This is a genomic window from Spirosoma spitsbergense DSM 19989 (genome assembly GCF_000374085.1).
GTDB classification, from domain to species: Bacteria; Bacteroidota; Bacteroidia; order Cytophagales; family Spirosomataceae; genus Spirosoma; species Spirosoma spitsbergense.
In genome coordinates this window covers 1-57,671 of the sequence record NZ_KB893422.1, presented here as the reverse complement: position 1 = coordinate 57,671, position 57,671 = coordinate 1, and the positions used below count along the sequence as shown (strand labels likewise).

The following is a 57,671-nucleotide window of genomic DNA, read 5'->3' as shown; positions in this document are numbered from 1 at the left end:
AAACCGGCTACTCCGGCCAGTTCACTCACCCTTTGCCAATCGCAGTCAGTTACTCCCTTAACGGCTACAACCACCGTTGTCGGCGCATCACTGGTCTGGTACGGTACTAGCGCAACGGGTGGTACCGGTACATCGACACCCGTGCAGCCCGCAACGGACAAGGTTGGAACGCTTAAATACTACGTAGCGCAAAAACTGGGCGAATGTGAAAGCGAACGGACCGAAATTACGGTAGACGTAAAGCCAGCACCTGCCATGCCTGACGTGCAGTCGGTAGCCGTTTGTCAGAATACCGCAGCCCCTATTATAAAAGTGACCGGCGATAACCTCCTCTGGTACGCTGCCTCCACCGGTGGCACTGGCTCGCCTACAACGCCCGTGGTCAGTACGTCCCAAACAAGTCAGATAACCTACTACGTGTCACAATCGGTGAATGGATGCGAAAGTCCCAGGGCTATGTTTACCGTTACGGTAAATGCTTTGCCGGGTGCCCCCACAGTGGCCAGTGTCAAACCAATCTATTGCCAGAACGCAACGGCCAGCCCCCTGATGGCAATGGGACAGGACTTGAAGTGGTACAGGGAGGTGAGCGGGGGAGCCTCGTTGGGTAGTACGCTCACGCCCGACACCAAAAACGTCGGGGCTACTACCTACTACGTCAGCCAAAGTAGCAATGGATGCGAAGGCCCCCGCAATGGCCTAACCGTTACGGTGGTAGCACTCCCATCCGCTCCTACCGTTACCAGCTCGTTTAGCTACTGCCAGAAGGCTTCGTCCACTACGCTGACCGCTTCGGGAACGAGCCTGAAGTGGTACGACCCATCGGGCAAAAGTAGCGATATGGCTCCTATACCCTCAACTGAGGTTCCTGGAACGGTTAGTTATTTTGTGACTCAGTCAATTAATGGATGCGAAAGCCCGCAGGCTGAAATAAAAGTAACCACCAAAGTAACCCCCGATGTCCCTGGTGTGCAATCGGTAGCCGTTTGCCAGAATGCAACGGCCCCCGCCCTCACGGCAACGGGTCAGAACCTGCTCTGGTACAGTACCGAAACAAGCGGCACTGGCACGACGGCTCCGCCCATAGTCAGTACCGGTCAGTCGGGGCAGCCTGCCTTCTACGTGAGTCAGAGTCTGGATGGGTGCGAAAGCCCCCGCGCCCGATTGACGGTTACGGTCAATGCGACGCCCGGTGTTCCGGTAGTGGCCAATGTTGGGCCGACGTATTGTCAGAATACAGTAGCCAGCCCATTGATGGCGACTGGACAGGACCTGAAATGGTACCGGGAATCGAGTGGAGGTACTTCTCTGGGCAGCACTGTCACACCCGACACCAGAACCGCCAGTGCGACCACGTACTACGTTAGCCAGAGCAATAATGGCTGCGAAGGGCCACGCAGTAGCGTAACCGTTACGGTGGCAGCGCCCCCATCGGCTCCCGGCGTGACCGGTGCGTTTAGTTATTGCCAGAGAACCCCGGCACCGGTGCTGACCGCTTCAGGAACGGGCCTGAAGTGGTACGACCCATCGGGCAAAAGCAGCGATGTCGCCCCAACCCCTTCGACCGACACGCCGGGTACGGTTAGTTATTTCGTGACCCAATCGACGAGTGGGTGCGAGAGCAGCCGGGCCGAAATCAAAATAACGACCAAAACTACACCCGATGCGCCCGGTACATCGGCTCTGGCGGTGTGCCAGAACACAGCCGCGACCACGCTGGTAGCAAACGGCCAGAACCTGCTTTGGTACACGGCTCAAACGGGTGGAACGGGCAACGCAGCCGCACCGGTAATAAGCACCGGACAGGCTAGTCAAACGACGTATTACGTCAGTCAAAGTCTCGATGGTTGTGAGGGACCCCGCGCACCCCTTTCTGTAACGGTAAAGTCCCTGCCAGCAGCCCCGACCGTTTCGCCAAAAGTAATTTGTCAGTTTGCTCCCCCTGAACTATTGTCGGCCACGGGTGAAAACCTGAGTTGGTACAATGTAGATGGCAACCGGTTCGGTTCGGCTCCGGTCATTGGTACCGATAAGGGTGCTTCATTCTCGGTGCTGGTTTCGCAAACGGTCAACGGCTGCGAAGGGCCGAAAGCCACGCAGAGCGTAACCGTGGCGGAAACCCCGATGCCCACAATTGCCAAAGCAGTAATCGAAATTTGTCAGGATGCAGCTTCCCAGCCACTGTCGGCGACCGGAACGAGCCTGAAATGGACGGACCCCACCGGCAAGGTGACCACCGTAGCGCCCACACCGGCTACCCTGAACGTGACTAAAAATCCGGATGGTGATCTCTTTTATGTGACGCAGACCGTCAACGGTTGCGAAAGCCCCAAAGCCGTGATTCGGGTGTTTGTACAAAGTCCGCCCACGCTCTCTATTCTGGGAACTACCACCACGAATCTGGGGCTGGATGTGCCGCTGAAACTGACGTTTACCGGGGTAGGGCCTTACACGTACAAACTGACCAATGGCCTTACCGGAACAACGACAAAAGACACCACCCTGCTCATCGTGGCCGACCGGACGACCACCTACCAGGTTGTGGACGTAGCCAATAAGTGCGGATCAGGCTTGCCCGGCAATGGTTCTTCAGTCACCATTACTGTGTTGGTGCCCACCATTCAGACTCAGGCATTAACGTCCGCAACCCTCTGCGCCGGGTCAAGTTTGACCACGAATTTTACCACATCGGGCACGTTCAACCAGGGCAGCGTTTTCAAGTTGCAACTGGCGAAAGTGGAAGCCGACACGACGAAAATCGCTTTCGCCGACCTACCGGGTGGTCAGGCGGGTAACGGTCAGGTAAGCGGTACGATTCCGGTTAATACACCAGCCGGTACGTATTGGGTGCGGGTACTGGCCACCAATCCAAAAATTCCGATTAAAGGAACCAACAGCCCCACGCTGCTGACCGTTCGCCCACTGCCGGTAGCTACCCTTGTTGGCAGTCAAACCATCTTTGAAGGCCAGCCAGCCAGCCTGACGGTTGTTTTTTCGGGCGATGGCCCCTGGACGTTCTCCTACCGCGATAGTTCGGCTACCGGTTTGGGAGCGGCCCAGTCGGTAACGACGGCCGTTAGTCCGTATGCGCTGGATGTGAGGCCCACCAAAACCACTGCGTACCTGCTGTCTCAGGTGAGCAACGGCTGTGGAACCGGTACGCTGGCAGCCCGCTCGGTAGTGGTGACGGTCAATCAACTGCTGGGCATCGAAGACCAGTCACTGGCCGAAGCGGTAGATGTCTATCCTACTCCGGCTACCTCCGCGCTGACAGTACGGATCAGGGGATTGTCGTCCAGCCAGACAGCTATACTGGAACTAACCGATTTGGCCGGGCATATCACATACCGGCAGGAAACCCGGCAGTCTACTACCTCGCTATTACTCGACCAACACCCAGCGGGAACCTATATTTTGCGGATACGAGTGGGTGACAAAACGGCATCCAGACGCGTAATGAAGTTGTAAGTAACGCTGATTATTTTCCTGTTCTCCGACGCTCAAGTTGCCGATAAGCATCGCTAAAATCAGCCCCCTTCGCAACGGCATCTGTCAGGACCGGAACCCCCGCTTTACCTACTACCGACAGCCAGTGAGCCACTTCACTGGCTGCTGCTTGATAAGCCAGCATGGTGTGCATGTAATCTCCACCGAAAAAGTCGCGGGTAGTTTCCAGATCGGTTAGTCTCATCATTTGGTGGGTGGGAGAGGGGGGGGGATGTGATTCGGCGGGTGTATGTTTTCCAGCCCGGCGGGGGGTATTCCACAAGGCTGGTTTGCTGAATCGATAATCGACCATCAAAGCCAGTCCCTCGTTGAACCACTGGGGAATCTGTCTTTTTACGCGCCACCAGCCCAGCCGCGCAAACAGCTCATCGTGGCATAGCTCATGGGCAATCACATCGGCGTTATTGCCATCGGGCCCTAGTATCAGATACGAGTCGCCCCAGGGAAGCCCCAGGCTGCAACCGGCCCCCTCGCCCCCGTCGCAGTACTGTTCATAATCGGTTTGATTCGGGCAATAGATAAGCGTAGCCTGCCCGTGTCGGCTGCCCCAGAACCAGGCAATACGGTTTCGGGCGGTCACCACGTGTTGCCTGAGTTGATTCTCCTGCCGGGTGGTGGCTGCCTGATGGATATAGACGTCCTGTGTTCCTGCCAGTGGTCGGTAACTTGCCGACCGGCTAATCCACAGACACCGTACGAGGGGAGGGGTAAGGAGTAGAAAACCAATTGGCAGTAAAATCAGCAATAATAAACCAGTACGAAGCAGTACGTTTCCACGCATGAAAAGTCAACAAATCAGATTGTTTGTTTATTGATGCAACGGCTTTATGCGTAAACGTACGGTGTTTTTTGGCACGTAAAACGCCCGACACGCTATTTGTTCGAAATAAACCGGTATAGGTAAGGGGCTTTGTGTGCGCCACCGCTGTACTGCTTTTCGAGTCGTTCCACAATGCCCAAACCAAGTATTTTCCGCTGAAAACCGGAGCGGTGCAGCGTCTGTCCCAGAATGGTTTCGTACAGGCACTGTAAATCGGCCATTGTAAACGTCTCCGAAAGCAGGTTGAAGCCAATCAGTTTACGGTCCAGATCGGCTTGCAGCGTAGCCAGTGCTTTTCGGACAATATCCGTGTGATCCTGCATTAGCGGAGGTAACGCAGCCAGATCATACCAGCCACAGCTATCTGAAAGTTCATCAGGAATGGGAATGGCTTTCGTAAAATCGACCAGTGCGTAATAGCCTACCGAAACAAACCGTCCCAGCAGCCAGTGGTCATCATCGGGCTGGAGTCCTTTCGCCTGCATGATGGCGCGCAGCGGAGTCGGGTCGTGCCGGGTGAGATCGCCGAAAACGTGAAACTGCTCCAGGTAGATGTCCTGTAGCCCCGTTCGCTCGGCCAGTACGCGCCGGGCGGCATCGTTCAGGTTCTCGGTATTTTTGATGAAGCCACCGGGGAGTGCCAGCAAACCCGTGTTCCGGTATTCGAGCAATAAAATTTTCAACTGATTATCATGAAACCCGAAAATAACGGTGTCTACTGCCAGGCCAGGTAAAAATTCGGCGCCACTGGGTTCGGTTTCTTCGGGTTTTAGGGATTTGCTCATACGGGTGAAGCGTCAGTGCAAGTAACAAACTTTTGGTTGCTTCAGGCTAAATCTTTATTATTGTATCAAATTGTTACAATAATAAAGATTTATACGCATTTGGTGGGTATTTTCGTATTAAACAACCCTTATTTACATGAAAAAAATGACCCTGAAAACGCTGCTGTTCGTTTCATTACTAACGGCCCCATTAGGTTATCTGGCCAACGCTCAGTCGAAGGATGGCTTATCGAAAACGACCCCGCAGGCGAAGGTAGCGAACGGGATGCTGGAGGGAGTTACCGAAGCCAGCGGTATTCGTGCCTTCAAAGGGATTCCTTTTGCACAGCCCCCCGTCGGCGATTTGCGCTGGAAAGAGCCACAGCCCGCCAAAAACTGGACGGGTGTGCGTAAAGCCGATCATTTTGGTCCCCGGGCTATGCAACTGCCCGTTTTTGGCGATATGGCCTTCCGCTCGGATGGGGTTAGCGAAGATTGTCTGTACCTGAATGTCTGGACACCCGCTAAGTCGGCCAGTGAAAAGCTGCCGGTGATGGTGTACTTCTACGGCGGAGGCTTCATTGCGGGCGACGGTTCTGAACCCCGATACGATGGAGAAAGCATAGCCCGGAAAGGACTTATTGCCATTACGTTGAACTACCGGCTGGGTGTGTTTGGCTTTATGGCTCACCCCGAACTAACGAAGGAATCGCCCCATCACTCATCCAGCAACTACGGCTATCTGGACCAGAGTGCCGCCCTGCGCTGGGTACAGCAGAACATTGCGGCCTTCGGTGGAGACCCCAAACGGGTTACCATTGCCGGAGAATCGGCTGGTTCGGCTTCGGTGAGCGCGCAGATGATGTCACCCCTGTCAAAAGATCTGATTGCGGGTGCCATTGGTGAGAGTGGTTCTGTACTGGGTACGTTGCCGCCCGCTCCCCTGGCTAAAGCGGAAGAGATGGGCACTACGTTTGCGACTAGTGTAGGAGCTAAATCGTTGGCCGACCTGCGGGCCATGCCCGCCCAGCAGTTGCTCGAACTGGCCGGCAAACCCGGTGCACCCCGCTTCGGCTCGGCCATTGATGGATACTTCTTCCCCAAAGAACCATACGCAATTTTTGCCGCCGGCGAACAGGCACACGTACCCCTGCTGGCAGGCTGGAACTCGGAAGAAATGACCGGCCGGGTTATTCTGGGCAAAGAGGAGCCAACCACCGAAAACTACACGGCTGCCGTGAAGAAACTGTACGGGGATAAAGCCTATGACATACTGAAAGTTTATCCGGGTACTACGCCGGACGAGGTGATGCAATCCGCAACGGCACTGGCTAGCGACCGCTTTATTGGGTTCAGTACCTGGCGGTGGGCCGAAATGCAGGCCAAAACGGGTGGTAAGCCTGTGTACCGATACTTCTACTCGCGGCCACGTCCGGCCATGACGCCCGAAATGGGCAATGCTACGGCTGGTTTGGCGGGGGGCGTTGTTCGGGGGGGAGACCCGGCTGCTCCTAAAGCCCCGGCTGCTAAAGGAGCCGTTCACTCGGCCGAAATCGAGTACGCGCTGGGCAACCTGTCTACGAATAAAGTATATGCCTGGTCGCCGGAGGATTATAAGGTATCGGAACTGATGCAGAACTACTTCGCCAACTTTATTAAGACCGGTAACCCAAATGGACCGGGCTTGCCAAAATGGTCGCCAATAACAGATAAAAGCGAGGCTAATGTGATGGTAATCGACGTGAACACCCGGGCCGAAACCGATAAAAATCGGGCGCGTTACCTGCTGCTGGAAGAAATGACGGCGAAGCCCTGATCGTATGCCAAAAAGGCAATTATTTTCGATACCCGCATCTGCTCCGATGCGGGTATCGATATTTTAGGGGAGGTTACTGCCTACTGATCATCTCCGCCACTTCCCGGCCGGTTTGCATGGCGGCATTAAGGGATGGGTAAGCCGTTTGGTCGCCACATTGGTAGAGAGTATCCGTTAAGCGGAGGGATTTGTGAATAGCTGACTGGCCCGCCTGCGCCGGATTATAGCTGGGCAACGCCTGCGGAAGGTGATACGTTCGCAGATGCTGCCATTGCTGAACATCCTTACCAAACCAGCCGGTTAGTTCCTGCCGTATCTGCTCCGTCAGTGTCGCTTCGTTGAAGAGTTCCACTCCCTGTGTGCTGACCGAAACGAGCGTTTGGTCCGCCGGGGCATAACCGGGGGCTACGTCGCTCATGATGGCCACGTTATGCACGGCTGAACTCCGGTGCATGTTGAGCAACAATAGGTTTTTCTGGGCTGGCGTAATTGAGAGCTGCTCCGGTCTTGCCGCAAAGTAGGTGCAGGTGGTATGATTGAATGCCTGTGGCGAAGGCACCGGACTACCCATTAACTGGCTGGCCTGTGTTGCATCGACCGCCACAACAACGGCATCGGCAGTGAGGGATTCGCCATCCTTTAGGTAGACTGTATTCCCCGAAATATTGGTGACGGGGGTGTTCAGTCGAATCTGGTCGGGAGCTAATCGGCTGGCCAGTTGGTCGGCAATGGCACCGATACCCCGCGCCGGTACGGCGGCATCGCCCGAAAAGAACATCCGGAAACAGAATTCAAAGAAATTGCTCGCCGTTATCAGGGCATCTTCCAGAAAGACACCGCCGAAGAACGGTCGGAAAAACCGATCGATTATCTGGCTGGAAAAGCCAAACTCCTCCAGGAACTCCCTCGTTGTTACGGACGGCTGATTAAACAACTCATCAATCGGCAGGTCCTGGGTTCGGCGCATGAGTTCGGCCAGGCGCAGCTTATCGCCCAGGGTACCAACCGGCGAAAAGAGCGTTTGAAATACCGCCAGAGGTTCCTGTAGCGGATTGATGAAGGTAATCCAGTCGGTTCGGTCGCGAATCAGCGCACCCGACCGAAAGGACGTCAATTGCAGGTCGGAGTAATTTAGCAGCCGCTGCGCTTCGGGATACGCCGTCAGCAGAATCTGGAAGCCCCGGTCTAGCTGGAAACCATCAACCCGGTCGGTACGAACCCGGCCGCCCACCCCGTCGCTTGCTTCGAGCAGGAGCGCATTGATACCCGCCTGTTTGAGGTAAACAGCACAGGTTAAACCGGCTATACCAGCACCAACAATAATAACGGGCGAATTTTCAGCAGACATAGCAGCGACGAGTTGAGCGCATGAATAAAAGTCAAAGGTATATAGCCGGGCAAATGCACGCTAACCTCCACAGAAAATTCGTAGTATTTTTTTTATAAAAATATAATATTTATAAGTTTCATAAAATGTAATGCCTTGAAAGTCAATGATTTTTTATTAATAATTTTTGTTTTTTTAAGAAACTATTAATTTTGTGGCAGTACCTTATGTTATAGCTGTAAGAATCGGCTGGTACCATCTATCTATCCGGCGTTGGTACAAATCATTGAAAACGGAACAGTCCTTGTTTTTCTTCGTTATAGAAAATAACCACTGATCCATCCTTAACCAGTCAATACACATGAACTATCAGATTCAGGAAGAAGCGGGTTTCCGATTTGTGGACGAAGGAGAGGGCGATGTCCTCCTGTTGCTACATGGTCTTTTTGGCGCACTCAGCAACTGGGATAGTGTCATTACGACTTTCTCGGATCGCTACCGGGTAGTGATACCGTTGTTGCCTATTTATGAGATGCCTATTCGGCAGGCCAGTCTGGAAGGTCTGGTAACGTACATTGAAAAATTTGTGGTGCAGAAAGGCCTGCGTGACATGACGCTGCTGGGTAACTCACTGGGCGGGCATTTAGCGATACTGTACACGTTCAAAAATCCAGAACAGGTTCAGGGGTTGGTGCTAACGGGTAGTTCCGGCCTGTTCGAGAACGGAATGGGGGGTTCTTTTCCCAAGCGGGGGAGTTATAATTACATTGCTGAACGCGTTGCCTACACGTTCTATGACCCCAAAGTGGCCTCTAAAGAATTGATTGACGAGGTTTTTGAGATTACCAGCAGTATTCCCAAGTGCATGAGCATCGTGGCCATTGCCAAATCGGCTCAGCGCAATAATGTGGCAAAGGATTTGCACAAGATTCAGGTGCCAACATTGCTCGTTTGGGGATTGAACGATACCATTACTCCTGCCGAGGTAGGGCACGAGTTCAACCGGTTAATTGCTAACTCGGAGCTGCATTTTATTGACAAATGTTGTCATGCGCCCATGATGGAATGCCCCGATCGATTCAATACATTACTCGATACATGGCTGGCCCAACAGGTAGTTGGCGAACTGGTAGCGTAAGAGAAAGAGAAGAGAATTTGGAAATTAAAGGATAATTTCCGTAGTTTTCTGCTAAACAGAACCGATCGCTGTTTTTATACACTATACATTGTTACTTATGCTGGCTGCCGAACTAATAGATCCCATGCTCCCCGCCCTGAAGCCAACCGATTCGGTTGGGCAGGCACTGGATTGGATGCAGGAGCACCACGTCGGGCAACTCATTCTAACGGATCAGGATGAGTACCGGGGTATAGTAAGTGAAGAACTGCTTTTAGATGTCGTTGATAGTGAGCGTTTACTACGGGATGTGATGCGCCTGTTTGAACAAACTTACGTGCTGGAAGACCAGCACCTGCTGGAGGTACTGGGACTGGTTACCAAGCATCAGATGGAAGTAATTGCCGTGCTTAATGAAGGGCAGGGCTTTATCGGTACCATTTCTGTCAGTGAACTACTCAAGCATTTTGTTCAGGAACTGGGCGTGCAGGAAGCAGGGGCTATTTTGATTCTGGCCCTCAATGAACGCGATTATTCCCTGACAGAAATCAGCCGGCTGATTGAATCCAATAATGTCAAGATTATCAGCAGCTACTATTCCAGTGCAGCCTATGGCATGCCCGACCGCTCCCGGCTAACGCTCAAACTTAACCGGCGGGATATTGCCCCCGTTATTTCGACGCTCGAACGGTTTGGGTATCAGATTGAAGCGGCATTTGCCAATACACCAGTTGAAAGTATCGACCAGGAGCGGCTCGATTCACTGCTTCGCTACTTAAATACCTAAAAAAGTAGTCAGTTGGTCCCAGTTGGTCAGTCAGTCGGTGAATGGCTGACTCAGGCAACACGTAACTACTCACCAACTCACCAACTAATTGACTTACTAACTCACCGACTGACTAATGAAAATCGCCATCCATGGGCGCAACTTTCCCGAATCTGCCCGTCCCTATATCCAGTCTATGTTTGAAGAACTGGCCCGGCGGCAAACCGAAATAATCATTTCGCAGGGATACCGCGATTTTTTAGATAATGCGGGTGTAAGCCATTACAGCCAGGCCACCTACACCTTCGACGAAGGGGTTACCGATGCCGACTTTATTTTTAGTTTGGGGGGGGATGGTACGCTGCTCGATGCCGTTACGCACGTAGGTGCCCGTCAAATTCCGATTATCGGTATCAACATTGGCCGTCTGGGTTTTCTGGCCACGGTGGCACCCGCATCGGTAAGGCTCATGATTGATGCCCTGTTTAGTGAACAGTACAGCATTGATGAGCGCACACTGGTGAGCGTTAGCTCCAGTCAGGATATTTTTGGGAAGTTACCCTTCGGTCTGAATGACTTCACCATTACCCGCACGCAGACATCGTCCATGATTACGGTTCATGCGTATCTGGACGGGGAGTTTCTGAATTCTTATTGGGCCGATGGGCTTATTGTATCCACGCCTTCCGGCTCTACGGGCTATTCGCTCAGTTGTGGCGGGCCTGTACTGTTGCCCCATACCGGAAGTTTAATTATTACGCCCATCAGCCCACACAACCTCAATGTAAGGCCCATGATTGTGATGGATACCTGCGAGTTTGTTTTTGAGGTAGAAAGCCGGAGCGGGAATTTCCTGGCTGCCCTGGATTCGCGCTCCTTTACTGTCGACACCTCCGTTCGGATCAACGTTCGGAAAGAAGCGTTCAAGGCAAGACTGGTAAAATTGAAGGATGATAACTTCCTGAATACGCTCCGTAGTAAACTTAACTGGGGCTGGGACATTCGTAATTAACGAATCAGTTCATTCGTTTGTATACTTTCTGATATAGTTGCTTCAAACTACCCACTTTCCTCATTTGTGGCATAATTTTTATGGCAAACTGCCAATAAAAGGATCGCTCTGGCCGTTTCGGAATTGGTTGGCTTTATAGGGCCACCGGGGGTTGATTCACGTATATGAAAAGTATGATTCATTATAGGCATTTGATAGCAGGCATTGCGGTAGTGTGCCTATTGGCCGGTTTACCGACAAAAAGCCTGGCACAGCGACGACCAAATACCCATTTTTTACCTTATTCAAGCGTTACGTTTGGCGTAGGTACATCCACCTACTTTGGCGAGTTAAATGCCTATAGCACACCCATAAAATCCCTGTTTACGCTACCCCGCTGGAATGTTGGACTTGGCTACACCCGCCAGTTTACGCCCAATTTTGCCGCCCGGGCTATGTTCACCTGGGCACGCATAGCTGGAGATGACTACACGTTTGGCAAAAGTAATCCAGAGAAATACGCCCTACAGTATATCCGGAATCTGCACTTCCGGAATGACCTGAAAGAGTTTGCGGTAACGGGTATCTATAATTTTATTGCCGATGGACGTAACTCAAATGACCGGGCCAAATTCACGCCCTACGTTTTTGGTGGCCTGGCGCTGGTAGCACACAGCCCGGAGGCTCGAACACCCACGGAAAGGAATGTGGCCAGTGCCGCTTACCAGCCCGCACGCGAGTGGGTAAAACTTCAGCCGCTACATACAGAGGGGCAGGGCCAGCCTGGGTATGAGAAGCCTTATTCACTGGTTACGCTGGCTATTCCGGTGGGTATTGGTGCCCGCTATATGCTCAATGAAAATTTTAACCTGGGCGTTGAAATTGGCTATCGGATGACGTTTTCCAATTATCTGGATGATGTGAGTGGAACGTACGCCAATCCGGATGCTTTGCAGGGCCTGTCGACCATTATGGCTGACCGGCGTAACGAACTGGATGCCGCACGGGTCAATAAGGACCGTGATGCAACCCTTCAGCAACTGCGCCAGACTAATCCCGAGCTGTTTACGTCTGTAGGACGGGGTGGGGGAGTTGGTAAATTTCCGAGAGATGGTTATATACTTACTAATTTCTCGATTCAGTACATTATCCCAACCAAAATAAAGTGCCCACCTATTAAGTAACTTCAGGCAGCAAACCTGGTGTTTGCTGCCACCGGCTATATGCACAGATACCAAAGAATCAGAGCCTGGCTACTTATGGCCGGGCTTTTTATCAGTTTAAGTACACAAGCACAAAAAATTGAACTTGGAGCCAGTCTGGGCGGTATGCTGTATAAAGGCGACGTGGCTCCGGCACTGAATCCCCGTTTTTTCAGCCCGGGCGCGGGTGCTTTTTTTCGCTACAACGTCAGCCGGTCTTTCTCAATACGGGCAGCTGGTGATATTGGTACTTTCCGGGCCGAAGACCGGTTTAGTAAAGACCCCCTACAGCAGGCACGCAATTACTCTTTCCGCACAAACATCAGCGAGGTGTCTGTCGATCTGGAATACAATTTTTTGAATTATGTATCCTCGCCGAGGGTCAAAAACTGGACGCCCTATGTGTTTGGTGGCGTTGGCCTGTGCCGCTTCAAAAACGATGTCATAAAAGCAGGCGGGGTTGTTACATATCCATTGGGAATCGGGGTTAAATACGAAATAAAACGTCCCTGGAGCATCGGGCTGGAGTTTGGCACCCGCTTTACGAGGCATGATTACCTGGATGGATTAGCCGATTTAACCTTTGGCTCCGCGCTAACCAAAACAACGCAGAGTAATCCGGCACTGTTTGACAGCTATACCTATACGGCGTTGACCGTTAGTTATACATTCTACAAAATTTTCTGCCCCTGACGTTACCGTTGAGTAATGGGTACAGGCGGGGCATTATACCAGCGCAAACAAATCCTGGATGCCCAGCATCCGTTTACTAATAAAACCTTCCCCAAACTCAACACCAATCATGTGGCCATGCTCGCGGGTGCGCGACTCCAGAAATCTCATGAACGGCTCGCCCGAAATGTAGCTTTGTGGCTCGTCGCTCGCTGGATTGAAAAACTGACTCTTATACGCTTTGATCGCTTCCAGTTTTTGGGACCAGTAAGGCGTTATATCCATAACGAAATCAGGTTTCAGGGAGCGATCCTGAATGAAATGGTATATGTATGCTGGCCGGTGCGCTTCCTGAGGCTCACCATCCTTGCCAACTGTTTTAATTTGGCGTAAGCCAGCGTAAAAACAGGCTTCAGCGACCAGTTCGGCCGCCCGACCATGATCGGGATGACGGTCGTCTGGTGTGTTGGTCAGCACAATGGTGGGTCGAAATTGCCGGATAATGGGGATAAGGGCCATCTGATGTTCTTCATCGTTCCGAAAAAAACCGTCCCGAAATCCCATGTTTTCGCGGGCCACCAGTTTCATAATTCTGGACCCTTCCGCCGACTCCTGCAAGCGGATTTCGGGGGTTCCCCGTGTACCCAGTTCACCCCGGGTGAGGTCGACACCCGCTACCATTTTTCCCTGGTTGACTAAAGAGAGTACGGTACCCGCACAAGTCATTTCAATATCATCGGGGTGGGCTCCAATAGCCAGTACGTCAACGTTCATGTGGTTTTGTTTAACTGTAAGCAGCTAGATAATTCACCAGCCCGTTAATTTGTTCCAGCCCTCTATAAAAATAGCTGGTTCAGGTTTATTGGCAGAAACATCTTACTTTGGCAACCCAACCGTAAACTAGTTAGAAGTACTGACCGTATGTCTTACAAAGCCCTTGCCCTTCAGGTAACCTGCCAGACCGTAAATTCCTGCCAAAACCGCGATGAAGCCGAAGCAGTAATGCTCAAGACTATCGAACGCATCGAGCAACAGATAATGGCGTCGGTCGGTGTTCTCGGCCGCGATACGCTGCTCATTGTGGCACCGGAATATTTCCTCACCGGTCCGCCCGTAACCGAAACGGTGGACCAGTGGCGGGAGAAAGCGGCTCTGGATATTGATGGTCGGATTTACGAAGCGCTGGGAGCAATGGTTCAGCGGCAGCAACTTTACTTTTCGGGCAATGCCTACGAACAGGACCCTTTCTTTCCGGAACTCTATTTCCAGACGAGCTTTATTATGGGCCCAAACGGCGACGTAATCCTGCGCTATCGCCGACTCAATACCATGTATGTACCCACACCGCACGATGTATGGGAGCTGTACCTGGATGCTTATGGGTACGATTCTCTGTTTCCGGTCGTGAAAACCAATATCGGGAATCTGGCCTGCATTGCCTCCGAAGATATTCTCTATCCTGAAGTAGCCCGTTGCCTGGCCATGCGGGGTGCCGAAGTGCTGCTGCATGCAACATCCGAAGTGGGCAGTCCCTTATTAACGCACCGAAAAGTAGCCAAGCTGGCCCGTGCTGCCGAAAATATGGCCTATGTGGTATCAGCTAACTCGGCGGGTATATCGGGAAGTTCGGTTCCGCTCAATACGGCGGATGGCAGTTCAAAAATCATCGATCCGAAAGGTATTGTCCTGGCCGAAGCCGGTTATGGCGAAAGTATTGTTGCCAATGCGGATATTGACCTGGCTGCCCTGCGCGAGTTCAGGCAGCGGCCCGCCCTGGGTAACTTAATGGCCCGGCAGCGGTATGAACTCTACACGGAAAGTTACGCGAACCATAGTGTATACCCACCGAATACGTTACTGGGGCAACCGGCTGATCGACAGCAGTTTGCTCGAACTCAGCAAGAGGTTATCAGGAAACTTTACAGTTAAAAGCCCAAGAGGCTGTCTGAGTTTTGCGCCCAAAGCAAGTAACTCAAACAGCTTCTGATAAAATAAAGTAGACAAGCACTGGACTGGTAGCCAGATACGATTCTGCTTCTTGTGAATGCTTACGCAGCAACTTACGCAGCAATCTTTTTTTGTCGGCGTCTGGGCAATCGAAACAGGTTACTACCGGCTTCTTCGGGGGTTTGGTCACCCAGCAGAACGCCCCAGGGCCTTAGGCTGTCTACCCGATCAAAAATAACTTTCAGGATAGCAATAGCCGGTATCGACAGGAACATACCCGATACACCTGCCAGCGTACCACCGATGAGCACACCCAGAATAGAAACCAGCGCATTGACCCGAACCTTGGAGGCTACAATGAGCGGTACAAATACGTTGTTGTCAATAAACTGCACCACTAAAAAGACACCAACCACGCCCAGTGCTACGGATAACTCGGGGTTATTGCTAAACGTGATCAGTACCGTCAGCGCCGTGGCCACCAGCCCCCCGATATACGGAATCAGGTTAAGAATGGCGGCCATAACGCTCAGAAGCAACGCATATTGAACGCCTAAGATGAGTAGCCCAACGAAGTTCAGTGCCGCTACACAGGCGGTTTCGATCAGTAGCCCAACCATGTAATTCTGAACGACGGCTTTTATTTCGCCCAAAACTTCCTTTACCCGCGCTGTGTGTTTTTCTGAAAAAAGTACGACAACAAAGTGGAGTAACATGCTACGGTAGTAGAGCAGCAAAAAAACGTAGATCGGAATCAGGGTGAGCGTGCCCAGTGGACCCGTAATGAAGCCCAGCGTATCGGTGCTCTGCAAACTGTCGAGGGTTTCGGCCTGTGCCTTCTTTATGTACTTGTCCTGATCGCGGTAACTTACGTTGTATTCCCGACGAACCCATTGCTTCATATCGTGGAGAGAGTCGCTTAGGTTACGACGAATTTTGGGGAGATCATCGGCAAAATCTGATAACTGCATAGACATGAGAATCGCTACACCTGATACCAGAATAATTGCCAAAAGCACAGCCAGACTGATGGAAATAGCTTTATGCATACCCCACTGAGTAAATCTCCTTTCGACGGGGCGAAGTAGTACGGCAATCAGGCCAGCCAGGGCGAGTGGTACCAGAATATCCTGTCCCAGATAAATAGCGGCTGTCAAAATAGCCAGCGAAAGCAGGGTGAGCGAAAACTGGTGGTAATGGGGGTGAGATTCGGTAGTCGTCATATTAGTGAAAAGGGGGGAGTAAGAAGTAACGTTAATGGAGAAAGTACTGGACCGAACAAACAACGTTCCAGTCTTTATTTTGTTCGTCAGCTATGGCGCATTAGCGGCCATCTTCCCGATAGCTATCGTGGTTTGGTAAACTTGCCGTATTTTTGTGGTTTACTTATCCATGACTTTACCCATACGCGACATCGCTTTTCAGCTTCGGCAGGGCCAGCTTATTGCCCTTGCCGATGAAACCGGCTGGTCCATTGCGGCTGACCCTGTTAATGAGAAAGCCATTGGGCAACTCATTGCCCTAATGCCCTTTATGGCTACCGGTTTGCAGCCAACGGTGCTGATCGAAAAAACGGATCAATTAGGTTTATACGTAGCCAAACTACCCGATGTAGCCTATGATCTGGTCGACTTCGCCGAAGACCCGCTCATTGTGGTGTATGATCAGGGCAAAAATGTATCCTCCGTCGTTTGGCAATCAGCAGCAAAACTGGCGGCCGGAAGCGCGGAAACACCGGTAAACGAACAATTGGCCGTCCGGCGGTCGCTGAGTACGGATGTACAACGTCTGATTGGCAGTTTCGGACGAGGGCTGCTTACTATTCCGTTTGAGTCCCTATCGTTGCCGGGATCGGTCGAATCCCTCATCACCATTCGGTTTGGAACCCTGCCTGCCATGCCCAAACGACCCCGTATACTACGGCTTAAAGTTAACGGGGAGGTAAGTTTTATCAGAAAATGAATTTCAGCGATACATTACATAAGAATCCAATCTTCGACATCATTGCCCATCAGGCCGATCTGCTTGGTTTGCAAGTTTATGTCATTGGTGGATTTGTCCGCGATTTAGTTCTGACCCGCCCATCGAAAGATATTGATGTGGTGTGCATTGGGAGTGGTATACAACTGGCCGAAGCGGTTGGTAAATCGGTGCAGGCTACCGTAGCGGTGTTTCCAAATTTTGGCACGGCCATGCTGCGGATTAATCAGGAAGGGGAGGGGCTGGAGGTTGAGTTTGTTGGTGCCCGCAAAGAATCGTACCGGGCTGATTCGCGCAAACCGATTGTAGAAGACGGCACGCTGGAAGACGATCAGAACCGCCGGGATTTTACGATCAATGCCATGGGAATCAGCCTGAACAAGGCTGATTTTGGCGAACTGCTCGATCCGTTCGATGGCCTGAAAGACCTGAAACGGAAAATTATCCGAACCCCCTCCAGCCAGATTCAGGGTGGCCCGGATGGTACTTTTTCGGATGACCCCCTGCGCATGATGCGGGCCATCCGGTTTGCGTCGCAGTTGGGCTTTGATATTGAGCCGGATACATTCGAGGCTATCGTACGGATGAACGAACGGATCACCATTGTATCGCCGGAGCGAATAATTGATGAATTAAACAAAATCGTTCTGTCGCCTACGCCTTCGTATGGTTTCAAACTGTTATATCATGCGGGCCTGCTGGAGCGAATTTTCCCTGAGTTGATTGCCCTGAGAGGTGTTGAAACGATTGAAGGAAAGGGGCATAAGGATAATTTTTACCACACGTTACAGGTTCTCGACAATATTGCTGCCCGCGCTAATCCGGTTGATCCGGAAAATGAACTATGGCTTCGCTGGGCGGCTTTACTGCATGATATTGCCAAGCCCGCTACCAAACGGTTCGATGCCAAAGTGGGCTGGACGTTTCACGGCCATGAGGATATGGGGGCCCGGTGGGTACCCAACATTTTTCGCCGACTGAAATTACCCCTCAATGAACACATGCGGTTTGTACAAAAGCTCGTGCGGCTGCACCTGCGACCCATCGCCTTGACAAAAGAGCAGATTACCGATTCGGCCCTGCGCCGGTTACTGGTCGATGCGGGTGACGATTTGGAGGGCTTAATGGCGTTATGCCGGGCTGATATTACCTCGAAAAATTACGAGAAAGTGCAGAAACACCTGCGTAATTTCGACCGGGTGGAACGAAAACTTCATGACCTTGAAGAACGCGATAAGCTACGTAACTTTCAGCCAGTGATAACGGGTGAGTTAATTATGGAAACGTTTAATCTGACCCCATCCAAAGAAGTTGGTGAACTGAAAACGATGATGCGGGAAGCTATTCTGGATGGACTTATCCCTAATTCGCTCGATGAAGCGTACCCATTTCTACTGGCAGAAGGGCGCAAGCGTGGATTGACAACGAAGACGAACGCAGCATGACGAGTGAACAATAACCCGCTCATTTGTTAACAGGTACCGTTTATTCTTAGTATTCATGCTACATTCTATTACTTTACTTTATGGACAATAATAATACGAATTTTCGGCGTTTTTTTGGCGCATCACTCACCGTATTGGGGGTTGTTGTCGTTCTGTTTGCTCTGGTGGCTTTCCTGTCTGAAGGGAAAGCCGTATTAGGCATGCACATATCCAAAGCCGAATCGGCTGCTCCGTTTATCGTGGGCATGATTTTTCTGGTCACGGGGGTCAACTTGGTTCGCGAATCATAATCCGGCAGGATGTACGTTTCCACCAGTGGTCAGCTTTGGCTCGGTCTGGGCTTTATGTCGACACAACGCTCGTCATTTCTTCGGTGATGGCATGGCTGCGGTCATGGTTATTTCGACAGCGGATCCATATACAAGTTTAGCGACGCCAACGGTGGTTCGGGCGGGGTAGGCTCCTTCAGTGAAGAACGTTTTGTATACCGCATTCATCTTCGGAAAATCATCCATGTTGCTCAGGTAAACCGTTACACTGACAACGTCATTGAGCGAAGTTCCGGCATCTTCCAGTACGTTTTTGATATTCTGGATCACCTGGGTAGTTTCTGCTTCGATACCACCAGCAACCAGTTTACCCGTTTGCGGGTCAGTACCCACCTGCCCGGATACGAACAGCAGGCCGTTGCTAACCACCCCCGGACTGAATGGGTAAGGCAGCGAGGGTGCTTTACGGGGTTGGATGATCTGTTTGTTCTGGGCCAGAACAGAAACACTGGCACTCATTACGAGTAGGGAAAGGAGGAGGTATTTCATGAAAGAACTAGGTAAAGTAGGGCGGAAAGCGATAGGGAGCAGCGTAAAAATAAGCACTTTAGCTGAATTCCGATTCAATAATCCGGTTCTTCCGGATTTTGACCTGAAACGTGCTACTGAATGACCAGAGATCCCCTGAGTTTATTTTCACCATAACACGCTGAATCTACCCATCAGAACGAGAAATGGGATACCTACAGAATGGATAAAGATCCGCACTATAGATATCCCAGTCTGGAAAGCTACTCAGAAAGACAGGTAGTGCCTGGCTACAAACCGCTTAAATCTCCGAATAGGTGGTTGGGTGCAACAGGTAAATATCGGCCCGCAGGAAGTTATGCGCGTATTCAGGTAACGCATTCAGGGTTTTCCAGGCCGGGTCGGCGCTGAATGATTTCCAGTGGGCATCGCGCTCGGCTTTGTTCTCGAACGAAGTCATGTACATCATGCTGGGTAGCTTGGCACCCGCCTTTACCTGTCCGCAGAACACCGTGTTGAAACCCAGTCGGCTGAAAATATCCAGTTCGCCGTTGTTGAACTGACTGATTTTGTTCTCGTGCAATTGTTCGGTAGCGGCTTCGTAGCGACGGAGTTCATATATCTTGTCCGAGGCATCCGACTTTAATTTTGGGGCAACCAGCGAAGGCATGCCCGTAAACGCTTCCATAAAAATCGATTCAAAGTTCTTGTAGGCCGGGTTGTCGAAGGCTGCACTGAGGTAGTCCTGCCCGGCGGTGGTATACGCTTTATCCTTTGCCAGGGTCTCCGAAATATTGATGAACTGATCGGCCGATTTGAACGGAATCAACACGTACAGCAGGGAATCGGTGTCGGTAGCAGGGCTGAAAACGCCTACTTTCCCAATCCCTGCCCGATGCAACGCCGGGAGGTAGGCTTGTTTTAAGTAGGTTTCTAATCGGGTTTTCTGGCTATCGTCTTTGAGATGGTAGATTTTAATCTGATAAAACTCCCGTTTAGGGGCAAAACCAACTGACTGTCCGGCCTGTAGTACACAGGCTAGAAACAGGAAAAAAAGAATGCAATTCCGGGTTGTACGACTGTTAAGCATGTTTAATCTGGAAAGAATTGGATTGTAAAGAATTAGGGTGTAAAGTAAGGCTTTCTAGCTCACTTTATAAAAAATGAGAGGTAGTCATTATGGGTCGAAAGTAACAGGTGCAGGAGTTTCAAACCAGGATCGGCTTCACCACCTTGCCATGCACATCGGTCAGGCGGTAGCGTCGGCCCTGACTTTTAAAGGTTAGTTTTTCATGATCAACGCCCAGCAGGTGCAGAATTGTTGCCTGAAAATCATGTACGTGAACGGGTTCGTTGACTACGTTATAGCCAAAGTCATCCGTTTCGCCGTAGACCATTCCTTTCTTCACCCCGGCTCCGGCCATCCAGACCGAAAACGCCCGCGGGTGGTGGTCGCGGCCGTAGTTGTCCCGCGTGAGTTTCCCCTGCGAATAGGCACCCCGACCAAACTCGCCACCCCAGATGACGAGGGTATCGTCCAATAACCCGCGTTGTTTCAAATCCATGACCAGAGCTGCCGACGCCTGATCGACGCTTTTGGCCTGCGTCTTGATATCATTCGGCAGGTTGCCGTGCTGGTCCCATCCCTGATGGTATAACTGCACAAATTTCACATCTTTCTCCACCAGCTTACGCGCCAGCAGGCAGTTGGCAGCAAACGTACCGGGCTTGCGGCTTTCGGGGCCGTACATGTCGAAAATATAGTCCGGCTCTTTTGAGATATCGAGCGTTTCCGGTACGGAAGCCTGCATGCGATAAGCCATTTCGTACTGGGCCATCCGGCTGTTGATCTCCGGGTCCAGCACCCGTTTAAACTGTTCGTGATGCAGTTTGCCCAAATAATCGAGCATCCGCCGACGGCTGCTTTTATCGACACCGGGTGGGTTGTTCAGGTAATAAACGGGGTCCGGCCCCGACCGGAACACCACGCCCTGATGGACCGATGGCAAAAATCCATTGCTCCAGAGTTTAGCGTATAGCGGCTGGTCGCCATCCCGCCCTTTAGACAGCAAGACTACAAAAGCCGGAAGGTTCTGGTTGTCGGAGCCTAACCCGTAACTGACCCACGAACCAAAGCTTGGTCGCCCGGCCTGCTGGCTCCCGGTCTGGAAGAACGTGATGGCCGGGTCGTGGTTGATGGCTTCGGTATGCAGTGAGCGGATAAAGGTGAGGTCACCGGCAATGCGGGCGGTATGGGGTAGCAGTTCACTAATCCACATCTGGCCGGGGCCGTACTGGGAAAATTTATACTTGGACGCTGCCAATGGGAAACGACTTTGCCCCGCACTCATGCCCGTCAGACGTTGTCCATTCCGCACCGATGCGGGTAAATCCTGCCCCCACATGGCTTCCAGTTTAGGCTTATAGTCGAACAGTTCCAGCTGCGAGGGTGCACCACTCTGAAACAGATAAATGACTCGCTTCACTTTCGGCGGAAAGTGCGGCTTACCGACGGTGGGATTGTCCGAAGCAGACGTACCAGCAAATAAGTTGACCGGATTTAGCAATGATGCTAACGCAATGGTTCCCAAGCCCGCGCTGGCCTGGCCCAGAAAATTCCGGCGACTAAGCTGGTCATGTATTTGGTCCTGAATGTCCATAGTTCGTTGTCATTAAATGCTCATTTGCTCTGCGTACGCGTCATTCATGGTCATTCGCCTTGCGTCAATAAATGACTGTTAATGACAACCAATGACGCGCAGCGAATAAGTGACTATCTTTTTATAATGGCCTCGTCGAAGTTCATAATGGTGCTGGATACTACGGTCATGGCCGCCAGCTCGGCCGGGTTTTTGCGTTTATCGACCGGGTACTCGCCTACGGCTAATAACTCCTGCGCCCGTTGTGGATTCTTTTTAAAATCGGCTAGTTCTTCTGCATAGAGTTGTTGCATTAGTGCCAACTCGTCTGGCCGGGCCGGGCGGCTGATGACGGCTTTGAAGATCCTGCCAATGTTGTCGTCCACTGTAGCTGAGGAGGCCAAGCGTTGGGCCAGCACTCTGGCCGCTTCCACAAACTGCGGGTCGTTGAGCGTGACCAGTGCTTGCAGGGGGGTGCTGGTTTTCTGCCGTTTAACAATGCAGGTATGACGCTCAGCCGCGTCGAAGTTGAGCATCATCGGCGCGGGCGACGACCGTTTCCAGATGGTGTACATACTGCGTCGGTACAGACTGTCGCCGTGGTCCTGCTCATATTTCACGGCGTTTCGGGTGGCTAACGCTTCCCAGATACCGGCCGGTTGGTAAGGGAGTACGCTGGGGCCGCCAATCTGTCTTATCAACAAACCACTGGCTGCCAGTGCATTATCGCGCACCTGCTCAGCCGACATCCGATAACTGACTCCACGGGTTAAAAACAAATTATCCGGGTCGGCCTCCCGCACGTTCTCCGGCACTGCCGACGCCTGCCGGTAGGTGGCCGACAGCACAATCAGCTTGTGCATGGCCTTCGTGTTCCAGCTCGTTTGCCGGTCGTTGGGGTCGCCTTTACCCCGGAAGGTAAGGGCAAGGTAATCCAGTAGTTCGGGATGGGTGGGCAAGGCGCCCTGATTGCCAAAGTCGTCGCTGTTACTGGCCAGCCCCTGCCCAAAGTACTGCTGCCACATCCGGTTTACCATTACCCGACTAAAAAGCGGGTTCTCGGGAGCGAGTAGCCACTTGGCTAACCCAAGCCGGTTTTTGGGCGTACCATCGGGTATTGGATTCAGGCTGTGCAACACGGCGGGATGTACAACTTCGCCGGGAGCATCGTACACCCCCCGGTTCAGCAAATGCGTTACGCGTGGCTCCGACCGCTCCTCCATAATCATCACCTGGTCGGAGTTGGTGTAAAGCGTGATTTGCTCTCCCCGCAATTTCATGGCTTTTGCTACGACAGCCTGATAAGCGGGGTCCTGCGTTTTGACATAGTACATGTACAAACCAGCCTTTTGCGCCGGAGTCCGACTGTGAGTGGGGGTTTTCAACGCTTGTGCCAGCGCATCCGGTTGACCAGCCAGCGCAGGCAGTTCCATCGGGGTCAGGCAACGGTTGTAAATGCGGAGTTCATCGACGGCAAAATCCTTGAAAAAGTCGTCGTGCATCCGGCCTACGTAGAACGGATGTTGCGCCCAGTGCGATTTATTCCGGCCATACACCATGCTGTGAATCAGATGGTCGGTAATAATTTTTGTGCGAAGGGGTTTCCCATTCAAGTAGACAGCGAGGCCCTTTGCCTGCCCCGTACCATCGTAGGCAATGGCCACCTGAAACCACTGATGCACCGGCACTTTGTCGATGGTTTCGATGTCGATGGCATTGGCGGGCCAAACGTGGTTAAGGGTTAACTTCATCCGTCCGTCGGCCAGTAAATCAAGCTGGTAGCCGCGTTGCCCGTCCATCGGCCCCGTGGTGCGGCCCAACAGGGTGAGTGCCATATCGGGTTTGGCCAGGTTGAACCAGCTGCTGATGGTGAACGGCTCATTTTGTTCAAACGCTCCAAAACTGCCGGGCAACTCAATGAAGCTATCACCGGCCAGATACCGCGCCATACCAAACCGTCCCGGCACCGGGTAAGGCACCTTGTCCGGGTCGCCCCCTAAACGGGCGGGCAGCGTGTCATTCACGGAGTTCGCGAAGGCATTTCTGGGGTCTTTCCAGAGTTCCTCTTTCGTTTTTCGCTTCGGGGGTTCCTTCTTTTCGGGTTGCTTACCTACCGTTTTCCGGCTTGCCTCTTCCTGCTTCCGTTTCGCTTCCTCCAGCTTTCGCTTCTCGTTTTGCTCCTTCACAAAGGCACTGATATTCGTTCGGTCAGCTTCGTCGAAGGTGTAATGGGCCAGCAGTCCCGAATCGATTGACGTTATGGAACGCGTCCTGGCCAGCCATTGATGAAACCGCTGCTGATAAGCGGGACGGTTCAACCGAAGTTGCTGTTCGAGCGGAGTAAGTTGCTCCCGGATGAATTTTAGTTTGGCATCCGTTTCGGGTTTCGTCAGCGTAATGGTGGGAGCCGCTTCGCCATTGTAGGGAATCTGCCCCCGCTCGTTGTTGCTGTTGAAAAAGGCAAACAGACTGTAATAATCTTTCTGACTAATCGGATCGTATTTGTGGTCGTGGCAGCGGGCGCACTCGACGGTCAGACCCAGCATGGCTTTCCCGAAGGTATTGGTTCGGTCGGCGACGTATTCGGTCCGGTATTCTTCATCCACGATACCGCCCTCCTGACTTTGCTGGTGGTTCCGGTTGAAGGCTGTAGCAATGAGTTTTTCCTTTTTATCGGCCGACGCGTTCAGGTTGGGCAACAAGTCACCCGCCAGTTGCCAGGTGATAAACCGGTCGAAGGAGAGGTTTCGATTATAGGCACGAATAACCCAGTCGCGGTAGGGCCAGATGGTGCGCAGACCGTCATCCTGATACCCATCCGTATCGGCGTAGCGGGCCACATCGAGCCATTCGACTGCCTGCCGTTCGCCGTAGTGCGGGCTATTGAGCAGTCGGTTCACTACTTTTTCGTAGGCATTGGGTGATTTGTCGGCCAGAAACGCGTCTACTTCGGCGGGGGTAGGTGGTAGGCCGGTCAGGTCCAGGCTCACCCGCCGGAGCAGGGTTGTTTTATCGGCTTCGGGCGCGTGAGGCAATCCTTTGGCTTCCTGCTTTGCCAGCACAAATCGGTCGATGTCGTTCCGTACCCATTTTTCATCGGTCACAGTCGGCAGGTCGGCCATCGTGGGCGCAATCAGTGACCAGTGTTCTTTGTAATTAGCCCCCTGTTCTACCCAGCGAATCAGCGTCGCTTTTTCCTCCGCATTCAGCGTCAGATTGGATTTTGGGGTGGGCATCATTTCTTCCGGGTCGTTGGACAGAATGCGGCTCACCAGTTCACTTTTAGCCAAGTTGCCCGGCACAACAGCCGTATGGCCACTTTTAGCCAGGGCTTCGTATGCCCCTTCCGGCGTATCCAGCCGCAATCCAGCCTGCTGTTTGGCCTTATCCGGCCCGTGACAGGCAAAGCACCGGTCTGACAAAATCGGCTTTACGTGCAGATTGTAGTCAACTTTCTCGGGAAGCTTTATCTCAGCGGCAACAATATCGGCCGGTTTTTCAATGGAACTATGGCAGGCCGTCAGCCAGACGGATACACCGAACAAACCGGCTGTTGAGCTGAGCAACAGGTATCGTAACCGTATGTTGGGCCATAGTGCCATACTAACGAATGCGTTATGGAGTGATAGTTAGAACAGAAAACGAGTAGTACTTCCTGTCAATTTCTTCGTGTTTTTGATTTTACCTGGAAAGCAAAAGACGCTGTACGGGCCGTGTATGAACGTGGTGCGGAACTTCTCTAGAAACAATCCTGCATCCTGTTTTGGTTCTGCCATCAGGATAAAACAGATTGTGAATAGGATTTTTACCAGTTCAGCTCCAAAAAATGAGATCAGTTCTTTTTAGGTTCTCCCTCCTTCGTTTCAGGTAACGAGGCCTTACTGAATGCCGCTACTTCCTGTTCGTTTATACCACCAATTACGTCCAGGTCTGGGCGATTTTTCTTCAGCGCAGCGAGCCCCTGCTCCGTTACCCTGGTTTGCCAGAGGTAGACAGTTTTCAGGTTTTTCAACGCGGCCAAATCAGCTAAACCTGCATCGGTAACGGCGGTTCCGTATAGATTCAGGTATTCCAGATTGGTTAGCCCTTTCAGTTGTTTCAATCCCGCATCGGTCACGTTGGTTTGTTCCAGATGCAGTTTCTGTAGGTTTTTAAGTTTGGCTACCTGCGCCAGTGCGGCATCTGATATGTCGGTATCGCCCAATTTCAGCCATACCAGTTGATTGCTTACTTTAGGCAACAGGGCGGCCTGCGTATCATTGAAGTTTCGGGCATTTACCGCGCTCACTTCCAGTTGATTCTGTTCTTTGGAGAGGGGCAGTACCAGTAACCCCGCTTTTCTCAATTCCTCAATAACAGTCGGGTTGGCAGCGGGTACCTTCATCGTCAGCATCGGCGACATGGGGGCGGGTCCGTCAGTACGGCTGGTAGCGGCAACGGCAGTACCCGCTTCTACCGGTCCTCCTCCGGTTAGGGAGGCCAGTACGGGACGAATGGCATCATTGACTTTTAACTCCGATACTTTTTTGTTGAAAGGTGCTCCCTGGTCAATCCACCAGGTAAGCAAGGCAATCTGTTCTTCCTGCAACTGGGTTTTACCCTTTGGCGGCATATGGTGGTCATCGTCTTCAGGAAGCAGACAAACCTTGATCAGTTCACTGGCGGTTGCTTTTCCCGCTACGAAAACCGGGCCATCTTCCCATCCTTTTTGCAGCATGTCGGGCGTATCCATCCGCAAACCGCCTTTCGATTTCCGGGCGTTGTGGCATTGCACACAGCGGGTCTGGAGAATTGGGTTGACAATCTGCTGGTATACCATTGCCTGATTCACATCCGTTATCGGCTCTGCTTTGAATACGGGCGCTTTTGGCGGCACGCCCGCCAGTGTTCGGAGCGGTGGAGGCATGTATTGTGTCAGGTAATCCGATCCGTGGGTCAGGTTGCCGCCAAGGTGTCCGGCTGCCAGCAACAGCAGTAGCGAAATACCCAGGGCGGGCAAATAAACTACCTGGGCAAACGGTATGATGCGGTCCAGATTTTCGGATTTAACGGCCCACGCTATCCAGGCAAACACCGCCACCCCAATACCCTCCCACTTGTGTGTGTTGAGCGTGTCCGCTTCATAGCCACCACCCAATGAGAGCATGTAGCCCGCTATACAGGCCATCGTTGCACTTACCGCCGACCAGAAAAGAATCAGGGTAATGGTATGCGAACTAACGGAGTTACGACGGGTTAACCGGTCCAGTTCGAGCAGACCGGCAATCAGTAAGAAACCAATCGGCAGATGTACGATCAGGGGGTGAAAATGCCCAAAAAACAACACCCAGTCGGCGGGGGCTGCTCCACTGGCTTGCGCTAGAATCAGTCGAATCATAAACAGTCACTTCTCAGCCAACACGCTCTAGCTTTATTGGGTACGTTTTCTTAGAGGCCCACTGCGCTACGTATACACTCTCATCGCCATCAACCAGCACATCGTGCGGATGCAGGAAGGGTGAGTTATCCATATCCTTGCGCTGTTCGGTCAGTTTACCATCCTGATAAACCGGCTCGGTGCCGCCGGGGGTCGATATCACTTTATCGTTCTTGTCCAGAATGGTGATATAACCCGAATCGGGGTAGGAGTCGGACGTGCTGCGGAATACGGCCCCGTAAATGTTGTCGCCGTGAATAACCGGGCGGCAGATGTACGACCCCGGCAGAGCAATGGTAGACAGGTATTTCCCGTCCAAAGAAAATCGCTTGAGTGCGTTGTGCCGTCGGTCCGTAATTAACAGCGTCGGGTTTGACGCCGTGCGCCGGTCGACCACGATACCGTGGCAGCAATCGAAGGTGTCGTTGCTATTGCCTTTTCCGCCCCAGCTCCGAATGATTTTGCCCGCTTTATCGTACTGCGTCACATAGTTCATGCCGTAGCCATCCACGATATAAATATCCCCATTGGCGGGATTGATGGCGGTTTCGGTGGGTTTGAACTGCGTGGGGAAATCGTATTTACCGGTTTCTTTTGGATAGTCGAACTTCATCAGTTCGCGCCCTTTGAGGTCGGTTTTAATAACCTGATGGCGGTCCGTATCGGTAATCAGCAGGTACTGGTCGCTCCCTTCGCCCCCTAGTGTAAGGCCATGCGCACCGGGGTACTCGTGGCCCCAGGTTTCGAGCAGCTTCCCCGATTTATCGTAAATAATGATATTATTCTTCGTTTCATTGGTCAGCAAAATGATGCGTCCCTTGGCGTCCTGCACCATTTCGTGGCAATCGTTGACGGGATTTTTACCGGCATCCAGCACACCCCAGCCCGGCACCACCCGATACTTGTAGCCATTGTGCCCAATCATCGCGGCTTCGGATTGACGACGGTACGGATTAGCCTTCAGAATAGTAGGGGCGGCAATACCGGCCGCTACAGCCAGCGTTCCCCGCTGTAGAAATGACCGACGTGATAAGGGTGATGACATTGGCTTATTAATTTTTTTTATGAAAAGGAAATGAGCGGCTAACCCTACTGTATTGGTTTAGATTACTAATTTCGGAATTTCTTCGCTACCAGCAAAAAAATAAACGCCCGGTATTGACACAAAGTCAATACCGGGCGTTGAACGCACTGGCGTTTTACTTAGTTGTTCTGCTTTTCGTTTGTATCGGTATCGGAGCCGCCCCGATTTCCGCGACGGTTGCCTTTCATCGCTTCTATTTTGGCCAACTGATCGGGGGTCAATAGTCCCTGCAACGTACGTTTATAGTCATCGGCATTAGCTTTTAGCGCCTGTGCTTTCGCTTTGTTGTTATCGGCACTCGCCTGGATGTCGTTTACTTTCTGCGTACGGGCCAGGGTAGCCTCATACACTTTTTGCGACGTTGCCTGGTCCAGCCCCAATTCCTGCGTCATGCGATCGGTCATTTTACGGGCGCGGGTGGCGGGGTCGGCCATCGGGCGGTCTTGCCCGGACCGGTTTCTACCCATGCGGGCGTTGGCCTGAGCGGGTGCGTCGGGGGCAGCCGTTTGCTGGGCTAACAGGGGTAAGGATAAGAACGAGAGTAACAGGCCACTAAGGGCAATTTTCCTGAACATAGTTTCTGATTGTTTAGTCAGCTACTAAGACGCTGTACTGCCCCATTGGTTTAAGCACTGGGCCGAGTTTTAACGGCATCTTAACTGGCCCTAACCAGGCTGTACCATCTGGTAACCACTGTCTGGCCAGACGAGCGTTAGCAGTTCATCCGCGTACGAGCACGTATGAAGATAGTTGAGTATATTTACTTACTTGTGTATACTTAAATACTTTCGTATACTCGCTGACCTAACCTTCCTAACTGTAATGCGTTTCTATCTACTCCTGGCATTTTTGGCCTCTTCCACCATGCGGGGAGTAACCCAGCCCATTTACCCTCTGATCAGGTCTGAAACAAAATTACCTCACTTTCCCACCGCTAATCAGTTCGAACACCTGTCGACTGACGACGGCTTATCCAACAATTCCGTAACGGCCATTCTTCAGGACCGGGCTGGCTTTATGTGGTTTGGTACCAGAGAGGGGTTGAATAAATACGACGGCCATACGTTTACCATCTTTCGCCCTAATCCAGTACCGGATAAACGCAGTTTCCAGGACAGCTATATCCGGGGCCTGTGCGAAGGAGATAGCCATACGGTGTGGGCGGTAACGGAACGGGGTGGTCTGCACGAAGTCGATACCCGAACGGGGCGGGTGACGCCACACCCCATTCAGGTGGCTCAGGCCAGCCGGTGGAATCACCAGAGTTCCGTTTATCAGGACAGCCAGCATCGTATCTGGGTGAGTACCCTGGCAGGCATAGCCCGCTATGAACCAGCCCGGCACCGTTTTACGCTGTATCCAACACCCGGCGTGGATTTGTCGGCGACAACCGTTTTCGAAGATCGCCAGCATCGATTCTGGGTGGCTACCCTGCGGGGACTGTACCATCTGAATCGGGAAACGGGTCGGTTCACGCTGGTACCCGTTCCGGGCCTGACGGGGAGTCAGCCCTACATGGTTTCCATTTTTCAGGATAAGCAGGATCGGCTCTGGATCGGGACGGCCTCGCCAGACTACCGGATTCTGCGGCTGAACCTTCGCCAGAAACCCTGGCACCTGGACCCCTATAATCCGGGCGGGCAGCTTAGTCCGTACATTTGGCGGAACACCATCCACCAGGATTCGACCGGAATCATCTGGGTGGGTACCACCAATGGACTGCATGCTATCGACCCGACCAGCGATAAAGTCGTTACGTACCAGACCGACATCAACCTGGTGAAGGGAATCGCCAGCAGCAATGCGTCGGCCGTTTACCACGACCGTTCAGGAATGCTTTGGGTAGGAACGGATAACGGCATTGACCGGCAGGGAGTCAATACAAAAGCGTTTACGAATGTTCAGGTAAAACCCAATCCTCGCCAGACCAGCCTCCCCGAAAATAGAGTCAATGCCCTGTTCCTCGATAGCCGAAATCAGCTTTGGATTAGTAACGTAACGGGTGTTTACCGGCAATCGCCCGGACAGGGGCATTTTTCGCGCATTCCCCCCGAAAACTTTGGGTCTATTGGAGGGCATACCAATACGGTCAGTTCCTTTGTGGCCGATGGGCCGGATGGACTCTGGTTTGGCACCTGGGATGGGCTATATTACCTGAATCAAACGACTGGCCGGTATACCCATTACCGGTCTGAGATTCCGGCTCAGTTTATCAGTCTCCACCGGGAGCCGAACGGCAATCTCTGGCTGGGGGGCGAAGGTGGTTTTGCTTCGTTCAATCGAAAAACGCACCAATACACCTATTACAAATACAAACCCAGCACCAAAAACGGACTCCCGGATAAAGATGTATACGGGCTGATTGTCAGTCAGCTTGGGGAGGTGTGGGTGCTGGTTAACCAGTTGGGTATCTGTCGACTGAATATAAAAAGTGGCGTGATAACCCACTTTACCGCCGGTCCCAAAGGGCATTTGAGCAGCAATAACGTGCTGTCCATTTACGAGGACAAGACGCTGGGAATCTGGATTGGAACCCACCTGGGTGGCCTGAACCGGTTCGACTTCCGGACGGGCCTGTTTTCGGTTATTACCCCGCAACAGGGAATTCCAGGCAATAGTATCGTGGGGATAACGGGCGACGAATCGGGCATGATCTGGCTCAGTACCGATGAGGGCCTTTGCCGGGTGGACCCCGTTACCAAAGCCCTGCATGCCTATACAGTTAGGGATGGACTGATGAGTCAGGCGTTTATGCACCATTCCGTATTCCGACAGCGCGAACAGCTCTATTTTGGCAGTGAAAACGGGGTCGTTCAGTTCGACCCTAGCCGACTTTACGACGATACCCGTCCTTTTCCCGTCTGCATCACCAGCCTGAGCGTACTGGATAAACCCCGACCCATGCCCAGTCAGGGTATCCGGCTGAAACACGATGAGAACATGGTATCGTTTGGTTTTGCCGCGCTGTCCTACGCCCACCCGGAGCAAAATCAGTACGCCTACCAACTGATTGGGGTCAATAAAAACTGGGTTCAAAACGGAAACCGGTCAGAAGCTACCTACACCAGTCTGGCCCCGGGGACTTATACCTTTCGGGTAAAAGCGGCCAACAGCAACGGATTCTGGACCAAAAACCAGGCCACGTATCAGGTCATCGTCGAGCCGCCCTGGTGGGCAACCTGGTGGGCCTATGGCTTGTATGCACTGCTGGCGGGCGGGGCAATCTGGGGCTATATCCGGTTTTATACCAATCGGCTTCGGCAGCAGCAGGAGCAGGTGCTTAATCGCCGGGAGGCTGAACAACTTAAGGCCCTGGATGTACTGAAAACTCATTTCTTTGCCAACATCACCCACGAGTTCCGCACCCCTCTTTCGCTGATTATCGGGCCGGTGGATAAAATGCTGCTGGAGGATCACTTCGACCGCCCCATGCTCACCACCGTTCGGCGCAACGCCAGTACGTTGCTGCGGCTTATCAATCAGTTGCTGGACTTGTCTAAACTGGAGGGTGACAACATGCCCGTTTCGGTTGTGCGGGGGGACATGACCGAGTTTATTACGCAACTGGTGTACCTGTTTCAGCCGTCGGCAGATCAAAAAGGGGTTACGCTGACCTGTACCATCGACACACTCCCCCCAAACGAGGTTGTTTTCGATGCCGACAAGTGGGAGAAGATTCTCACTAACCTGATGGCCAATGCGCTGAAGTTTACCCCCCAGGGTGGCCGGGTAAGCCTGCACGTCGCTCCCGTTCGGGCCGGTAATGAACTGGCGGGGGTTCAACTGGAACTGGCTGATTCGGGGATTGGGATTGCCCCGGATGTATTGTCCCATATCTTCGACCGCTTCTACCAGGCCGATATGTCGGGCACCCGGACGTACGGGGGCACGGGCATTGGCCTGTCGCTGGTTAAGGAATTGGTTGATCTGCTGGGTGGTACGCTGTCGGTAACCAGTCAGCCCGCCGTTGGGACAACGTTTCAATTGACGCTGCCCGTACAGCTAGTTCAGGCGACGGACCCTGTTCCTGCCGTTCAGATGGCTACCTACGCAACCAGCGTAGCTATTCCCCTGCTACCAACATGGACCTCTCCGCCACTAACCCAGCCCTCCCTAAACGGCAATCCTATCAATCCCTGTCTGCTGATTGTGGAGGATAATGACGAACTGCGGGCGTTTCTGGTGAGTGAACTGACTCCTTTTTATCAGGTGATTCAGGCTGTCGATGGCGTGGAGGGCTGGGCTATGGTACAGGCCGAACTGCCTGACCTGGTACTTACCGATGTGATGATGCCCCGCATGGATGGGCATCAACTGACCCACTGCATCAAAACCCACACCGAAACCGACCATATTGCCGTGGTGATGCTGACGGCTAAATCCAATCAGCAGAGCCGTATCGAGGGACTCCGGCAGGGGGCAGATGATTACCTGTCCAAGCCATTCAGTGTGGCCGAACTACACCTGCGGCTGCACAACCTGATTAGCCGACAGCAGAAACTGGCCGCGTACTACCGCCAGCAATTTGCCCTGCCTACTGCCGTATGTGCAGAACCGGAAGCGACAAAGGCCACTGTAACGGATCCGTTCCTGACCCGGATTTATGGGTTGCTCGACCAGCATTTAGACGACGACTCGATTGGGGTTGACTGGCTGGCCGACCAACTGGCCATGAACCGCAAGACGCTCTACCGAAAAGTGCAGAGCCTGATTCAGTTATCGCCCGCGGATCTGATCCGGCAGTACCGGCTGCGCAAAGCCGCTGATTTGTTGCGGTCGGGCTATAACGTATCTGAAACGGCCGACCTGACGGGGTTCAGCACGGCCTCGCATTTATCCGCCCTGTTCCGGGAGTGCTACGGGCAAACGCCCACCGAATTTATGGCCAACCGCGCCTGAAACGCTCAAACCGGGCGTTTTTTTTGTTTTCGGCCTCAAAATGTCCCGAATCTGACAGAAAATGTCCCGAATCTGACGGGGCATCGGTAGGTGGTTTCTCACCTTTGAAGCACCTAAGAAAGGCTATTTAGCGCGGTTTTGTACCGTACAGATAGCTGGTTGTAACTGGCCACTCAACGGCTCGATTACGCTGTCTTGGTATCCATTTCACTCATTCCCAATTCCTCTCTTGTATGACCAAATTCTATTCTCGAACGGCCAGGTTCGCTCTACCGTACCAACTTCTGTTTCTACTGCTCTTGAGTAGCCTACCCGCGCTGGCCCAGACGACGACCCGCTACGTCTCGCTCACCGGCACCAATTCCAATCCGGCCAGCGCCACCAGTTGGGCCACGGCGACCAGCGATTTGCAGGGGGCGATACGAGCCAGCACAGCAGGCCATCAGGTCTGGGTAGCCAAGGGTATTTACAAGCCTACTACCGGCAATGACCGTACCATCAGTTTTGTCATGAGGCCCGGTGTGGAAATTTACGGCGGTTTCGCGGGCACCGAAACCAGTCTAAGCCAACGGCCCAAGCCGGATTTGACTGCGCCTTCCAGCACCACCCTGAGTGGAAATATTGGTATAGAGAAAAACGCTGATGACAACTCCTACCACGTGATTAACAACCCACCTGGACTTACGGCCGATGCCATCTTGGATGGATTTGTTATCACTGGGGGATATGCCGACAGAGGTGACAGTGCTTATGATTTCGGCGGGGGCATACTTAACAACTTCGGCGGGGATGGTAAGGTGTGCAGCCCAACTATTCAGAATTGCTGGTTTGAAGGCAACTATGCTAAAAGAAGAGGTGGGGCCATATATAACATGGGGATACAGGGAGGAACCAGCAGTCCCAATATTAGCAATTGTAGATTCCAGAACAACAAAGCTGATGAAGAGGGCGGGGCTATCTATAACGATGGATACAGGGGAGGTAACAGCAATCCAACGCTGACTAACTGCTCGTTCCTGAACAACAAAGCGGGCACAGGAGGGGCCATCTGGAACAGTGGACCTGAGGGTACAAGTAGTCCAAGCCTGACAAACTGCTCATTTCAGAGCAACTCAGCTACAACGAATGGGGGAGCTATATTTAACGATGGTCAATCTGGCACCAGTAATCCGATATTGACAAATTGTTCATTTAAGGATAATAAAGCTACTTGGGGAGGTGCGCTTTACAACAGTGGTAATAGTCGACCACAGATTACCAGTTGCTCCTTTAGTGGCAACTCCGCCAATAACAGTGGAGGGGCCATGTACAATCAAGGCTATCGTAGCAACACTAGCCCGAATCTTATAAACTGTTCGTTTGAAGGCAACTCCGCCAATAACCGTGGAGGGGCGATCTATAACGACGGTAATGAGGGTACAAGTAGTCCAAGCCTGACAAACTGCTCATTTCAAAGTAACTCAGCAGCAGCAGGAGGGGCTCTTTATGACTTTTCGCAGAGAGGTGGCAACAGTAATCCAATCCTGACGAACTGTTCGTTTAACAGTAATAAAGCGGGGCAGGGTGGTGCACTGTATAATAATGTTGACGAGCCTATAGCGGATGACATAGATCCAGGTAATGGCCACCCCGTACTCGTTAACTGTGTATTTTTTGGCAACGGGAGTGGTAATACAATTTACATCCGTACGTTTCCGAATAAGGTATCAGGTGATGCACAAGCAACCTATAGCCTGTTTGATGAGTTAGTGACGGGGTATGGAGGTGAAAACAATAAAAAAACTAAGATTCTGCCCTTTGCCAGCACCACCAGTACCAAGTTGGACTGTGGCTCTCCGGCTGTAAATGCGGGGAACAATAACACTCCGGGTTTAGACGGCGTCAAAACGGATTTGGCGGGTAACCACCGTATAGACGATGGGCAAGTGGACATGGGTGCCTATGAGCTCCAGAGAAATGACTACCCCAGTCAATTGTATGTATCAGCCACAGGTACAAACACGAATCCGGCCACGGCTACCAGTTGGGCCACTGCAACCAACGATTTACAAGGTGCTATTAATAGTCTCTGTAGCAGTTTTCCCTCCGAAATATGGGTAGCCACAGGTCTCTATAAGCCCAGCGGTACTGCCACTGACCCGCGTAACAATAGTTTTTCTATGAAAAACAACATCGCCATCTACGGTGGTTTCGACGGCAAAGAAACCACATTAGTAGCCCGCAAACTCACCTTTCCCTCCAGCACGACCCTGAGTGGCGACATTGGCAAGGCCAACGACATATCCGACAACAGTTATCATGTTTTTTCTAACTCCAACCTCACCAACACGGCCATTCTGGATGGGTTTGTGATTACGGCGGGCAACGATAATGGTGTTGGTGGTGGTGGTATGCACAACGATGGTAACGGCAGCGGGAAGGTGTGCAGTCCCACCATTCAGAACTGTTACTTTCTGAACAATCAGAGTACCGGTGGTGGCGGGGCTATGTTTAATAGTGGAAATGACGGGGGCAATAGCAGCCCGGTATTAATCAACTGCGCTTTTCAGGGTAATTCGGCTAATTACGGTTGGGCGATTTACAACATTGGGAATAATGGTGGCAACAGCAACCCGATACTGACTAACTGCTCGTTTCAGAAAAATTTGATTTCTTCCGGAGGTGACGGCAGGGGGGCGATTTACAACACTGAGGATAATGGTAGCAGCAACCCGATACTGACTAACTGCGTATTTTTTGACAACGGGGGTAATAATACCTTTCACAGCTACGGCTCCAATTCGGGTATTACAGCCACTTACAGCCTGTTTGAGGAGTCGGTTACGGGCTATACCAGCGGCCCTGGTAACCTGACGGTCAAAACAGGCGAGACTTCCCCCTTTGTCAGTACAACCAACATCCAGTTGGCCTGCGGTTCTCCGGCTGTTAATGCGGGGAACAAGGACGATCAGGGTTTAAAGGATATCACTACTGACCTGGCGGGTAACCCCCGCATCTTTGGCGCGAAAATAGATATGGGTGCCTTCGAACAAGGTTTGGATGCCGGCATAATTGGCGGGCCATCGCTGGTTCCTTACAAACAGGAAGCCCCCACACCACTTACGAGCCAGAAAGACGCATTAACGACGTTTGTTCCGAGTGGGCTTCACTGGGAAAAAAGTGAGACGATTGGTGATATAAAGGTTTGGGAGCTTATCACAAATTCAAACGCCCAGAACATTTCCTTACCTGAACTCTCAACGGATGGAGGCCCCAACAAAACCTATTTTATTCGTCGGGTGGTCGATTGTAATACAGCCTCCAATATCCTCACCATCAAAGTCATAAAATCGGATGGTCAGTTTAGTGGGAAGGTGGTTAGTCTGGACGGCTTCACGGGCGTGCCCGGCGTGACCCTCACCGCCGTACGGACCACCACCGGGCTGGCTGGTAGTCCGGGAAGCTGGACCTATACGGCCGTAACAGAGAGTAATGGCGAGTACACGATTCCGTCGCTTTACTACCTCTCTCCGACCACCTCTGTAACGGCGTCGATCTTGATGCTAACTCCCAGTAAAACCGATCCCGGCCCTAACGCCGTCGTTCATAAATTTACCCCCAGCCCCCAATCCTTCACGTTCACGGAGGCTTCTCATGTATACACACAGAATTTTACGGATCTGAGCACCTTTGCAATCACCGGCATGGTAACTCAAACCTGTCCTGACTGCATTACCGGGCCTGCAGGTTCCTCAACTACCGGCGTTGTGGGGTGCCCGTTAGATGGCGCAACCATCCGGGCCTCAAGGCTGGTCAACGGCAACCCGGAGTCAGTCACGGCAACCACCGGCTATTTATCCACCTCGCTCACCCAGGGGGAGTATGGCCGCTTCGCCGTGCCAATAACAAACCCCGGTACGTACACGCTCACGGCAACGGCCCCAAACTCGGTGTTTGTCGCCCAAACGGTGCCGGTAACCACCAATGTCTATAACCTTAGCTTCGTTAGCGGATCGTTACAAACCATTACGGGGCTGGTAACGGCGGGCTGTAGCGAAACGGTGGGTCAGGCCGTGCTGGAATTTGCTGACATAACGAAGGACAAAGATGGCAAGGCGACTACCTGCTTCAAAAAGCGGGTAACTACCGATAAGCAGGGAAAATACACCATTACGTTGCCGCCCCGCCTGTATAAAGTTACGGTAATCAGCCTGGCACAAGGCACTGGTCCGACGGCCGTAAAAAGCGCCGATTTTGTTAATTTTTTCGACAAAGTTCCTGCCGATTCGCTCATTCGGGATTTGACCTCCACCACGGCGGTGGTAACTCTTAACCTGACTTATCAGCGACCGCCTACGCTGCGCCTGGCAAATTTTACTCCACCAGAGAACTGCAAGGACTTCTTAGTAATGCAGCAGGCGGTTCCCATCGTAGTGAAGATGCAGGTATTTCAGGGGCCGTTTATAACGAACGGTACGTCGGCTACCGGTTGCCCGGTAAATAGTGGCACTGTGGTCGTTACGACAGCGGTTCGTAGTCTTCCCGAAGAAACACTGCCTGTTACGGTCGTTAATGGCATCGCCAGCCTGACACTTGTACCTGGTGAACCTAATACCGTTCTTCCTTTTTACCGGAATTTCAACCTGTCGTTTACCAATATTGGTAAAATAACGACTACGCTTTCTAACAGCGTGCTTGTAACCGGAACCCGGTCGGCAACGGCCAATTTTACTACCGTTTCGCCCGAAATTCCGTTGCTTGTTCTGCACCATCCACCGGGTGGTGATAGTTACAGTTTCTGGGAGAAAAACCAGACTCAGGAACACGCCATGCGGATTTTTTCCGGCACTACGGGTGCGCTCAGTGCCTGGCGGGAGGTAAAGCTGGGCTACAAATTCGAAAGCGGCATTGGCGTCGAAACGGAGAACAAACTCTGGGCCAGTGTAAAAGCTGACCTTACCGTTTCGCAACGTAACAGTTCGGATAATGAACAGATACTGGCTACCACGGTAAATGAGCGAATTCAGACGGCCATCAGTAAAACCAGTGCCCTCGATAATTCGGATGCCAATCTAACCGGTGATGATCTGGATGTTTTTGTGGGGTCCGCGCTGAATATGTTTTATGCCACCGCAACTGTGATTTCCTATGATCCGGCCACATGCGCTGGAAAATCGTCTAAGCAGTTAATCATGGGCAAAACTGGCGTTAGTACCTATTTCAACTACACCGCCTACCGGATCAAAGCCATTATCGTTACGCTGGATAGTCTGAGTAGTTTAACGCGCAGCGACACGGATCGAAAAAAATACCAGAACCAGATTAGTGTTTGGCAACAAGTGCTCGACAACAACGCAGCCAATAAAAAAATCGCCAAATTCGTCGATAATCAGTCGTTCAGCGGAGGTACAAACCGCGACAAAAGCACCACAGAAGCCGTAACAGCCTCTAATACAGTTGAGTTTACAATGGATATTGATGCAAAAGTCGCTATTGAGTTAGGGTTAGAGGTTGCCGGTCAGGGAGCGAGTGGTGGGGCTTCGGTAAACTTTAAAATGGAGACGGGCAACACTGTAACCAATACGTCCACCAAAGCCATTACCACCGGTTATCACTTAGAAGACGGCAATGCCGGCGATAATTATTCGGTGGACGTGAGAGTAGATCCGGTTTATGGTACGCCCGTTTTTGATGTCCTGGCGGGCGCGTCGAGCTGTCCACCCGAACCCGGCACCACGCCCCGCGATGACTTTCGGCTTACCTCACCGAAATCGGTTGTCCGGGACGCCGATTCTACCGGGGTGGCACTGACGTTGCTACTGAGTAATATCAGTCAGGTAGATAATGACGCGACCGATAAATCACGCAATGTGCTGCTGTCACTCGTACCAGACAGCAACCCTTATGGAGCCATTGTGACAATAGGTGGTAATCCAACGAACACACCGGGCAACTATACCGTAAATCGGCTTACTGACACTCAGATTACAGTAGTGGTTAAGAAAGACCGTGCGGTACCCACATGGGCTTATGAAAATCTTCAGTTTCAGGTGACTGATGTGTGCGGTGGTAGTCCACTGGCCACCCAGTCGTTATCTGTCTTTTTCCGAGGACCGTGTAGTTCAGTGGTACTTAGCGCACCGGAGCCAAACTGGGTTATCGACAGTGCGGCTCAGAACAGTTTGCCTGTAGGCATCAGTGGATATACAAAAGCTAATTTAACAAATATAACCCTTCAATATCGAAAATCGAGCGGTAGTTGGGTAGACGCAACTGAACTGGCAAAGAGCTCATTAAATGACGGTCCTGATGGTACCCCGATCACGTGGTCCACTGCTGGATTAGCGGACGGAGCTTATGAGCTGCGACTGAAACTGCTTTGTGCTTCGGGCGTTGTGTACTCAGAACACTCAGCTGGTGTGCTTGATCGTACTGCGCCCACTCCCGTTGGAAATACCCAGCCCACCAACGACATTTATCAGACGGGTAGTACCATCGGCATCAGTTATTCAGAACCTTTAGACCGCTCCCGTATTACTGCCGGTAGTGTCGTAGCAAAAAGCAAGGTGACGGGAAAAGCCATTCCTTTTTCGGTGGGCTGCTATGCCAATCAGGTATTGATTGTGCCAACGGGAAGCTTAGTACCCAGTGACGTAATTAGTCTAACGCTGAATGGCGTAGCCGACATGAACGGCAATGTGCGCACCACACCTGATGTCTGGTCGTTCAGTGTGAGTAGTTCGACAATTACAACCGGCAGCAACGCATTGTCAATAGCGGTCGCAAACAGTCCGCTGTCTGAAAGAGCCACAGGTGCGATGAACGTGATTTTCAGCCGCTCAGATTTGGCCAAGACAACCGATTGGCTAATCAATTTTTCTCTGACCGGCACCGCTCAATTCGGAGAAGACTACAGCGTCTCTTATGCTACTTCAGGTACAGCTCCTAAACCGCTGGTCGTAACCGGCGCGTCCAGCAGCATCCGAATGCCAACGGGTATTACCTCGGTCACGTTGCTGGTTGATCCAATAGACGATGCCATCGTTGAACCCGACGAAACAGTAATTATTAGCCTAATTAACGGGGGCGATTATCAAATCAGCGCAGCCTCATCGGCATCGGCAGTGATTCTCAATGATGACCTGCCGCCTACGCCTAACAGTCTTACGCTCGTCTCGTCGGCAAGCCCCACCACGCTATGTGTAGGCGGCAGCGTGGCCCTATCCGCAACGGCCACCGGGGGGAGTTCCTACAGTTACACCTGGGCCGCACCAGCGGGTATCACGCTGAGCGGCACCTCCACCAGCGCGGTAACGGCCAGCGGGATCACCGCCGGGGTACGTACTTTTACTGTCACGGCAACGGGTGCTAGCACAGCCACATCGGGCAGCAAGCCGTCAATTACCAGTACGGTAAGCGTCACGGTCAGTGCCCTACCCACGCCTACCTTAACGGCTGGCTCGTCGGCTACGCTGACCTGCACGCAGTCCAGCCTGACACTGACGGCAGGTGGCGGTACTGTAGGGGCACCGTTCACATACCGATTTGCCGGACCGAATATTGCCAGCCAGAACGCGGCTACCGGAACGGCAACGGTCAATGCATCGGGTACGTACTCGGTTACGGTCACAAACGCCGGTGGCTGCGTGGCGACCACTACTCTGGTCGTTAGTGAGGACAACAGCAGCCAGCGAACCCAAATTGCCGTACAGCCCGCCAGTACCTCAGTTGTCAACGCCGGGGTCAGTGTCAGTGTGTCGGTGTCAGCCATTGGTACGAATCTTACCTACCAGTGGCGAAAAGAAGGTACAGCCCTGGCAGGAGCCACCGCCAGCGTACTTAGCCTGACGGGCGTAACCACCACACAGAGCGGCACCTACGTTTGTACGGTGGTTGGGGCTTGCGGCAGCGCGACATCGCAACCCTTCGCCCTGACGGTGAATGCCACGCCCATTGTCCTGGCTATCCTAGAGCCAAATCCGCCTTTCCAGATTGATCTGTTTCCCAACCCGGCAACGAGTGATAAAATCTGGGTAAAGATTCTGGGGGCAACTCAGCAACCGGTACACCTGCAACTGCTGGACATGAAGGGTCGGGTGATCTGGGAACATCACGTAAAAGTCATTACCCGCGAGCATATCGAGCCCCTGGAGATCGGCAACTTCCCCGCCGGATTGCTCCTGCTACGGGTGAGCACTTCGGATCAGACTCAGGTAAAGAAGATACTCAGGCCCTGAAAACGACCAGTCGTATAGACTAGCAGGCTGGATGCATAAAACTATTGATCACTTTCAATCCATCGGGTCGTCTGGACAATGCCGTTCAGACGGCCCTATAAAACCATATAAACTAACTGAAATCATGAAATCAACTGTTTATTCATCGTTTGGAGTTGCGTTGGTAACTCTACTAATGGTTTTCGGCTGCGGTGGTGGCAAAACTACCGTAGCACCCGTATCGGAGCGAATAGCTAAAGTCTGGAGTGCCAGCAAGGTAGACCAGAACGCCACGACAGTGTACATGAAAGGCGGAACGGCTAACACCGTACCCGGTTATTCTACCTTTAAACTTGACCTGAGCAGCCCAACCTCGGCTCGGTACACCGAGGTCGACGGCACTACGTTCATCGGCACCTGGTCAACACCCTCCGATACCCGTCTGGTACTTTCCGGGCTGTCGCCCCAGCCCACCGGAACTAACGGGACGATTGAGTTTACGATTGGTGCGCTAACGGACACGCAACTGGGATTAACCCGAACCACGGCCAGCCAGAAAACAGGGGGTAGCATAAACACCTATACCCTGTCAAATCCGTAGCTCATTGCCTGGCTATTCAACGTTTTGCTGGTTCCCGTGGCAATGCCCCATTGCTGACAGAAGCCAGGGGACCTTATCAATAAGTATGTTTTCCGCTTAATTCCATACCGCAGGAATATTATTGTTCAGCCATGCTTCTTGTACCCAAATCAGGCTGCACCAGACGGTCACCCGTTATTCGCCAAGCCCGGCCGAAGCTAAGGCTGAGTCAGGATGCCCTGTTGCTGAGGATAAATGAGCTGTTAGCCGCTCACTTCAGCGATCCTGTACTCAACGTCGACTGGCTGGCCGACCAACTGGCCATGAACCGCAAGACGCTGTACCGCAAAGTGCAAAACCTGATTCAACTTCCTCCCGCCGATCTGATCCGGCAGTACCGCCTACAGAAAGCGGCCGAGTTGTTGCGGTCGGGCCATAACGTGTCTGAAACGGCCGACCTGACAGGGTTCAGTACGGCCTCGCATCTGGCTGCGCTGTTCCGTGATTGCTACGGCCAAACGCCCACCGAGTTTATGGCCAACCGCGTCTGAAATGCCCAAAACCGAGCGTTTTTCTGTTTTTAGCCCTCAAGTGTCCCGAATCTGACAGAAAATGTCCCGAATCTGACAGGATGACTAAATGAAGCTTCTCACCTTTAATGCATCCAAACGGGTAATCTATCCACACCATTTTATAAAAAAACTCCGCAGCTATCTGCCCAGTTCACGTTTATTCATTCCTGTATCAAATGACAAAAGTCTCTATCCTCTTCAGTGTAGCCCTGTGCGTGGCTACCGTTTCGGTAAACGCCCAGCGGACGTTCCTCAACCAAACCACCATCGACCACTCGGTCAAACCCGACGACAATTTTTCGCCTGTGTGAACGGCGGGTGGATCAAGGCCAACGAAATCCCCGCCACCGAATCTTTCTGGGGTATCAGTGCTACTATCCGAAAACAAACGAGGATTCGGTTGCAGGAACTCGTGAAGGCCCTTTCGCAACAGGAGAACAAACCAGAAAGCGACGCCCAAAAGCTGGCGGACTTTAACCGCACTGGTTCAACAGCCGGGCCTTCCACGAACAGATACTAAAAGACGGACCGATGCCACAATCCATTTTTGAGACCAAACTGGACAGCTGGATCAAGAGCCAGCAGGCAATCGCCAAGAAGAATTAACAAATTAACAGTAGAAGAAAACGTACCAACTCAATTCCAATTCTCCCATGAACAAACAACTTACCTTCCTTGCATCGGTTATGCTGATGGTTTGCCTGATGGCCGCTACTCCTCCAGGCAAACCCGGCAAGCGGCTATCCCGGCCTAGTGCGGCTGAGCGCAGCCCGGCCCGGCCGAACGCGCCGAAAATACCTTTCATCGACCGGCAGAATATGAACCTCGCCGTGAAACCCGGCGATGACTTCTACCAGTATGCCAATGGCGAATGGTTGAAGAAAAACCCCGTACCAGCGTCAAAAACCAGTTGGGGTAGTTTCGGCATTCTGTACGAGAAAAGCCTCGATGCCATGAAATCACTGCTCGAAGAGGCTGCCAAAAACCCCGGCAAAGGACGATTACACCAGATGGTGGGCGATTTTTACGCCAGTGGCATGGATAGTATAACGATTGATCAGAAGGGCTTCGACCCCATTAAAGCCGACCTTGCCCGTATCGATCAGGTGAAAAGCAAAGCCGACCTGATGAACGAAATTGCTTATCAGCGTTCCCAAGGAAGCACGATGTTTTTTTCGCTGTATGTGGCGCAGGACAGGAGAAACGTTAACAAGTATGTGGTCCAGTTTGTGGATGGAGGTACTACGCTGCCCGACCGTGATTATTACCTCAAAAACGATGCCCGCAGCCAGAAAGTCCGGGATGCCTATCGGGATAACTTAACCAAAATGTTTGGCATGATTGGCGAAGAATCCAGCCGGGCCGCTGCCAACGCCGACGCGATTCTGACGCTGGAAACAGCCCTGGCCAACGCACAAATGACCCGCGTAGCGTCACGCGACCCCATCAAAACGTACAACAAACTGACGGTGGCTGATTTCTCCGAGCAAACGCCCGGCATCAACTGGGGTGAGCTGATGCCTAAACTGGGCATTCCCGGACAAGACACGGTGCTGGTTCAAAGCCTGTCGTTCTACCATTCCATGGATAGTTTGCTAACAGCGACCCCGGTCGAGGCCCTCAAAGCGTATATGCGCTGGAACCTGCTGAAAAGCGCGGCTCCGTATCTGAGTACTCCGTTTGTGAACCAAAATTTTGCGTTCAACAAGGTGCTGTCGGGCCAGAAACAACTGACCCCCCTCTGGCAGCGCAGAAGCAGACTGATCGACGGATCATTGGGCGAGTTATTAGGCCAACTGTATGTTCAACAGTATTTTAAGCCGGAAGCCAAAGAACGGATGCTGGTACTGATTGATAATCTCGAAGCATCGTTCAAAGAACATATCAATGCCGTCGATTGGATGAGCGCCGACACCAAAAAGCGCGCCCTGACCAAGCTCAGTACATTTAAGCGCAAGATCGGCTACCCCGATAAGTGGAAAAACTACGAGGGCGTAATCATCCGGCCCGACGATTTCTACGGCAACGTGCGAGCGACTCAAAAGTGGTGGTACACCGACAACGTTAGCCGCCTGGGTAAACCCGTTGATAAAACGGAATGGGGTATGACTCCTCAAACGGTAAACGCATATTATATGCCGGTAAACAACGAAATAGCATTCCCAGCAGCTATTTTGCAATTCCCGTTCTTCGATGCGGAGGCTGACGACGCCATTAATTACGGGGGTATTGTCGCGGTGATTGGCCACGAAATGACACACGGCTTCGACGACCAGGGCCGCCAGTACGATGCCGATGGAACCCTGCGCGACTGGTGGACTAAAGAAGATGCCGCCAACTTTACCAAACGCGCCGATAAGGTGAAAGAGCAGTTTGCTGGCTTCAGGGTGCTGGATTCACTCAAGGTGAATGGTCAACTAACGTTGGGCGAAAACCTGGCCGACCTCGGCGGGCTGGCCATTGCCTACGATGCGTTTAAGAAAACGAAGCAGGGTCGGGGCAACGCCAAAATCGACGGGTTCACGCCTGACCAGCGGTTCTTCCTGTCATGGGCGCAGGTTTGGCGAACTAACATGCTGCCCGAATCGCAGGCGCAACAACTCTTGACCGATCCGCATGCACCCGATCAGTTTCGCTGCAACGGACCAATAACCAATCTTGATGCCTGGTATGAAGCGTTCAACGTGCAACCGGGCCAAACCCTGTACAAGGCTCCCGACCAGCGGATTAAAGTTTGGTAAGCTACTTCGCTACGATACATCTATCCACACCATTCTTTTTAATCTCCTGATTTACAATGAACCGGTTCCGTTGCGCCGGTTGGTCAATGCTCACCCCGTTTTTTGTCATCTATCCAAATGAAACACGTCCTCCCGGATCAACTCTGTTCGTCCATGCGTACTTACCTGCTTCTGTTATTCGTCACCTGTTCTTCACTGGCCTTCGGTCAAAAACCCGCCCTTCCGCCCTCGGACTTTCAGTCCCTGTTGACGGCCTATTACGACGATTATTTGACGCTGAATCCATTAATGGCTTCGTACCTGGGTGATTACCGCTACAACGATCAACTCGAAAACCCAATCAGTCAATCCTACCGCGATCAGATGAAGCGTTTGTACACGCGGTACCTGGATGAGCTGAAAGCCTACCAGGAGCCCCAACTGAGTGAGCGTGATAAGCTTAACTACCAGATACTTCGCTTCGACCTTACCACTAAGCTGGCAGCGATGGAATTTCCAGACTATCTGACGCCCATGAACCAGATGTTTGGTTTCCATCTGTTTTTTTCGCTACTGGGCTCAGGCAACAGTGTTCACCCGTTTAAGTCGGTGAAAGACTACGACGACTTTTTGAAGCGCATCAATGGCTTTGTGGCTCAGACCGATACTGCCATTGCCAACATGCGGATGGGTATGGCGCAGCAGTATATGCAGCCGAAGGTGGTAATCGAGAAGGTATTACCCCAGCTGAAAGCGATGCTCGTCGATGATGTAACGAAAAGTGTTTTTTACAAGCCGGTACAAACGATGCCGGCTACCTTCTTTGCTGAAGACAAACAACGCCTGACGACGGCGTATACCACCGCTATGAGGGAGCAGATTATACCCGCTTACAATCGGCTCTATACCTTCCTCCAGAATGAGTATCTGCCCCAGTGCCGCGAAACGGTCGGCCTTAGTGCTATGACTAATGGCAAAGCGCACTATGCGTATCTGGTTAAATCGTCGACAACCACGAACATGACGCCGGACGAAGTACACACGCTGGGGTTGAGCGAGGTAAAACGGATTCGGCAGCAGATGGAAGCCATTAAGCAGCAGGTAGGTTTTGTCGGCGGTCTGAAAGCGTTCTTTGCCAACCTAGATACGGACCCTAAATTCTTTCCGTATAAAACGGATGAGGCCGTATTGGCTGGGTTTCAGCAAATCTACCAGACCATGAAGCCGAAGTTACCGAGTCTGTTCAACATGGTTCCGAAAACAGCCTTCGAGATTCGGCCGGTTGAAAAGTACCGCGCAGCATCGTCACCCGCCCATTATATGGCTGGCACACCCGACGGGTCGCGGCCGGGTGTGTTCTACTTTCCGGTGGTCGATGCTAAAACGTACAACTACTGGCGCATGGAAGACCTTTTTCTGCACGAGGCCATTCCGGGCCACCACTATCAGCGTTCGCTCCAGAACGAAAACACCGTTATTCCTGCCTTCCAGAAAATTGGTAGTTACAATGCCTACACGGAAGGCTGGGGTTTGTATGCCGAAAGTCTGGGTAAGGCCCTGGGTCTTTACACCGATCCATTCCAGGCGTTGGGCCGATACTATGGCGAAATTCACCGGGCCATCCGGCTGGTAGTCGATACGGGAATTCACCATAAAGGCTGGACGCGCGAACAGGCTATTCAGTATAGCCTGGCCAATGAACCCGTCAGCGAAGCCTCGGCTATTCAGGAGATAGAGCGCTACATTTCCACGCCGGGACAGGCGGTGTCCTACAAGATTGGCGAGTTGACCATCATGGCCATGCGCCAGAAGGCGGAGAAAGCCCTGGGTAATCGGTTCGACATCCGGGCCTTTCACGATCAGGTGCTGAAAGACGGGCCGATGCCCCTGGCGATTTTTGAAACCAAGATGGATAGCTGGATTAAGAGTCAGCAGGCAATCGCCAGGAAGAACTAATCGGCGGCAGTATATCCAGGCAAACAGTAGTCAATGTCGCAGCATATGCTGACCAAACCCGTTGCGGCCCCAGCCTCTCCCTGGAGTTGGAAAGAGTGATGAAAATCGTCAGGGAGCGCCCTCAAAATACCACTGGTCTTAGCAATTGGGTGGTTATGCCCAACAGCCAGCGTTAAAACTCATGTCGCATTTTCTTGCTCCCAACTCGCTATGTACTCCAATTAACCCTGTCTATGTTGTTTATTAGTCAGCCAGTAAGACAATATAGCAACTTACTGGTTTGACTGGCACTAACCAACCCACAAGCTCCACGCATCAGAAGGGGAGGCATGAAACTCAGACCGTGCGTTCGGTTGAGCTGGCAGGCCAGTCAGCTTGACGAGCAGGGGTGGTTGCCGGACGTGCGACCGGTAACCACCCCTGTTGTACTTACATTAAGAGAAACTCGATAACCCACCGCCTTGGGCGGTGGTGATGTCCTGAAGGCTACGCCATTTTGCTAGTTTTACGGCATGAGTAAGCATAAAAAACAATCTCATGTTGTCTGGAACCTGGTCGCCGGAGCGATGCGATTACCATGTGGTTTGGACACCGCGACGGCGGCCCGGCCAAGTATCGCTTTCGCGTGCTGACAGGTCTGGTGAAAGACTTAGTTGAGCATGATATTCGAATGTTGTGTGAATGGAAAGGCTGTAAAGTCATAGAATTGAATGTTCAGGCTGATCATGTCCATTTGGTGGTAAGCATTCCTCCTCGTATATCGGTTTCTGAACTGATGGGCACCTTGAAGGGCAAATTAGCTATCAAGTTGTTCAATCGGAGCGCCGAAGCGACCCTACTGGGGAAATCATTTCTGGTCAAGGGGCTATTTTGTCAATATGGTTGGGATAAATAAGGATCATATTCGTCGGTACGTAAAATATCAAGGGGGTGAAGATCGCAAAGAGGAGAGCCAAAGTATGGATTTCGATTTATTTAGGCCTCCTCATGAGTAAGCCTGCGGGCTATGCCCGCTCCTTTTTAACACATCCACCTGCTTGGCAGGTGGATGTTTAATCCTTACCTGCCGTAAGTCAATATGCGTCGACGTTGTTTTAAGATGCTCCCGTTTTTAATGCTTTTTATTTTTTTTAAGCGCCTGCGGTTTTCCTGCACCGGTCAGGCCTGCGCGTGCTGCTAACCGCGTTTAACAGCAACCAAAATTGCAAGCCTGTAATTGAATGAAAGAGCAGGGGAATAGCGTACGAAACAATAGCTTACGGCAAAAACTACCGGTCAGTCATTTTTTGGGAAACAATCGGGGCATAATTGATATACTGGACAAAGCGGGGTTCTTTGGCCGTATTTGGACTGCTGCCGTGGGGTAATGCGTGGTGCCAGAGAATAAAATCGCCGGCATTGCCCGCGATGGGAACCGGCCCCAACTCCGTAAGATCCTGCATTTGGGGGTCTGCCCGGGGAGGAAGCCGGGCTAACCAGGTGGCCAGCCGGTGCTGAAAAGCCGGCACCAGCGTGAAGGCCCCCTGGTGCGCCTGCGTGTCCGATAGATACAGTAATCCCTGCAATCCAAAAGGGACGGGCTGATCCAGCCGTACATCCCAGTGAAGACGGGGGCCCGGAAATGACCAGTTTGCTGTTTCGGGTGGGTTGAATCCTACCCGGTCGGTGGTGACCCAAAGATCAGTACGACCCCACAACTGCTCATAGGCTGCCCGGATGCGGGAGGATTCCCGGTTCCGGGTCAGGAGGGGGTGTTGAAATAACTGGACCATAATGCCCTGCTTTCCGGGATGGGCGTTGTACCAGGTTTCTGGCCGGTACCGGTCTATCGACAGAAAATCGCAGATCAGCTCAATGGTCTGGTCGCAGTCCTGAGTAGACACGGCGTTGTTGATAACCACATAGCCATACCGGTCCCAGTGCGCAAGATCCTCCGCCGACAAGGTCAATTCTGTCATGCCGTCTCCGGTTGGTGCTATCCATGACGTGCCTGCCAGCTGAGCATTGAAGGCCGCTACTTTGCTGGCATCGGGAAGTCCGCCAACAGTCATCTGAATCCAGTCTTCAAATTCAGGGAAGGTAGGAGCTGTCAGGTACAGGTATTGAATAGTGGGTTCAAGGCCCAGGTTGAGGGCACTCAACAGGGCAGAGTCGAGGTCGTTTTCCCCGGCAAACGCGTTGCCGGCCAGTTGCCCCTGTCGGTTGGCCAGCGCTTTGGCCCAGTATCGTTTCAGGTGCATAATGCCAAACCGGCTCATGTCGGTCGAAGTGGTTAATTCGCTGGGTGCTGTCATGGATGGAGGAATGAGGACTGACCAGGTAAACAATTTGGTAAGCCAGAACAGGTTTATCGTAAAGAAACAAGGTTGTTCAGGGTGGATTTTACTGCGTAGCGGAAACCCTGACCGTTTATTCCGGTTACGCCCGTAACCAGCTTGTCATCAGTGGGAAGCCTGCTTCGGACTGTTGATCCAGCGTCATACCCATCCAAACCAGCAGGGGCAAACCCACATACGTTTCCTGAGCAAACATACTGAGCAACCACTCACTCTCGCCTTTATAACCCGCCGGATGAAAGACTACGGTTGGGGGAATACCTATATGCAGGCAGGCGGCATACGTCCATAAGATCACCGCTAGTTCATCACCCTGCTTGTCGGGCCGTCCCAGGGTAACATCTTCGTATAACAAGTGGCGTTCGTCGGGCCGGGTTACGGCAATATGGCCCGCTTCGTGGAGCAAGTCGCCCGGATAAAGTAGGTTTGCCGGATCGACCAGTAGCTGACCCTGATCGATTAAAATACCCGGCACAAAGGTGGACTGGTTTAGCGTCGTTTCACGAACCGGAATACCGATTTCGGCCAGAAAAGTATACATCTGATCCAGGATGGAGGCTGAGGAATTCATGATTCGTTATTGATTCGCCGAAAATGCCACTTCTTTTTGGTCTGTCAGTTGTTCGTACAGATGCCTGACCATCTCCATATACAGACCTGGTATATCCTGGGGTACATCCTGTTGAAAAGGTTGATCGGGGTACTTGCTGTGATACATACTACGCTGCGCCATAGCCGCCAGTTCGGCCGGGCTGGCTTCCATCATGCCCATGGTGGTTAGTTGCTCCAGCATGGCTACACCGTTATCCTGATAGGGTAACGGATAAACATGTTCGTCTACCTCCCGGATGGCCAGCATCGTTTGAAAATAGCGTTCAAGCACAGCAGCCGTATAGTGATCCAGATTCATGTACTGACTAACGGCTGGATCGAAGCCAAACAGTTCGGGTTCAATCAGGCCCGGAACGGCCTGCATACCCCGGCGTTTCTGGTGGGATCGAATCACTGCGTCGGGCGAGCGGAACAACAGAATAAACGGGACCGTTGGGTACAGTCGGCGGAAAATGTCGTAGAACAGCAGATGCCAGCTATCCAGTTTGATGAAGAAGCGCGTTTCACGCCCCGTTCGCTGGCTGCCCATCAGGCGAATAACCGCTTTCAAGGCGGCATCCCGTTCCTCGGACGACAGGGCGATGGCAGGCTCACGGTAGGGCAACCGTAAGATCTGGTCAAGCAACGGCATTTCAGACAGCGTAATATGTCGCTCGGGCAACCCCAGCAGTTGAGACAGCAGGGTGGAACCGCAACGGGATATATGAAAAATAAAGGCGGTGGGCGGAACACTGATGCATTCCTGAGCCGCCTGAATCAGGCTATCCAGCGTGGTGGCCGAATGCCAGCCCGTAGAATTAACCGGATGGCTCTTGCAGTGGGAGATTGTTTCCTCGAAAAAAGGCTCAGCAAAGCGGTGAGTACCCACGTAGAGCCACCGGAATAGAAGTTGTTCTTCTGCCACGCTTATCTGGTAAGGAATCCAGTTCGTTAGCGGCTGCTCCCTAAATTCATTCGGCATCTGACAGGATGGTTAAGTCCGTTTTACTTCGTTTGTCCCGCCGATAATTGATCCATCAACTGGCGGGCGGTGTCGGTGCTGTGCCGCGATAGTTCCGCAATAATCTGCCGGGTCAACTCCGGCGAGGGCTGCTGGCTTCGCTGTTCTGCGGCAAAGTCGTAGCCCGCTTTGGCGAAAAGTTCATCGGACCAGGCATTGCGCCGGCAGTCGAGTACCAGATGTACCCGATCCGTCAATCCATCGTTACGGACACTGTGCAAAAGATCGAAGTTCGCGTACCAGCATTCGCCTTCTGCCATGGGCAATGACTGACCGTCTACCCGGAAGCAGACGTCACTGCCGGTCTGAATGGGGACGTGCAGTCGAAAAAAACCGTGCTCATAACTGGTATGCCCATCCCGATGCGCATGAATAACGCTACCCGGTGCCAACGACAGGAGCCGCACCGACTCCTGCTGACAGTGAAACTGGTTTAGAACGGTCTGAAAGTAAGGGCACTTTGCCAGCAGGGGCGTGTCTGCATACTCAGCCGGATGAGCGCGAATATCGGTTTCGCTACCAGAAGCAGACCGCAGCGCAATGCTGGTCCAGCTACCCGAGAAGTCGACCTGATTAAAATGCCCCGGCCAGTCAAGCTGCTGACACGTCTGTAAATCATGCACTAAACGAACGGTATCGAACGTAAAGGGTAATCGAAAGAAACGATTGTTGGGGTATACGGTTAGATCAGTCATTGTTCAGCCTTAGGATACTGGTTTGATGGTATTGGTATGTTATTTATTCAACTAACGGGTTTGTCGGGTGCCGGTAAAACGACGCTGGCCTACGGGGTCCGGCAGCGACTGCAACTGCTGGGTTATCCGGTGGAGGTACTGGACGGCGACGAGTGTCGGCAAGCGTTCTGGCCCGAACTGGGTTTCTCGCCGGCTGACCGCCAGGAAAACCTGCGCCGAATGGGATTGCTGGCTCACCGGCTGAACCGCCACGGAATCATCGTTCTGCTGGCGGCCATTAACCCGTACCAGAAGGTCCGGGCCGAGCTGAGTGGCCAAAACCAACCCGCCAAAACTGTTTTCGTCGATTGTGGACTGGAAACGCTTATTCAACGGGATACAAAAGGATTATACGCCCGCGCTCTACTGTCCGATACTCACCCCGATAAACTACATGACCTGACGGGCATCAATGCGCCGTACGAGGTCCCGATTACCCCTGATCTGACCATTCATACAGACCAGTACGCCCAGGCAGACTGTGAAGAACAACTACTCCGGTTCGTGCTCCTGTCCGTACATCATTTGACATCGAAATACGACGATTTAGATAGGCTGATTCTGCCAACGGCTATGCCTGAGCGATAAATTTATTATTCGGTCATTGTTTCTTTTAGGCGTTGTTTCAGCATTCGCCGGAGTAGCCTGTCCAGGTAACTATAAGGCTAAATAAGCGCTAAACCTACTTCCCGGTTTTAGCGAAGTAAACTTCGTTGACCGGGCAAATCAGTTTGTCTATTTTTAAATTTTCAAGGTATAAGGGCAGCTCTCAGTATAAAGTATAAACCAAATCTTTTTGTATATAATTTTTTATACATTTACTAAACTCTTTTACCAGACTATATGAATCGACGTCTATTTATCAACCAGGCCAGTGCTGGCTGCTTGTTGCCCTTTCTACCTTTTTCTGCCTTTGGACAAGACAACACGCAGGATAAGGCAGTTTTGGATGCTCACGCGTTTGCGCAGTTGGCGACCGAAATCCGTCAGGGAGTAATCGGGTCGGTTCAGCAAATAGCCATCTCGCATAGTTACAGCCCTGAAGTGCTTACCCTGGAAGCCCTGGCGCGTACTGCTCAACACGACGTTGACGCCTGTTTGGCAATAGCCGGACTACCCTCACTTACCGAAACCCAATTGTTGCAATGGGTTTCTCCCGCTCCTTTGTATGGATCCTGTGCCGCTGAAGTGGGCACCGATGCCATCAAGATCGTCTGGCAGGCGTTAGCCCGTTACGGCATCCAAGTCCAACCCATAGCGTGTCAGCTTCGTGTACTGGGCAGTAAAGGAGTTTTGCAATCGACGACTGCCGGTTACCAGATTCTCGATTTAACCGGACGTGGTCGTCAACCGATTTTCGGCGCAATCCGTAGTGCTGTATAACTCAGGCTTTCTCATTTTTACTATGTATACACACTTTTAATCCTTTCTAACTATGGCATATCTTGGAGAGATTAGACCCGTCGGCTTTAATTTCAGCACAGTAGGATGGGCATTTTGCGATGGGCAGCTCCTGCAAATATCTCAGTACGAAGCCCTATTCGCCCTGCTTGGGACTACGTACGGGGGGGATGGGCAAACGACCTTTGGTGTACCTGACTTACGCGGTCGTATACCCATACACATGGGAACATCTCCGCAGGGGGAGACTTTTGCGTTGGGTCAAGCGGCTGGTAGCGAATCGGTTACGTTAAGTACGAGCCAAATGCCCACCCATGCCCACTCGTTTAGCTTCCAGCCCCAGGCTTCAGGCAATGCCGGTTCACAAACGAGCCCTGCAAATGCGTATTATGCCGGTACAGGCCGGGGTATGGCTTATGGTACAGTCGATACTGTTAACGGGACTATGGCTGCGCCCGCTGTCCAGACGGGTTCAGCCGGTGGAAACCAACCCGTTTCATTGATACAGCCCTATCAGGTGGTGAATTATATCATTGCGGTGGAGGGTATTTTTCCCAGCCGAAATTGATCGCTTTCTACTCTGTTTTATTAAAAACATTTACGTTTATCAATCATGACAGGACAAGACCCGTATATAGGTGAAATCGGTATTGCAGGCTTCAATTTTGCCCCCAGAAGCTGGGCTTTGTGCAATGGCCAGTTGTTAAGTATTGCCCAGAATACCGCCTTGTTTTCCTTACTGGGAACTCAATACGGAGGTAATGGACAAACCACTTTTGGCCTGCCCAATTTGCAGGGATGTGTGGCTATACATAAAGGCCAGGGGCCCGGCCTGTCAGACTATGTAATGGGACAAACGGGTGGCAGTCAGACGGCTACGTTGCAGGTAACGAACATGCCTGCGCATACCCACAATGGTCAGTCTGGCCAGACACCCTCGCTGGCCCAGCCCGCTACCAGTCAGGCGGGTACGAGCAATAGCCCGGACAATACGGTTCCGGCCGCCACAAGTGCCAGCCGCATGATGTATACTCCTGCGGGCAATGCATCCATGGCTCCTTATACGCCCACGCTTCAGCCTGCCGGTGGTGGCCAACCCATCAATATCATGCAGGCTGGCCTGGTACTCACATACTGTATTTGTACGCAGGGGGTATTCCCGTCCCGCAACTAATCCGCTTTTCTACTTCATAAATCACACTAACTATGGATGAACCATTTCTGGGCAGTTTAGGCATTGTTGGCTTCAACTTTGCCCCCCGAGGCTGGGCCTTTTGCAATGGCCAGCTTTTACCCATTAACCAGAATCAAGCCTTATTTGCGCTACTGGGAACGCAGTACGGAGGAAACGGGACAACCACATTTGCCCTGCCGAATCTGCAGGGACGAGCCGCGATGCATGTGGGTAATAATTTTACACAGGGAGAGGTAGTCGGTCAAAATTCACAAACCTTATCGGTCGCTAATCTCCCTTCGCATACCCACACCTTGTCCTATGCCCCCCCGTGTAGTACTGCTGCTGCAACGTCTTCGGATCCGACAAACAATGTCCCCGCAACTACTGCGGTAAACAGCTACAGCTCACCTGCTACGGTAAATTTAGGTTACACAGCGCAGGGTGGAGCTACCATCTCAACGGCCAACGCGGGCGGAAATCAGCCTGTCAGCGTTATGCAGCCCTATTTGGTACTGAACTTTTGTATTGCCCTGCAAGGTATTTTCCCCAGTCGAAACTAAACGGAATTTATGGCCACGATTGGGCTTCTACTACCGCACTCTACCCTGTATCCAACGCTAAGTTTCGACCTGCTGGAAGGGATAAAAGCAGGACTGGCCGATGCTTTGATTACCAACCTGACCTGGGTAGTCGAAAGCATTGGCTTCGGAACGGACGTGGAAGAGCTACGGGGGAAAGCGCAGAAACTGCTCATGCAGGATAGCGCTGATCTGGTAGTGGGCATGATGAGTCGACGAATGGCTGAACAGGTAGCCCCGACGTTTACGGCTGCCAACCGGTTGCTGTTGGTATTGGATGTACTGGGAGATTTTTTCAGCAGTGTATCAGCAGCCCCCACCGTCTTTTATCATTCGCTGCAATCCTGCCTGTATAGCCGATTGACTGCCCGTAAGGCTGTTGAATCTGGGGCTACACGCGTTATTCAGGCTATGTCGTTTTACGATGCCGGGTATTTGCAGGGATATGCTGTAGCGCAGGGTGTGGAAACCAGTGGTGGTCAAATCGTTCAGTACGCGGTTAGTTCGCATATTCCAGCGCAGGTTAACCTGCAAAATCTGCAGGATGGGCTAACGTCGGCTCAGGCCGTTGTGGCGCAGTATGCAGGCGATATGGCCGGGCAATTTTATCAGCTTTACGCAACACTGTCTAACCAGCTGCCTTTGTGGGCAGGGCCTATGTTGCTGGAAGAACAGATGCTGGCCACTGTACCCTTTGGGCTGGAGAATGTACGGGGTTACGTGGCCTGGTCCGGGCAACTGGAAACAGCCAACAACGATACGTTTAAGGCGTCGATGCGCCGACGAGGTCGGGAACCCAATCTGTTTTCGATGCTGGCTTATGAAGCCGGATTCATTGTAGCCGACTATTTACGGTCTGTAGAGCCGACGGGTTATCCGACCCCGGCCGACTTCGACCGGCTGAAAACCCTGTCTTTCAATGGTCCCCGCGGGCAGGTAACGTTCGATCCCAATACGCACTATTCATGGGCTATGCCGTATGCCGCCACGGTAATAGCCCATGAGCAGGGATGTTGCCGATTAGCGGATCTACTGCCGGAACCAACCGTACTCCAGGATTACCTGGCCTTTAAATCTGAACCAAACCCTCTTTCACACACGGGCTGGCATAATACCTTTCTCTGTATCTGATAACTACTGATTGTATGAAGAATAACTACTTCTTTCCAGGATTAAGCCGCGCTATCTTCTGCTGGCTGAGTATGTTACTGCTTGGGTCACTGGCCCCGGCTGAGCTGATGGCGCAAACCACCCTATCGACGGGTGATATCGCCTTCGTTGGCTTCAATGGGGTTGACGATCAGTCAAATGGTAACAACTCCAACGATAAATTCTCCTTTGTTCTCCTAAAAGATGTTACGGCTAACACCCGAATTTTCTTCACGGATTTCGGCTGGCTAACGGGTGGGGGCTTTCAGACAGTCAGCCCGACAGCTGGCGTTGGCTCTAAAGATGATGGCATTATCTCCTGGACGGCCTCTACCAGTCTGGCGGCTGGAACGCAGGTTGTTATTCTGTGTAAATATAACCTGAGTGCCAGTACCGGTACCGTAGCCGGGATTGAGCAGATACCAGCGCAGAGCTTCTTTATGAATATCAGTGATGGATCTGCCGATAACATCTTTGCCTATCAGGCCGCAACGGCCCGGACCGCCAATCCAACACTACTGGCGGGTATACGCACAAGGGGTACAGCCTCAACCTGGGACGCTGCATTAGATAATAATACATTTACTTCCTCAGGAACCACCTTACCCGCATCCCTGACGGCCAATGGCGTCAATGCTGCCTTATACCTGCAGGGTTCTTTTTACACGATAGCGATTTATAAATGTACCCTTAGTAATGGCTTCCCAAAAGCACTCCGGAATGCGATCAACAATCCAGCTAACTGGGAATATCCAAACCCAGGTACCTTTTGTGAAGGATACATTTATGCGCCCAATGATCCTGACTGCCCACAGAGCAGCATTCCAGCTGGCTATAATCTACCGATAAACTGTACGTTTACCATAGCGCAGGTGCAAATTGCGACTCAGCCGGTCAGTAAAACGGTGTGTGCCGGTCAACCGGCCAGTTTCACCAGTACAGCTATAAACGCAACGGCTTATCAGTGGCAGGTATCAACAAACGGCGGTGGTTCCTTTGCCAATCTATCGAATGTATCGAATGGCGGTGTCTATACAGGGGTAACGTCCACCATCTTAACCATCTCTAATACAACTGGATTTAATGGCTATCAGTATCGACTCATTGCGTCTGAAAGTACAGAACCTTCATCTGCTACATCATCGGCCGCTACATTAACGGTAAATAATGGGCCACAAAACTTAGTTCTGACCCCCAGTGGGCCACTAAGCTGCACATCTACTACGGTCACATTAACGGCCACCAGCACGGGTGCAACCAGCTATTCTTTTAGCGGACCAGGAATAACGGCCCAGGGTAGCGCAACCGCCACGGTCAACACGGCGGGGAGCTACTCGGTAGTGGCCACTTCAGCCAGCGGCTGTACGGCGGTGGCTACCACGACCGTGACGGGCGACCAGACCGGCGCTCCTACGCTGGGGTTGAACGGTTCAGTCAACCCCACCACCTGCGGGGGCACCAACGGCAGCATC

At 52.2% G+C, this 57,671-nt stretch carries 41 protein-coding genes and 2 pseudogenes (1 of these 43 running past the window's edge); 27 read left to right on the top strand and 16 right to left on the bottom strand.

The genetic code is table 11. From position 1 onward, the window contains the following. Positions 1–3,468, top strand: the 3' portion of a protein-coding gene (locus tag B157_RS0105840; protein ID WP_020602431.1) for an Ig-like domain-containing protein. The gene continues 1,035 nt to the left of window position 1, outside the view; the window shows 3,468 of its 4,503 coding nt (coding positions 1,036–4,503); its start codon lies off the left edge, out of view; it ends in the stop codon at positions 3,466–3,468. 10 nt (positions 3,469–3,478) lie between these two features. Here B157_RS0105840 and B157_RS0105835 read toward each other — a convergent pair whose 3' ends face one another. Together B157_RS0105835 and B157_RS0105830 are read right to left on the bottom strand one after the other, a co-directional pair. Further along, positions 3,479–4,288, bottom strand: a complete 810-nt coding sequence (locus B157_RS0105835) for a hypothetical protein (RefSeq protein WP_020602430.1) — start codon at positions 4,286–4,288, stop codon at positions 3,479–3,481. Positions 4,289–4,380: 92 nt separating this feature from the next. Next, positions 4,381–5,112 (bottom strand): NUDIX hydrolase, encoded by a 732-nt coding sequence (locus B157_RS0105830; protein ID WP_020602429.1) that lies wholly within the window; start codon positions 5,110–5,112, stop codon positions 4,381–4,383. A gap of 136 nt (positions 5,113–5,248) precedes the next feature. On the opposite strand from B157_RS0105830, the gene B157_RS0105825 reads away from it, so the two are divergent. Further along, entirely contained in the window at positions 5,249–6,907 is a 1,659-nt protein-coding gene (locus B157_RS0105825; protein ID WP_020602428.1) for a carboxylesterase/lipase family protein, read from the top strand. 73 nt (positions 6,908–6,980) lie between these two features. Here the strand turns inward: B157_RS0105825 and B157_RS0105820 are convergent, their stop codons facing one another. Beyond that, positions 6,981–8,255 (bottom strand): protoporphyrinogen/coproporphyrinogen oxidase, encoded by a 1,275-nt coding sequence (locus B157_RS0105820; RefSeq protein WP_020602427.1) that lies wholly within the window; start codon positions 8,253–8,255, stop codon positions 6,981–6,983. Positions 8,256–8,595: 340 nt separating this feature from the next. On the opposite strand from B157_RS0105820, the gene B157_RS0105815 reads away from it, so the two are divergent. The 5 genes from B157_RS0105815 (at position 8,596) to porG (ending at position 13,003) form a co-directional block, all read left to right on the top strand. Beyond that, complete coding sequence (locus B157_RS0105815) at positions 8,596–9,372, top strand: alpha/beta fold hydrolase (protein ID WP_020602426.1); 777 nt, start codon at positions 8,596–8,598, stop codon at positions 9,370–9,372. Between the two features lie 97 nt (positions 9,373–9,469). Further along, positions 9,470–10,138 (top strand): CBS domain-containing protein, encoded by a 669-nt coding sequence (locus tag B157_RS0105810; protein WP_020602425.1) that lies wholly within the window; start codon positions 9,470–9,472, stop codon positions 10,136–10,138. Between the two features lie 115 nt (positions 10,139–10,253). After that, entirely contained in the window at positions 10,254–11,129 is an 876-nt protein-coding gene (locus B157_RS0105805) for an NAD kinase (RefSeq protein ID WP_018619123.1), read from the top strand. 173 nt (positions 11,130–11,302) lie between these two features. Next, on the top strand, positions 11,303–12,292 hold the full coding sequence (locus B157_RS0105800) for a DUF6089 family protein (RefSeq protein WP_026308520.1): 990 nt from the start codon (positions 11,303–11,305) through the stop codon (positions 12,290–12,292). Between the two features lie 75 nt (positions 12,293–12,367). Continuing rightward, positions 12,368–13,003 carry a type IX secretion system protein PorG gene (gene porG / locus B157_RS0105795; protein ID WP_020602423.1) on the top strand — a complete coding sequence of 212 codons (636 nt, stop codon included), beginning with the start codon at positions 12,368–12,370 and terminating at the stop codon, positions 13,001–13,003. A 33-nt stretch (positions 13,004–13,036) separates the two neighbouring features. Here porG and bshB1 read toward each other — a convergent pair whose 3' ends face one another. After that, positions 13,037–13,756 carry a bacillithiol biosynthesis deacetylase BshB1 gene (bshB1, locus tag B157_RS0105790; RefSeq protein WP_020602422.1) on the bottom strand — a complete coding sequence of 240 codons (720 nt, stop codon included), beginning with the start codon at positions 13,754–13,756 and terminating at the stop codon, positions 13,037–13,039. A gap of 147 nt (positions 13,757–13,903) precedes the next feature. On the opposite strand from bshB1, the gene B157_RS0105785 reads away from it, so the two are divergent. Then, entirely contained in the window at positions 13,904–14,911 is a 1,008-nt protein-coding gene (locus B157_RS0105785) for a nitrilase-related carbon-nitrogen hydrolase (RefSeq protein WP_020602421.1), read from the top strand. Positions 14,912–15,042: 131 nt separating this feature from the next. Here B157_RS0105785 and B157_RS0105780 read toward each other — a convergent pair whose 3' ends face one another. Further along, positions 15,043–16,152, bottom strand: coding sequence for an AI-2E family transporter (locus B157_RS0105780; RefSeq protein WP_020602420.1), 1,110 nt, complete (start codon positions 16,150–16,152; stop codon positions 15,043–15,045). 169 nt (positions 16,153–16,321) lie between these two features. Here B157_RS0105780 and B157_RS0105775 point away from each other — a divergent pair, with 169 nt between their 5' ends. The 3 genes from B157_RS0105775 (at position 16,322) to B157_RS0105765 (ending at position 18,644) form a co-directional block, all read left to right on the top strand. Then, positions 16,322–16,891: a Sua5/YciO/YrdC/YwlC family protein gene (locus tag B157_RS0105775; RefSeq protein WP_020602419.1), complete on the top strand. Its 570-nt coding sequence runs from the start codon at positions 16,322–16,324 to the stop codon at positions 16,889–16,891. After that, on the top strand, positions 16,888–18,354 hold the full coding sequence (locus B157_RS0105770) for a CCA tRNA nucleotidyltransferase (RefSeq protein ID WP_020602418.1): 1,467 nt from the start codon (positions 16,888–16,890) through the stop codon (positions 18,352–18,354). Before B157_RS0105775 ends, B157_RS0105770 begins: the two co-directional genes overlap by 4 nt. Positions 18,355–18,434: 80 nt before the next feature. Further along, the gene (locus tag B157_RS0105765; RefSeq protein ID WP_020602417.1) at positions 18,435–18,644 is read left to right on the top strand and encodes a hypothetical protein; all 210 of its coding nucleotides are present in this window, start codon (positions 18,435–18,437) and stop codon (positions 18,642–18,644) included. A gap of 72 nt (positions 18,645–18,716) precedes the next feature. Here B157_RS0105765 and B157_RS0105760 read toward each other — a convergent pair whose 3' ends face one another. The 7 genes from B157_RS0105760 to B157_RS0105725 all read right to left on the bottom strand — a co-directional run bounded on the left by B157_RS0105760 (position 18,717) and on the right by B157_RS0105725 (position 28,865). After that, entirely contained in the window at positions 18,717–19,172 is a 456-nt protein-coding gene (locus tag B157_RS0105760; protein WP_026308519.1) for a RidA family protein, read from the bottom strand. Positions 19,173–19,452: 280 nt separating this feature from the next. Then, complete coding sequence (locus B157_RS0105750; protein WP_020602415.1) at positions 19,453–20,241, bottom strand: NIPSNAP family protein; 789 nt, start codon at positions 20,239–20,241, stop codon at positions 19,453–19,455. A gap of 118 nt (positions 20,242–20,359) precedes the next feature. After that, complete coding sequence (locus B157_RS0105745; RefSeq protein ID WP_020602414.1) at positions 20,360–21,811, bottom strand: DUF1501 domain-containing protein; 1,452 nt, start codon at positions 21,809–21,811, stop codon at positions 20,360–20,362. Positions 21,812–21,924: 113 nt separating this feature from the next. Further along, on the bottom strand, positions 21,925–25,392 hold the full coding sequence (locus B157_RS0105740) for a DUF1553 domain-containing protein (protein WP_020602413.1): 3,468 nt from the start codon (positions 25,390–25,392) through the stop codon (positions 21,925–21,927). Between the two features lie 230 nt (positions 25,393–25,622). After that, complete coding sequence (locus B157_RS0105735; protein WP_020602412.1) at positions 25,623–27,167, bottom strand: c-type cytochrome domain-containing protein; 1,545 nt, start codon at positions 27,165–27,167, stop codon at positions 25,623–25,625. A 13-nt stretch (positions 27,168–27,180) separates the two neighbouring features. Continuing rightward, positions 27,181–28,251, bottom strand: a complete 1,071-nt coding sequence (locus tag B157_RS0105730; protein ID WP_020602411.1) for a twin-arginine translocation signal domain-containing protein — start codon at positions 28,249–28,251, stop codon at positions 27,181–27,183. A 158-nt stretch (positions 28,252–28,409) separates the two neighbouring features. After that, positions 28,410–28,865 carry a DUF4890 domain-containing protein gene (locus B157_RS0105725; protein ID WP_020602410.1) on the bottom strand — a complete coding sequence of 152 codons (456 nt, stop codon included), beginning with the start codon at positions 28,863–28,865 and terminating at the stop codon, positions 28,410–28,412. 247 nt (positions 28,866–29,112) lie between these two features. Here B157_RS0105725 and B157_RS0105720 point away from each other — a divergent pair, with 247 nt between their 5' ends. The 9 genes and pseudogenes from B157_RS0105720 to tnpA all read left to right on the top strand — a co-directional run bounded on the left by B157_RS0105720 (position 29,113) and on the right by tnpA (position 48,207). Next, positions 29,113–33,189 carry a hybrid sensor histidine kinase/response regulator transcription factor gene (locus B157_RS0105720; RefSeq protein WP_020602409.1) on the top strand — a complete coding sequence of 1,359 codons (4,077 nt, stop codon included), beginning with the start codon at positions 29,113–29,115 and terminating at the stop codon, positions 33,187–33,189. A 233-nt stretch (positions 33,190–33,422) separates the two neighbouring features. After that, the gene (locus B157_RS0105715) at positions 33,423–41,405 is read left to right on the top strand and encodes a choice-of-anchor Q domain-containing protein (RefSeq protein ID WP_020602408.1); all 7,983 of its coding nucleotides are present in this window, start codon (positions 33,423–33,425) and stop codon (positions 41,403–41,405) included. 124 nt (positions 41,406–41,529) lie between these two features. Continuing rightward, on the top strand, positions 41,530–41,985 hold the full coding sequence (locus B157_RS0105710; protein WP_026308518.1) for a hypothetical protein: 456 nt from the start codon (positions 41,530–41,532) through the stop codon (positions 41,983–41,985). Positions 41,986–42,116: 131 nt separating this feature from the next. Beyond that, positions 42,117–42,515, top strand: a complete 399-nt coding sequence (locus B157_RS0105705; RefSeq protein WP_020602406.1) for a helix-turn-helix domain-containing protein — start codon at positions 42,117–42,119, stop codon at positions 42,513–42,515. Between the two features lie 197 nt (positions 42,516–42,712). After that, positions 42,713–42,847 carry a hypothetical protein gene (locus tag B157_RS40020; RefSeq protein WP_020602405.1) on the top strand — a complete coding sequence of 45 codons (135 nt, stop codon included), beginning with the start codon at positions 42,713–42,715 and terminating at the stop codon, positions 42,845–42,847. Next, positions 42,844–43,056 carry a hypothetical protein gene (locus tag B157_RS38880; protein WP_020602404.1) on the top strand — a complete coding sequence of 71 codons (213 nt, stop codon included), beginning with the start codon at positions 42,844–42,846 and terminating at the stop codon, positions 43,054–43,056. Before B157_RS40020 ends, B157_RS38880 begins: the two co-directional genes overlap by 4 nt. Before the next feature lie 133 nt (positions 43,057–43,189). Next, positions 43,190–45,277: a M13 family metallopeptidase gene (locus tag B157_RS0105690; RefSeq protein WP_020602403.1), complete on the top strand. Its 2,088-nt coding sequence runs from the start codon at positions 43,190–43,192 to the stop codon at positions 45,275–45,277. A 117-nt stretch (positions 45,278–45,394) separates the two neighbouring features. After that, positions 45,395–47,212, top strand: a complete 1,818-nt coding sequence (locus B157_RS0105685; protein ID WP_245565032.1) for a DUF885 domain-containing protein — start codon at positions 45,395–45,397, stop codon at positions 47,210–47,212. A 577-nt stretch (positions 47,213–47,789) separates the two neighbouring features. Then, positions 47,790–48,207: pseudogene (gene tnpA, locus B157_RS34565) on the top strand (IS200/IS605 family transposase). A gap of 273 nt (positions 48,208–48,480) precedes the next feature. Here tnpA and B157_RS0105675 read toward each other — a convergent pair. From B157_RS0105675 to B157_RS0105660, 4 genes are all read right to left on the bottom strand, one after another. Further along, a complete protein-coding gene (locus B157_RS0105675) occupies positions 48,481–49,506 on the bottom strand; it encodes a phytanoyl-CoA dioxygenase family protein (RefSeq protein WP_211224979.1) in 1,026 nt (341 codons plus the stop codon). A 124-nt stretch (positions 49,507–49,630) separates the two neighbouring features. Further along, the gene (locus B157_RS0105670) at positions 49,631–50,119 is read right to left on the bottom strand and encodes a hypothetical protein (RefSeq protein WP_020602400.1); all 489 of its coding nucleotides are present in this window, start codon (positions 50,117–50,119) and stop codon (positions 49,631–49,633) included. A gap of 6 nt (positions 50,120–50,125) precedes the next feature. Then, positions 50,126–51,121, bottom strand: a complete 996-nt coding sequence (locus tag B157_RS0105665; protein ID WP_020602399.1) for a sulfotransferase family protein — start codon at positions 51,119–51,121, stop codon at positions 50,126–50,128. Positions 51,122–51,144: 23 nt separating this feature from the next. Next, entirely contained in the window at positions 51,145–51,855 is a 711-nt protein-coding gene (locus tag B157_RS0105660; protein ID WP_020602398.1) for an aspartyl/asparaginyl beta-hydroxylase domain-containing protein, read from the bottom strand. 36 nt (positions 51,856–51,891) lie between these two features. Here B157_RS0105660 and cysC point away from each other — a divergent pair, with 36 nt between their 5' ends. The 7 genes and pseudogenes from cysC to B157_RS34560 form a co-directional block, all read left to right on the top strand. After that, entirely contained in the window at positions 51,892–52,482 is a 591-nt protein-coding gene (gene cysC / locus B157_RS0105655) for an adenylyl-sulfate kinase (protein ID WP_020602397.1), read from the top strand. Positions 52,483–52,737: 255 nt separating this feature from the next. After that, a complete protein-coding gene (locus tag B157_RS0105650) occupies positions 52,738–53,277 on the top strand; it encodes a hypothetical protein (RefSeq protein WP_020602396.1) in 540 nt (179 codons plus the stop codon). A gap of 52 nt (positions 53,278–53,329) precedes the next feature. Continuing rightward, on the top strand, positions 53,330–53,863 hold the full coding sequence (locus B157_RS0105645; protein ID WP_026308517.1) for a phage tail protein: 534 nt from the start codon (positions 53,330–53,332) through the stop codon (positions 53,861–53,863). A 45-nt stretch (positions 53,864–53,908) separates the two neighbouring features. Further along, a complete protein-coding gene (locus B157_RS0105640; protein ID WP_020602394.1) occupies positions 53,909–54,469 on the top strand; it encodes a phage tail protein in 561 nt (186 codons plus the stop codon). A gap of 32 nt (positions 54,470–54,501) precedes the next feature. Next, positions 54,502–55,032 (top strand): phage tail protein, encoded by a 531-nt coding sequence (locus B157_RS0105635; protein ID WP_020602393.1) that lies wholly within the window; start codon positions 54,502–54,504, stop codon positions 55,030–55,032. Positions 55,033–55,041: 9 nt separating this feature from the next. Then, positions 55,042–56,181 carry an ABC transporter substrate-binding protein gene (locus tag B157_RS0105630; protein WP_020602392.1) on the top strand — a complete coding sequence of 380 codons (1,140 nt, stop codon included), beginning with the start codon at positions 55,042–55,044 and terminating at the stop codon, positions 56,179–56,181. 14 nt (positions 56,182–56,195) lie between these two features. After that, positions 56,196–57,671: pseudogene (locus B157_RS34560) on the top strand (hypothetical protein); the annotation flags it as partial.

Bases quoted from the DNA above. Each gene is read 5' to 3' on its own strand.
- B157_RS0105765 (WP_020602417.1), top strand. From the start codon at position 18,435: ATGGACAATAATAATACGAATTTTCGGCGTTTTTTTGGCGCATCACTC.
- B157_RS0105780 (WP_020602420.1), bottom strand. From the start codon at position 16,152: ATGACGACTACCGAATCTCACCCCCATTACCACCAGTTTTCGCTCACC.
- B157_RS40020 (WP_020602405.1), top strand. From the start codon at position 42,713: ATGACAAAAGTCTCTATCCTCTTCAGTGTAGCCCTGTGCGTGGCTACC.
- B157_RS0105760 (WP_026308519.1), bottom strand. From the start codon at position 19,172: ATGAAATACCTCCTCCTTTCCCTACTCGTAATGAGTGCCAGTGTTTCT.
- B157_RS0105820 (WP_020602427.1), bottom strand. From the start codon at position 8,255: ATGTCTGCTGAAAATTCGCCCGTTATTATTGTTGGTGCTGGTATAGCC.
- B157_RS0105825 (WP_020602428.1), top strand. From the start codon at position 5,249: ATGAAAAAAATGACCCTGAAAACGCTGCTGTTCGTTTCATTACTAACG.
- B157_RS0105635 (WP_020602393.1), top strand. From the start codon at position 54,502: ATGGATGAACCATTTCTGGGCAGTTTAGGCATTGTTGGCTTCAACTTT.
- B157_RS0105705 (WP_020602406.1), top strand. From the start codon at position 42,117: ATGCTTCTTGTACCCAAATCAGGCTGCACCAGACGGTCACCCGTTATT.
- B157_RS0105770 (WP_020602418.1), top strand. From the start codon at position 16,888: ATGAATTTCAGCGATACATTACATAAGAATCCAATCTTCGACATCATT.
- B157_RS0105675 (WP_211224979.1), bottom strand. From the start codon at position 49,506: ATGACAGCACCCAGCGAATTAACCACTTCGACCGACATGAGCCGGTTT.
- B157_RS0105830 (WP_020602429.1), bottom strand. From the start codon at position 5,112: ATGAGCAAATCCCTAAAACCCGAAGAAACCGAACCCAGTGGCGCCGAA.
- B157_RS0105750 (WP_020602415.1), bottom strand. From the start codon at position 20,241: ATGCTTAACAGTCGTACAACCCGGAATTGCATTCTTTTTTTCCTGTTT.
- B157_RS0105650 (WP_020602396.1), top strand. From the start codon at position 52,738: ATGAATCGACGTCTATTTATCAACCAGGCCAGTGCTGGCTGCTTGTTG.
- B157_RS0105660 (WP_020602398.1), bottom strand. From the start codon at position 51,855: ATGACTGATCTAACCGTATACCCCAACAATCGTTTCTTTCGATTACCC.
- B157_RS0105785 (WP_020602421.1), top strand. From the start codon at position 13,904: ATGTCTTACAAAGCCCTTGCCCTTCAGGTAACCTGCCAGACCGTAAAT.
- B157_RS0105745 (WP_020602414.1), bottom strand. From the start codon at position 21,811: ATGGACATTCAGGACCAAATACATGACCAGCTTAGTCGCCGGAATTTT.
- B157_RS0105735 (WP_020602412.1), bottom strand. From the start codon at position 27,167: ATGATTCGACTGATTCTAGCGCAAGCCAGTGGAGCAGCCCCCGCCGAC.
- B157_RS0105805 (WP_018619123.1), top strand. From the start codon at position 10,254: ATGAAAATCGCCATCCATGGGCGCAACTTTCCCGAATCTGCCCGTCCC.
- B157_RS0105645 (WP_026308517.1), top strand. From the start codon at position 53,330: ATGGCATATCTTGGAGAGATTAGACCCGTCGGCTTTAATTTCAGCACA.
- bshB1 (WP_020602422.1), bottom strand. From the start codon at position 13,756: ATGAACGTTGACGTACTGGCTATTGGAGCCCACCCCGATGATATTGAA.
- B157_RS0105730 (WP_020602411.1), bottom strand. From the start codon at position 28,251: ATGTCATCACCCTTATCACGTCGGTCATTTCTACAGCGGGGAACGCTG.
- B157_RS0105665 (WP_020602399.1), bottom strand. From the start codon at position 51,121: ATGCCGAATGAATTTAGGGAGCAGCCGCTAACGAACTGGATTCCTTAC.
- B157_RS0105685 (WP_245565032.1), top strand. From the start codon at position 45,395: ATGAAACACGTCCTCCCGGATCAACTCTGTTCGTCCATGCGTACTTAC.
- B157_RS0105690 (WP_020602403.1), top strand. From the start codon at position 43,190: ATGAACAAACAACTTACCTTCCTTGCATCGGTTATGCTGATGGTTTGC.
- cysC (WP_020602397.1), top strand. From the start codon at position 51,892: ATGTTATTTATTCAACTAACGGGTTTGTCGGGTGCCGGTAAAACGACG.
- B157_RS0105670 (WP_020602400.1), bottom strand. From the start codon at position 50,119: ATGAATTCCTCAGCCTCCATCCTGGATCAGATGTATACTTTTCTGGCC.
- porG (WP_020602423.1), top strand. From the start codon at position 12,368: ATGGCCGGGCTTTTTATCAGTTTAAGTACACAAGCACAAAAAATTGAA.
- B157_RS0105640 (WP_020602394.1), top strand. From the start codon at position 53,909: ATGACAGGACAAGACCCGTATATAGGTGAAATCGGTATTGCAGGCTTC.
- B157_RS0105710 (WP_026308518.1), top strand. From the start codon at position 41,530: ATGAAATCAACTGTTTATTCATCGTTTGGAGTTGCGTTGGTAACTCTA.
- B157_RS0105740 (WP_020602413.1), bottom strand. From the start codon at position 25,392: ATGGCACTATGGCCCAACATACGGTTACGATACCTGTTGCTCAGCTCA.
- B157_RS0105775 (WP_020602419.1), top strand. From the start codon at position 16,322: ATGACTTTACCCATACGCGACATCGCTTTTCAGCTTCGGCAGGGCCAG.
- B157_RS0105720 (WP_020602409.1), top strand. From the start codon at position 29,113: ATGCGTTTCTATCTACTCCTGGCATTTTTGGCCTCTTCCACCATGCGG.
- B157_RS0105725 (WP_020602410.1), bottom strand. From the start codon at position 28,865: ATGTTCAGGAAAATTGCCCTTAGTGGCCTGTTACTCTCGTTCTTATCC.
- B157_RS0105630 (WP_020602392.1), top strand. From the start codon at position 55,042: ATGGCCACGATTGGGCTTCTACTACCGCACTCTACCCTGTATCCAACG.
- B157_RS0105815 (WP_020602426.1), top strand. From the start codon at position 8,596: ATGAACTATCAGATTCAGGAAGAAGCGGGTTTCCGATTTGTGGACGAA.
- B157_RS0105715 (WP_020602408.1), top strand. From the start codon at position 33,423: ATGACCAAATTCTATTCTCGAACGGCCAGGTTCGCTCTACCGTACCAA.
- B157_RS0105800 (WP_026308520.1), top strand. From the start codon at position 11,303: ATGATTCATTATAGGCATTTGATAGCAGGCATTGCGGTAGTGTGCCTA.
- B157_RS0105835 (WP_020602430.1), bottom strand. From the start codon at position 4,288: ATGCGTGGAAACGTACTGCTTCGTACTGGTTTATTATTGCTGATTTTA.
- B157_RS0105810 (WP_020602425.1), top strand. From the start codon at position 9,470: ATGCTGGCTGCCGAACTAATAGATCCCATGCTCCCCGCCCTGAAGCCA.